Genomic DNA, 46706 nt, shown 5'->3' on the forward strand with positions numbered 1-46706 from the left:
TTCTGCTTCCCGCACCAGCCGGAGGCACTTCTCAGGTGAGTAGCCGGCGTGACGCCCGGACTTGCACAGCCGCGCGAGTGAGTCGAGCCGTTAGAGGGCGGAAAGCGAGCTTCTGTCTGCTTGGTCCTTGGACGTGGGGCAGGTGTGCAGGTCAGAGCGCATTTGTTGAGGGTTGCGGGCTGCCGGACTCAAGGTGTCGGCCAGCAGGCAGGCTCGCCGGCACCCACCTGATGCGTGAGTCGGGCTCCCGGCGCAGCCGTCGAACTCCCCGTAGGGTACGGTCCCATGTCCTTCGCCGCGCGGCTGACCGCGTACAGCGCCGTCTCCACTTCCCTGGCTCTGCTCAGCGATCACGCGCTGGCGAAAGCCCTGGATGCGGCCGCGCCGATCGGATCCGGGATCGGCGGGAAGTCGGCGCTGTTGGAGGTCGCCGGGATGCCCGTGTTCGTCAAGCGGGTGCCGCTGACCGACCTGGAGCGGTGGCCGGAGAACGTCCGGTCCACGGCGAACCTGTTCGAGCTGCCGCTATTCTGCCACTACGGCATCGGCGGGCCGGGCTTTGGAGCGTGGCGGGAACTGGCTGCGCACGCCATGACCACAAGCTGGGTGCTCGCGGGCGACTACGAGGGTTTCCCGCTGATGTACCACTGGCGGGTGGTGCCGGATTCGACGCCGCTGCCCGAGGAGCTGTCCGACATCGAGGGCACGGTCGCCTTTTGGGGCGGCGGATCGCAGGTGCGCCGGCGTATCGAGGAGCTGCGGGACTCCTCGGCGAGCATCGCGCTGTTCCTGGAGTACATCCCGCAGAACGTGCATCAGTGGCTCGGTGAGCAGATAAATGCCCGTGGAGAGGCCGCCGATCGGGCGTGCGCGATGGTGGAGCGGAACCTGGAGGCAGGGATCTCGTTCATGAACGCCCGCGGACTGCTGCACTTTGACGCCTATTTCCAGAACATCCTCACCGATGGTGAGCGCCTGTATTTCGCGGACTACGGGCTGGCCATCTCCTCCCGGTTCGAGCTGTCGAAGGACGAATCCGCCTTCTTCGAACGGCACCAGAACTACGACCGCTGCTACACGGCCATGTACACGTCGCAATGGCTGGTCACCGCACTTTTCGGGTCCGGGCGGGAAGATCGCGAGGCCCGGCTGCGCGCGTACGCCCGGGGCGAGGTCCCTACCGGAGCCCCCGCGACGGCCGCGGCGATCCTCGCTCGCGACGCGCCGGCCGCCGTCGTGATGACGGACTTCTTCCGCAGACTCCAGCACGAGAGCAGGCAGGCGCCGTACCCGATAGAGCTTTGAGGGGTGCGGGGAGCGGGTTCGGCCTGGTGTGTCACCGAGCCCGGATCAAATCCCCGGCACGTGGCGTGGAGCGGACGTGATCATCGGCTGCAGAGTGCAAAAAGACCAGGCTCGTTCTCGGCGATCAAACCGCGGGCAACCAGCCGCTTGAGCTTGCAGCGCATTCCTTCGATGTTCTTCGGCTCAAGGCCGAGGTCGAGCACCTGGCACAGGTCTTTCGCGCGCACGGGCCTGTCCGCGTCGGCGAGGGCGGAAAGGATGTACTGGTAGACGGGATTGTCGGGCAGGGACCGCGGCTGCGGGTCGTGCTCGTCGATCCCGAGGGTGAGCAAGACCTTGCGGGTCGTGGCCAGGTCGGCGAGTTCGGCTTCCAGTTCGCTGATCTGGGCGGTGAGCTGGGCGAGTTGCACTCGTAGATAGTCGGCGTGGGTGCGTACGGCTTGCTCGCGGTCGGCGAGTTTGTCCAACAGCGAGGTCACCGTCATCGTCCTTCTATAGTCCGCGCCAGGTCGGGGCACTCGTGGCGGTCAGCCGACGGATCATGATCGAGCTTATGACCCAGTAGATCCGGGACTCGCTCGAGCGCGGGTTGCCCTCGTAATCACGGGTCAGCCGCCGATGCAGCATCAACGTGCCGAGGGTCTGCTCCACCCTCCACCGGATCGGCTGCGGCACGAAGCCGGTATCGGCCGGGTTGCGCTCGACGATCTCGACGTCGATACCGATCTCCCGGCCATGTTCGACCACGGTGTTCTTGAACCCCTGGTCCACCAGCGCCTTGCTCACCGTGCTCGTAGTGGTGGCGAGCTTGTCCAGCAGTGCGGTGCCGATGGCGTTGTCGTGCACGCTCGCGGCCATCACCACGACCGCGATGATCAGCCCTATGACATCGACCGCGATCCCGTGTTTGCGGCCCGGCACCTTCTTACCGGCGTCCTTGCCCGTGGTGGACGCATGGAGATTGACCGCCGCGTGCACCGACTGCGCGTCGAGCACCACCAGCGACGGGTCCTCCGCGCGCCCGGCGCGCTCGCGCACCTGGCAGCGCAGGAGCTCACAGATCACCTGATCCAGGCCGTCGTCGCGCCACCGGTAGAAGTAGTACTTCACTGCCGAGGCCGGCGGGAAGTCGCCCGGGAGCAGCGACCACTGGCAGCCGGTGCGATTCTGGTAGATCAGCGCGTCGACGATCCCGCGCATCGCATAGCGCCCGGTGTGCCCGCTGACCGACGAGTGCTGCGCCTTCCATGCCGCGATCACCGGCTCGATCAGCGCCCACTGTTCGTCGGTCGTGTCCGTGTAGTAACCGCGGCGCTCGCTCACCGCGCCAGCCTGGCACCACCTACTTGCGCCCTGCCGCCGGTTCGTGCAGGCGTCACTGAAACGCGCGACGACAGACCAGGACAAACAGAGTGGATCGACGTTGATCATCGGACCTGACCCACACCCAGCGGCAAACCGGGCAAAAACTCGCTCCCTGCCCTCTCAGGCGTAGTACCTGCCCGGCTTCTCCGTGCTGGTCGTAGGCGATGGCGCGCATGACGCTCCCCTTCCACGAATTATTAATGATGGGCATCATTGGAACTCCTGCTATGATGAGATACATCCTTAAAAAGCTCAAATCGAGAGCGACGCGAGAGGACGGCCATGCCGCGGATCACCAAGGAGGACAAGGCCCGCAACCGGCAGAACATCCTCGACGCGGCGAGCCGCATGTTCCGCTCGCAGGGCATCGACGCGGTCGGCATCGCCGAGTTGATGAAGGAAGCCGGACTCACCCACGGCGGCTTCTACAACCACTTCGCCTCCAAGAACGACCTGGCCGTGGAGGTGTACGCCGCCTCCTACGCCGCCTCGCTCGGAGTCATGGCCCAGGCGATCGAGGACGGTCCGGACCAGGCCGGCTCCCCGCTGGAGCGGATCCTGGCCGGATATCTGTCCACCGCACACCGTGACGCCCCGGACGGCGGCTGCCCCTCCGCCTCCCTGGTCACCGACGCCGGACGGCACAGCGAAGCCGTGCAGAGCGCCTACGCCGAAGGCGTCGAGGGCTACCTCACCGGCTTCACCGCCGAGTTCCTGCGCGAAGCCGGCGACAAGGGCCACGAGCCCGACCCGGCCGAGGCCCGCCACAGGGCCATCCGCCTGCTCAGCGAAATGGTCGGCGCGCTGATGCTCGCCCGCGCCGTACGCCACGTCCAGCCCGACCTCTCCGACGAGATCCTGCACACCGGCCGCAACCACACCCTCGACTGATCCGACTCAGACGCGCTGCACGACATCGAACCGACACGCACGCGACAAACAGCCCGGCCCCCACAGACCCAGCAATAGACACGCCCCCCCACGACTGACCGGCCCGACCCGGTAGAGGGCCCTACCCCTGCGCACCGTCATCGCCGAACCCGATCACGTCCGGGCCACGCAACCGACGCAGGCCCTCGCACGGCACAAAGGCGTTGAAGCGGCAGCGGCCCACGACGATGAGGGTTCTCGCCAACGGCTGCAACGATGGTCCCCACGGCCGAGCCGGGCCCTCGAGCGCGCTTCACGGGATCCGATTGGGCCGCGGCTGCACCGGCAGTGCCCCGACCGGGCGGCCCAAAGCGACCAAGCAGCCCGTAGCGGGCGATGGGACCGATCCGGGGATCAATTACGGTCTCTTGCCAGGTTGCGGCCCTTGGCCTCATGAGGCGCCCGCGGTGGGACCCGCGAGGAACCAGGGGTGGTGTCTTCCCCCGAGGTGGTCCAGGCGCACCTCGACCGTATCGAGGCGGTCAATCCGCGGCTCAACGCCATCGTCACGCTCGCCAACGGTGCGCTGAAAGCCGCGAGGGCGGCGGACGAGGAGTTCGCGGCGGGCGAGGACGTGGGGCCGCTGCACGGTGTGCCCTTCACCTCCAAGGACTCCTTCGACACCGCCGGAGTGCTCACCCAGCGCGGTTCGCCGATCTTCGCCGGGGCATCCCGGACACCGATGCCACCGCGGTGGCGCGCATGAAGCAGGCCGGGGCGATCCTGTAGGCCAAGACCAATCTCCCGGATTTCTCGTACTGGGTGGAGTCCGACAACCTCCTGACGGGCAGGACGAACAACCCCTGGGACCTCAACCGCTCGTCCGGCGGTTCCAGCGGCGGGGAGTCCGCGGCGATCGCGGCGGGGATGTCACCGCTGGGACTCGCCACCGACCTGTCCATCTCGGTGCGCGGGCCGGCGGCCGACACCGGTGTCGTGTCCTTCAAGCCCACGCACGGGCGCATCCCGATAACGGGGATCTGGCCGCGCGAGCCGCGCCGTGACTGGCACGTCGGCCCCATGGCCCGCAGCATCCGCGACCTCGCGCTCGCGTACGGGCTGCTGGCCGGCCCCGACGGCGCCGACGGCTTTGCCACCGCCCCCCGCGAGTTCGACGCCGGTCTGGGCGCCCGGCCGGAACGGCCCGTGCACGTGGGCTGGCTGGTCGACTCCGGACTCGGCCCGACCGACGCAGAGGTCGCGGCAACGGTGCGGGCGGCCGCCGACGCCCTGCAGACAGCCGGAGTACGAGTCGACGCCGTCACCATCCCGGCCCTTGAGCGGGACAACCCCTCGAACTGTTCAACCTGCAGCACGTCATGGAGGTGAAGCCCGCCTTTCGCCAGGTCACCGCAGGTCACGAAGACCAGATGTTCACCTACTCCAAGACCCTGGCCGCCATGCCCGACACGTCCGTGCAGGACTACGTCCGGGCAGAACAGGGCATCGAGCGGCTCCGGGACGGATTCGCGGAGTACTTCCACCACTACGACCTCCTGCTGCTCCCGGTGACCACGATCCCCGCACACCAGCACCAGCTCGGGCAGTTCACCCTCGACGGCCACACCGTCGGCCCCTTCCACGTGTCCTCGACGACCGTCCCGTTCAACCTGACGGGACTGCCGGCCCTGTCCATGCGGTTCGGCACCAGCAACGACGGCATGCCGTCGGAGTCCAGCTGGCGGCCACCTGGCACGCGGAGTTGACGATCCTGCACATCGCCTCGCTCCTGGAAGCACTCAGCCCGGTCCGCGACCAGCACCCCGCCCTCTGACAACCGCGAAGGGACCCCACCGCAAGGCGTACCACCGCGCCGACTGGAGCATGAAACAGCCGCGCACCAGTGACCCGCCCCCTTGCCGGACGGGCATACGCGCAGGCCTGCGGTGGCGCCGGAGCCGACATGGCGGCCTGTGCGGGCGGGCCCGGTGACCGGGCCGCCCGCCGGGGGGGGGCGCCTTGTCACAGGCGACGGGAAACCTGCCCGGCCACCGAGGCCGCATCGGCCACCTCCGCCGGCTCCACGGTCACATCCCGGGGACCACGACGGCCTCGCGCCCGGCGGCAAAAGCCGTAGGCTTGCGTTAAGCAAGTCTGGAGGTGCGCCATGCCCGGACCCCGCCGCGGAACCGCCGACGGACCGTGCCCGATCGGACGGGCCGCCGACATCCTGGGCGACCGGTGGACGTTGCTGATCATGCGCAACGCCACCATCGGGATGACACGCTTCGACGAGTTCAAGGCCGAACTGGACATCGCCGACAACGTCCTGTCCAACCGTCTGCGGCAGCTCGTCGAGTCGGGGCTCCTCGCGCGCGCCCCTTACCGGCCCGAGGGCGGCGGCCGCACCCGCGAGGAGTACCGGCTGACGCGCGCGGGTGAGGACCTGCTCCCCGTCCTGCACGCCATGATGGTGTGGGGGAACAGCCACAGCGAGCCCGCGTCACCGACGCAGCCGATGCGTCTCGTGCACAGCACGTGCGGGCAGTCGTTCGAACCCGGCCGCCGCTGCCCGCGCTGCCGCAAGGCGGTACCGCGCTCCGAGACCGCCTGGGTCAGGCCCTGGCGAAGCAACCTCGCCCAGGTCCTGGGCGCCGCCGGGACCGGGTGAACCACCCCGCAGTGCCCGAAATGCTGGCTTTTGTTGAGAGAGTCCGTCCTACGTCTTAGACTGGCTCCTACAAGACAAGCCAGAAGGGAGCCGGTCATGGCCCACCACACCACGACGACGCACCCGGCGATCCGCGCACTCCCCCGCTCCGTCACCCGGCTGGAGATCCCGGCCGGAACGAACTACAAACAGTTCCGGGCCCGCTTCGAACAGGCGGTCCCGCCGCTGGACTACCGGCGCACCTTCGAGCTCGTCACCGAACGGGCTTCGTGGAGCGCCGTACGCAAGCTCGCCGACGAGAGCGCACCCCTGGGGTTCATGATCTACTGGAAGTTCGACGCCCAGCCGCTCTTCGGCGTCGCCGGCGACCAAGCCCGCTGCACCGAGTACCTGATGGGCAATCACACCATCGCCGAGCGCATGTACCGTCACGACGCCGGAGCCCTGATGTACGCACCCCTGCGCACCACGATCCACGAATCCCCCACAGGCGAGGCGATGTTCGCCATCGACCGCCCCAGCGACACGGTGAGCGCGCTCGGCCGGCCCGAGATCACCGAAGTGGGACGCGAGCTGGACCGCAAAGTCGGCGCACTCCTCACCCATCTCGGCCTCCCCGTACCCGACGAACTCACCTGACCTGCCGGCAAAAACCCCCTGGGCATCCCGACCGCCACGCTGGTGGCCGACCCCGGCTGCCCGCGCGAGGAGTCTGTCCAACGAACGGCACCTCTCTGATCGCCCCCGCTTGACACAGAGAGGTGCCGTTCCACTTACAGTCCCCCCACGCCAATGCCGGTACGGACACCGAGGCGGGCAGCCCGTTCCCGGCTCTGTTCGGCACCGCCGACCCCGGCCGGATCCACCTGTCAAGGCGACCCTTCCTTCCGCCTCTGGCCCGGCGGCGGAGCCCGGCTCAAGCTCCGCCGGAACGCCGACGCGCTAGGCACGGCGATGGACCCGGCCTCGCCATGGGCGACCCGCACGCTGCAGTCACGGTTGCCGGAAATCCGGGCCCGCCTCGGCATGACTCCACAGGGAGAGCCGTACCTGCCACGTCCCAAGGACGGGTACTGCTTCCACCCGTCGATCCGTTCTCGTACGCGGCTGCCCGTTCGACGGCCAGGAGTACCCGTGGGCCGCGTCGGTGCAGCAGGACATGCTGTCCCGCATCATCGACGTCGTGCACACGCTCGCCGCCTGGCACACCGCTGGTGACGCACCGGACTGGGGCGCGGCCCGGGCCGCGGTGCTGCATGGCGGCCCCCGGCCCACTGCCGAACAGATCCGTCAGCGGGCCAGGGAAGCAGGCGCTGAGCTGCCTACCCCGTGGGCGCAGCCCAGTTGTGAGGAGCAAGGCCATCTGACAAGAGACTGGCCGCAGCAGCCTCGCTCCTGCGGTCACTCTCTGTGCCATGCCTGCCTGCGGTTCTAGAAACCGCCGGCCCCATAGATCTTCCTGGCGTGCGACGCGAAGGCTCGCGGCCCCAGCACGGGCATGATGATGCGCGGCACGAGGGGAGCGCTGGCCAGCATCAGCGTGACGACCGCCGGTTCGGCAAGAGAAGCCAGCATGCCGAACACGATGGGCAGCTTCCTCTTGGGAAGGCCGTTGATGGCATGGTCTCCTAGCGCGTGCCACTCGGCCGCGGTGATGTACCGGTCGACGATGGGCAGCACCTCCGCCTCCTCGACGGCCAAGTGCGCTGTCAGTTCCTCACCGAGCGCCCGCAGCGCCGCAGCGAGCTGGTCGCGGTCGGATGCGGCGGCATTCCTTCTCCACCGCACAAGACTGGAGGAGCATGTGGCGATCAGGCCGTCGATCTGAGTGTGCTGCTCTTCCATGAGCGCCAGCGTCGGGGCCACATCCTGCGTCGCCCGCGCTATGAGCTTCGGCCACAGCAGCTCGTCCTCGCCCTTGTGATGCAGGTGCAAGAACTCCTTGATCAACTCGATATGGTCTGCCACAACGGCGGCCCTGGCCGTGTCGCCAGGGGAGACGGCCAGGACGAGGCTGGGCATCTTGCCGTAGGCCCTGCGGAAGGCTTCATGGACGACGAGCATGTCGCGGATGTCGGCGCGGCCGTGGGCGTTGGTCATTGTTTTCCTTCGGGTGTCAGCAGCGTCTGATCGGCCTGCATCCCGGCCAAGGGAGGCGCCCAGGTCGACCGCAGCCGCATTCGGGATTTCAGGGGACTCCGGCGCTCGGCCTGAACGGAACTGCGATGGAGTTCAGCCCCCCTCTGAGCCAGAAGACAGGGCGCGAGTGCGCGCGAGGCCTGCACGCTTCTGGGATGTGGGGGCAGGCGCGCTCCGAACGATCGTCTCTACGCTCGTCCACCGCTCAGGCACCTGCCACCCGGCCACGCGAGTGGCAGGAAATGTGGAGAAGTTGGAGTAGGCGGCGGGCACGCCGGTCTTCCCCACCACGATGGCCAGTGGCCTTTCCCTCCACCGATCGTCGGCGACCCCGATGACGGCTGCTTCCGCGACCGCGGAGTACACCATGAGGTCCTTCTCCAGTTCGACGGAGGAGATCCACTCACCACCGGACTGGATCACATCCTTGACCTCGTCCGTGAGGGTGGGATAGCCATCCGGGCGCACCGGCCGGGGTCCCCGGTGCGCAGCCAGCCGTCCAAGCTGAACTCGTCCTCAAGGGCAGGTTGTCGGCGCGCCTGCGCCGCCAAAGCAGGAGCCCGCGATCCACGAGCGGCGCCTTGCCATCGTGGGCAAGTACTTCACCCTCGGTGCCAAGCAACCTGGCCTGCGCCAACGCCGGGAAACAGCCCTGCGTGATGCGGTAGGCCATTCCTACTCATGATCGAGTCCGGCCGGTGGAACTGCCAGAAAGCCGTCATGCCCACGCGTGGAAGCGTCGCATCCCGCGACGCTTTTCGAGGTTCCTCATGAGCGGACGGAGGGCAGGCCGAACCGCCTACGACGAAAGCCCGCCGACTGCTCACATCCCGTGGCCGGGCGTCGAGCTCGCTCAGCAGGGCCGTCCCAATGCCGCGGGCCGGCCATGCGCGATCATCTCCGCCAAAGCAGCGGGCTGCATCCCGCGAGCTGTTCCGCGTGATGGAGGATCCAGCCCGCCGCGGTCAGTGCCCGCTCCTGGTCACGAAATGTCTGTCGAGCGGCTCAACGCGTCCCAGGTGACCATGTCGGACAGCAGGGCCTCGTGGTGCTCACGCATGGCGTCGACCGCATCACTGCCGAGTACGAGACGGAGGGGCGGGTTCTCGGCGTCGAGCACATCGAGAATGGCCGCCGCGGCCTTCGCAGGGTCACCCGGTTCATTGCCCTGCACTCCCGCGACCATCTGGCGGAGGCCACCCGAAGTCGCGGCGTAGGCCGGGTTCTCGGGAGCCAGGACCATGTTCTTGGTGATCTTGGTGCGGAACATGCCGGGCTCCACGATCAGTACCCGAATGCCCAGAGGCGCCAGCTCACTCGACAGCGACTCGCTGAGGGCCTCAACCGCGTGTTTCGACGCGTCGTAGCCGCCCAGCCCCGGGTAGGTCATCCGGCCGCCCTGGGAGCTCATCTGCACGATCGTCCCGCTGCCCTGCTCGCGCATCATGGGGACCACCGCCTTGGTGACCTCCGCCGTACCGAAGAAGTTGACCTCCATCAGCGATCGCAGCTGCTCCATCGAGGTTTCCTCGACGGAGCCGAGCATGGTGAACCCGGCGTTGTTCACCAGGACGTCGATGCGGCCGAACACGCCCTGCGTCGCCTTCACCGCGGCCTGGATGGATGCCGGATCCGTCACGTCGAGTGCCGCCGCGCTGACCCGGTCACCGCCGGCCTGCACGAGGTCGGCGAGCGCCTCCGGGCGGCGCGCGGTGACCATGACCCGGTCACCGGCGGCCAGCGCTGCCAGCGCGATCTCTCGGCCGAACCCGGTCGAGCAGCCCGTGATCAGCCAGACGCGGCCCTGCGTGTCGTTCGTCATTCGCATGCCTTTCAAAGGGGTGTTTACCGAGGTCAATCGTTGTCTCGGCACCCAGCGCCGTCCAACATCGGCTACCTGTGGCGGCCATAGGCTCTACCTGTGACCCCTGATCTCCGACAGTTGAGAACTTCGTAGCCGTCGCCGAGGAGTCACGCCACACGCGGGCAGCGAGCTGCTGATGATCAGCCGGCAGCTCCTGGCGCAGCAGATCACCTTGCTGGAGTGCATGGCCGGGTGTGAAGCACTTCGACCGTGCATCCGGGCACCAGGCTGACCACTCTCGGCGTCCTGCCGGTTGACCGATCGCTCGACGGTGTTGCGTTTCTTGTAGCGGTCGGCGCCGATGCCGGGTGACCGTCTGCTGCGTGAGCCTTTGCGTAGGCGGGCGGCTTGCCTGTCGGTCTTCTCCTGGTTCGTGTGCCGGATGCCCCCGCGCCGCAGGTATGGGCGGCACGGGCCGTTGCTGCAGGTCTTGTCCGCCACGAACTGTCGGGTTTCTTGCGGTCTCTGCCCGGTCCGATTTTGGGGCCGGCCGCGTCGACGCCGTCGGACCCGTCCTGCCTGGGGCTTCGTGGCAACGCTGCCGCACGCATCATGCCCGCGATCTGCTCTCCAAGGTACCGAAATCGGCCCAGCCATGGGTGGCGACGCTGCTGCGGACGGTCTTCGAACAGCCCGATGCCGACGCCGTCCAAGCCCGGATGCGGCACGTACCGGACACGGAGGCAGAATTCCCCAAGGTCGCCGAGCACCTGGATTCCGCCCGCCACGACCTGCTGGCTTTCACTGCCTTCCCGCGTGAGACCTGGCGGCGGATCTGGTCGAACTGTGAGAATTGTCGGGCGTTGCCCGTGTCCTGGCCTGGCCCGTGGTCCAACTGGCACCCGTGCCTACGGATTGATCTGCCGACCGCGGCATGGGAGCGGTCGCCTTCCGATCCGGCCGGACTGCCGTGTCCCGATAGGGGCCTTGCCATCGACGGCGCCATCACCGCTCTGACAGGCAGTCCGCGTCGCCCGTGCGTCTTCGATGCGATCAAGGACTTCCATGCCCGTGACGGGCGTCCATACGAACATCGTGCCCACAATCATCGGGCCTGAGATCGTCTTGGGGGCGACAAGCACAAGGACATCCACGTGGCGGCCCTGATCACCCGCACCGGAGTCCTGCTCGAGCACAAGGCATTCCCAGCCGACTCGACCGGCCATCGCATGCTCACCACCTGGGCCCGCTCGCAAGGCCCGGTTCACAAGGCCGGAGTGGAGCTACAAGCTCGCCAAGGGTTCCGCGGTCAAAGCTCGCACGCAGGCCATCAATCAGCTCAAGGCCGTCCTCATCACGTCCCCGCCGATCTGCGGGAACAGCTGACGCCACTCAGCAACCCCAAACTCATCCAGGCATCCCCAAACCGGCAAAACCCAGCGCAGGCGCCTCAACCGCGGGGGGGGGGCGACTGCCAAGCCAACGCCGCCCTCTACCGCATCATCCAAAGCCGCCTGCGCTGGGACAGCCGCACCCAGATCGGCGCCCTCCTGGCCGAATGGAACGACGAGTGGACAGAGGCCCGCCGCCGCGACCTCCTCGCCAAGGCCCAGCTCCACCCGATCGAGTCAGTCACCGAGTGGCCGTCAATACACCACTCCAACGGACGTGACCAACGCGGGCCAAGCTGGCTACAGGGAGGGCTCAGGTGGTCAGGTAGGTCCAGGTCTCTACGTGACGAAATCCCAGTGACTCATAAATGGGCCGGGACATGGGCGAGTTCTGTGTGAACGCGAGCTTGGCGCCGGCTTGGCGGGCATCGTGCAGGCGCGTCAGCACGAGGGCGCGGTAGTAGCCGTTACCGCGGTGCTGAGGAGGGACCGAGCCGTTGAACAGGCCGACCCGGTCTCCCATCAGAACGTTGAAGCCGGTTGCTACGGTCTCACCGTCCCGCTCAACAACGTAGCCAGCCATGCCAGGACCGTCGAGCATCGCAGGGGCTGCCATGACGGCTGCGACTTCGGCAGGCATTCCAAAACCCTGCACAAGTGCGTCGGCGTAGCCGCGCGGGTCCGGTCCGGAGAGCGTGCGGACCACGGCCCCTTCAGGCAGTTGCGGCGCAGGCAGGGTGATGTCCTCTTCGAGAGCAAGCAGGGGCAGCCGGATGGTGTTTGCCAGTCCGTACCTCGCCGCGAAGGCGGCTACCTCCGCAGACGGCTCGCCTCGCACCTGTACCGACCAGGGCAGCTGCCCGCCCGCCAGCTCTCCGGCAAGTTCCGCGGCTTCCACGAAGTCCGGTGCAGCTTCGAAGCTCAGTCCGTTCAGTGTCGGAATCGGCATGGCACTGACCAACAGCCTCGTCCCACTGGCCCCTTGGCGCATGTACGCCCCGGGAATCACCCCGACCAGCCTCTCGACCACCTCGAAGAATCCCTCAACAACCTGGTCTGAATGCATCCTATTCATTCCCGCACCCCAACAGTCTCAGCCATCTCTTCCGACCGCCATGCACCACACTTCAACGGTGTCCAAATATTCCCGGTCGAGGTCGCCGAAACAGGGCGCGTCGAATTTCATTCCTATGGAAGTCCGCCGGAAGGATTCGGCCGGATCGCCCGGACCTCCGACTTCTCACGACGACCACCGACGGGGCGCGGTCAGATATTGATCGTTTTGTGCTCAACGTATTCGCTGAGGCCCGCCGAGCCAAATTCTCGCCCGATGCCGCTGGCCTTGTATCCGCCGAAAGGGCCTTCAAAGCTCACCGGCGCGGCGTTCACCATGAAGAATCCGGTACGGATTCGGCGGGCGATGTCAACACCGTGGTCGGTGTCGGCCGTCCAAACACCGCCGCCGAGGCCGTAGGGCGAGTCGTTGGCGATCCTGATCGCGTCTTCCTCGTCCTCGTAAGGGATCACCACGAGAACGGGACCGAAGATCTCCTCCTGAGCGATCCGCATGTGGTTATCGACGTCGGCGAACAGGGTGGGCTTGACGTAGTTTCCGCCCTCCAGTCCTTCCGGCACATCCGCTCCGCCGGTGACCAGGCGGGCTCCCTCCGCGATACCCAGCTCGATGTACGACCGTACCCGTCGCTGCTGGTCCGCCCTGACCATTGGGCCAACGAAGGTGGTTGCGTCAGCGGGATCTCCCACCACGAGATTTTCCACTGTCACCTTGAGCGCCGCGACGACTTCCTCGTAACGGCTTCTCGGAGCGAGGACTCGGGTGTGCGCCTGGCAGTTTTCCGCATTGTTGGCGAACGAGGCGAACTTGATGCCGTCCGTGACGGCGGAGAGGTCCGCGTCCTCAAGGATGATCGTGGCCGACTTACCGCCCAGCTCCAAGCTGACCCGCTTGAGCTGTTCGCCCGCGATGGCTGCGATCCGCCGTCCGGCAGCCGTGGATCCGGTGAAGGAAATCTTGTCGACGTCAGGGTGGGCGACCAGATACTCGCTGGTCTCGCGGTCCGCGGGCATGATGCTGACCACGCCCTCGGGAAATCCCGCCTCTGCGATGATCTCTGCGAGCATGAACACGCTCAGGGAGTTCTCCGGTGAGGCTTTGAGGATGACCGTGTTGCCGGCCAGCAGGGCTGGGACGAGCTTGGTCAGTGCCGACTGATGGGGAGCGTTCCACGGGATCACGGCGGCGACCACCCCAATTGGCTCCCGGCGTACCAAGCCCTTGGCCGCACCGGACGGGTCGAGGGCTTCCTCCCAGCCGAAGGCCGCCGCGGCACGCAGGTAGGCGTCTGTCTGGCCTGCGAGCGCGGTCTGGAGGTAGCTGGTGAACCAGATAGGGGCGCCCCGCTCCGCGCTGATCAGTCTGGCGGCTTCGGCGGCTCGCGCCGCGTGGAGCTCGTTGAAGCGGGCGACCAGGTCCTGCCGCTCCTGGGGGGTGGTCAGCGGCCACGGCCCGTGGTCGAAGGCGTTCCGAGCGGCGGCCACTGCCTTGTCGACATCGGCCGAGGTGGCCTGCACGGCACGTCCGACCAAGGACTGGTCGTGCGGTGACCGGATGTCGAGCAGCTCGGCCGAGCTGGGCTTCACCCACTCGCCGCCAATGAAGAGTTTGTCATAGATGATCACGTTGGCACACTTTCCGAGCCTCAGGCTCAAAGCAGGTGGGGGGCTATCGATTTGAGGCGGGTAACCGCCTTGTCACCTGAAACGGTCAGGCGTCCTGAAGGTGGAGCATTTCCACGGGGCCGCGGGCCGAAAGCGCGGGACCACGGCCTGCCGCGCAGGGTTTGCGGGTCGATACCGGCTCGTGCCGCTGTGTGGAGGATTAGCACCCGGTCGCGCCTGACAGATTGACTGCCGGGTATGCCGGCGGTGCTGCCATGAGCGGGTGGGAGTTGTCGTCTCAGGGACGCTGCGCGGGCCAGGCCCCGGGGTCAGGCGTGTGAGGTCCGGCTGTCGACCCAGTCGATGATCAGTGCGCGATCGTCGAATTGCCAGGTGCCTTCGACGCGGACGAATACGTCGAAGTATCGGATTGCCATAACCATGAGTGTGCGTTCACCCTCTTGCTCCGAGAGGTGATGTGCGAGGCAGTAGGTTTCGCCGGTGGCACGATCGCCGTCCACGGCGATCGTGCTTTGACCGTTGAGGTGGGTCGTCGCAGTGTGGTTTTTCAGGCTTTCAAAGGCGTTCTGGAGTTCGGTGCGTCCGTTCAGCTCCACGTCCGGCGAAGTCGTCGCGGGGTCGCCGGAGTAGGTAGCGAGATGGGCGTTCTTCGTGAACAGTGCAGCTTGCCGTGCGGGTTCGCGTCGGTCGGCGTGGTGGGAGTAGGCGTCGACGAGTTCGCGGATCGCGATCCGGTCGCTGAGTTCTTGAGGAGTGCGAGTAATCATGGTGCGACTTTCTTGAGTAGCGGTTGACAGGCAGAAGCGTGTGGCGCTTCCTGAGGCTCGGTTCGACGCGGGGTGCAGCGCTGCTCACGCGGCAGGGCACCTGGTGGCCGGCGTTCCACGCTCGATACGCCGTTGCTGCCGTTGCGGCACGGGCACCAGGGGCCGCACAGCGCACCGGACGTGATCCAACGAGCTGCGGCGTGGCCGTGGTCACAAGGGACCGGCGAGGTGGCTGAGCAGGCCCGGCAATCGGAGAGTGACGTGGCGGCCCCGGTCACGACCGGAATGTCGAGCGGCTGAGGGGCTCCCAGGTTGCGATGCCGGTTGTCGAACACGGACAGTGTTGTCGTGACCGCGACAAGGTGGAGAGCGGGCCCCTTACGTTCGGCATCACTGTGCTGACACCATCACCGCCGGTGTGCGCAAAATCGGCAAGCCTTTCCGACAGCGTGCAGTGACCATCCCCCAGTCGCCGGGAGGCCGGTGTTGCCAGGGCATCTCCCGGCCGATTCCCACCAAGCAGCCCGTGATCGACCAGCCGCTTTCCTGTGTGCCGCGTGTCATTCCTGTGTCCTTCAATCCGGCATTCACCGAGGTCAATGGTTGTCTCGGGGCCTCGTGGCCGTCCAACACCGATTACCTGTCGCGGTTGTAAGCTCTTCCTGTGACACCTGATCTTCGGCAGCTGAGATACTTCGTCGCCGTCGCCGAGGAGTCCAGCTACACGCGTGCCGCCGACCGCCTCATGATCAGCCAGCAGTCCCTTTCCCAGCAGATAAGCCTGCTCGAGCGGATGCTGGGCGTGAGGCTCTTCGACCGCGGCACCCGGGGCACCAGCCTGACCCCGGTCGGAGCCCTCTTCCTTCCTGAAGCCCGCGCGGTACTGGACCGGGCCGACGAAGCCATCGACGTCGTGGCACGGGCAGCGCGCGGCGAGATCGGCACCCTGCGCCTCGCCTTCCTCGCCACCACGACGAACCACCTGCTCCCGCCGGTGGTCCGGGCCGTACGACAACGCCTGCCGAGTCTGACGCTGTCGACCGAGGAGACCACGATCGCACCTCTGATCGACGGCCTGCTCAAGGGACGCTACGACGTCGCATTCACCCGGCCTCCGCTGGTGGACGGCCTGAAGACGAGGACGCTGGTGGTCGAGCCGGTGTGCGCGGTCCTGCCCGAGGACCATCCGCTCGCGGGGCGCACGGAACTCGCCTTGGGGGAACTGGCGGACGAACGCTGGGTGCTGACACCACGCAGCTCGTGGGAACCCTGGCACCAGGCATTCGACAGCTCCTTCCGTACGGCCGGCTTCACCCCCGACGTCGTTCATCGGGACGCGAGCGTGCAAGGGCTGCTCGGCCTCGTGGCGGCCGGCGTCGGGGTGACGCGCCTGGCCCGGTCAGCAAGCAGTCTTCGCCGCACCGGTGTGGTGTTCGTACCGCTGACCGGAGAGTTCGCCCCCACTGAGATGGTCTGGTCGCCCGGAAACACGTCACCCGCATTGAGCGGGCTACTGCGCGTGGTCACGGACATGGCCGCTTCCACCGACCTCACCGAGTCCGGCTGACTGGCGCAGTGCCGGGGGCTGACGTGGGTTCCACGTCCGGCGATGCTCTCGTACACCAGGAGTCTGCACCCGGCGATGCAGACGGAGCCTGATGCTCTCCGGCACGGGGACGAAGCGGGGCTGTCGGCGGCCTGTCCCGGGGTGACGATGATCGATGCTGGCCAAGGCCCCTGTCCGCCGGTCCAGAACCGCCGGATCACGCCCTCGGACTGCTGCCGCGGCCACACGGGGCGGGCACGGACCGTACGCGCCGGTCGGCAGGTACGACCGATGAGCCCGTTCCTCACAGGCCAGGCACTCGCGGCACGCAAGAAGATCTACCGCCCGGACCCGCCGCGAAGGCGTAGTCCGCAGACCGATCACGACTCGATGCGCGTCCTGGTCGTCGGCGGGACGCTCGGCGTCGACAAGACGGCCGCTGGGTGTACGAATGGCGGTCACCTCTTCAATCCCGGTGACCACGACGGGCGTTGCCGGATCGTCGTACACCGTCCCCAGGTGCTCCCTGGCGTGAACGCCGTCTCGAGGTACCAGGTGGCTTCCGGGCCGGCCGCAGAGCCAGGCAGCCAGACCGCAGGTCAGCGCGGGCCGGCCTGGGGAATCAAGCCGAACGACTTTGAGATCACCTGCGCAAAGAGCCCACCCACCCGCCGGCTACACCGAACGCGCCGACGGCCGGATGCACCGCACACAAGGGGCCCATGTGACGTCAGGGGTCAGTGCTCACGGTCGCATGAAGGCGCGGGAAGGGTGTGCCGCAACGGGACGCATCCGCTGCGACCTGCGGAAACCCGAGGCATCACCGTCCGGTGAAGCACTTTTCGATCAAGGAAATACCTTTGACAATCGTTAAGTTTGCAAGCGTTGCTTGCGTCAAAGTTAAAGGTCGGGTACCTTTCCGGTGTGGGTCGGAGCCGGCGGTGATCGGCTGGCCCCCTTGCCTGATCGCATGCCCGTTGTGGCAGCCGGGCTGTATGCGCCGCTGTGCAGGCGCTCTCACATCGATGAACACATGACGCAGCGAGTGCTGCCCTTTCGACGTTCAGGAATCACCATCTGAAGGACGCCCCCATGGACTTGAAGCTCGAAATGGTCGTGCTCCCCGTCTCCGACATCGATCGGGCCAAGGCCTTCTACGAAGAGGCCGGCTTCCGTCTCGACGTCGATTGCACGGCCGGCGACGACTTCCGGGGTGGTGCACTTCACCCCGCCCGGCTCCGAGTGCTCGATCATCTTCGGCGAGGGGATGACCGGCATCCCCGCGGGCGCGTTCCAGGGCCTGTATCTCATCGTGTCCGACATCGACGAGGCCCGCGCAGAGCTACGGGCCGCGGTATCGCCGTCAGTGAGATCTTCCACGACGAGGGTGGTCTCCTCCACCACGGCCACCAGGGCGGCGGGTGCGTCCACGACGGTGAGGGCCAGCGGAGTATCACCGGCCCGCACCCCGAGCGCGCCTCCTACGGTTCCTACCTGGCCTTCAGCGACCCGGACGGCAACGGCTGGGTACTCCAGGAAGTGAGCAAGCGGCTCCCCGGCCGCTGAGCTCGCCCCAGCCCGGCCCCCCACCCGGTGCCGGACCGGGCTGTGCGGCCGCCGGTCCCCCCTGCCACGTCCGGCGCACCACCACCGGCACAACCCCACGCGCCCCGCCCCGGCGGCCATCACGGGAGTCCGCCGACGGGCTGCCCGCCCCCCCATTCGCTGCAGGCGACGGCGAGCGCGCGTGCCGGCAGTCAGCAGTCATCCGGGCCCTGCCATTTCCGACCCGATTCCCCCCACCCGTACGGAGCAGTGATGAACGAGACCACCCGCACTTACGACGTGATCGTCATCGGCGCGGGGCCGGTGGGCGAGAACGTGGCCGAACGCGCTCGTGCCGCCGGGCTGAGCACCGTGATCGTGGAGCGTGAACTGCTGGGCGGCGAGTGCTCCTTCTGGGCCTGCGACCCCAGCAAGGCGCTGCTGCGCCCGGTGGTGGTGCAGGCTGACGCGCGCCGGGTGCCCGGGCTTGACCGGGCGGTCGCCGGGCCTTTGGACGCCAGGGCGGTCCTGGCTCACCGCGACAAGATGGCCTCCTGCTGGAAGGACGAGGCCCAGGTCGGCCGACTGGAGTCGGCCGGCGTCGATCTGATCCGCGGCCACGGCCGTGTCGACGGCCCCCGAACCGTCCGCGTCGAGACCGCCGGCGGGGACCCGATCACGCTGTCGGCGCGGCATGCCGTGGCGGTGGCCACCGGCACCCATGCGGCTGTGCCCGCACTTCCCGGCCTGGACACCGTCCGCGCATGGACCAGCCGTGAGGCAACCAGTGCCGGCCAGGTCCCCTCACGCCTGGCCATCGTCGGCGGCGGCGTTGTGGCCGTCGAGATGGCCACCGCCTGGCAGGCGCTCGGCTCCGAGGTGACCCTGCTGGTCCGCGAGGAAGGGCTGCTGCAGCGGATGGAATCCTTCGCCAGCCGGTTGGTGGCCGACGGCCTGCGCGAGGCCGGCGTCGACGTCCGGTTCACCACCTCCGTGGCCCGCCTGGCGCGTGAGAACGGCGAGGTCCAGATCGCCCTTGCCGACGGCGGGCACGTGGTGGCGGACGAGATCCTTTTCACCACCGGCCGGGCCCCCAACACCTGGGACCTGGGGCTGGAGACGATCGGTCTCACCCCGGGCGACTGGCTGAAGGTGGACGACACCTTCCGGGTGACCGGCGTCGCCGACGGCTGGTTGTACGCCGTCGGCGACGTCAACCACCGCGCCCTGCTGACCCACCAGGGCAAGTACCAGGCCCGCATCGCCGGCGCCGTCATCGGGGCGCGCGCACGCGGCGAGGTGGTCGACGACACCCTGTGGGGTGCGCATGTGGCCACCGCCGACCACATGGCCGTACCACAGGTGGTCTTCACGCATCCGGAAGTCGCCTCCGTCGGCATGACCACTCGCGACGCCATCGGTTTCGGGCACCGGATCAAGGTGGTCGACTACGACCTGGCGCACGTGGCGGGCGCCCACCAGTACGTCCAGGGGTACCGCGGCCAGGCCCGCATGCTCGTCGACGTCGACCGTGGCACCGTGGCCGGCGTGACGTTCGCCGGGCCCGGCGTGGCAGAACTGGTGCATTCGGCCACCGTCGCCGTCGCCGGCGAGGTACCGATCGACCGGCTCTGGCATGCCGTGCCCGCCTTCCCCACGATCAGCGAGATCTGGCTGAGGCTGCTGGAAACCCACCGGGGCCAAGGCGCCAGGGCCGCCGGACGTGAGCGCCCAACGCCTTTGGCGTTCGCCGCCGACCGTTGATCACCCCGCGTTGCGCCGCCCCGCGCCAGGGACCCCTCCCGCGGACCTCGTCCCGCTCACCTGCCGCAGGATGCACGCCCTCCCCATACGCCGCGCCGGGCGACAGCTCGGCAAGGAACGCGCCGCCGCCCGCAGGTCGCGCATCGCGGGTCGCGGGTCGCGGGTCGCGTGACTGTCATGACGGTGGCTGCCGGTACCGCGTCACGTTACCTAGGAACGACGCCACCGCCGCCACGGAATCTAGGTCACGTTCCGGATTACCGCACTTACAGCCCGCGCCCATGATTGAAGTGCGCCGGAAACCGGGAGCGGGCCACACGGCCTCAGCCGACCGGCGGGATCTCGATTCGCGGAAATCTCGGCGACTTCGTGTCGCCCGCCTTTCTGCTCATTCATTTAGACCTTTGGGAGACCATCATGTCCGTCACCACCGACCGACACGCCATCCGCCCGTTCACCGTCCAGTTCTCCGAGGCGGAGCTCGCGGACCTGCGGCAGCGCATCCAGGCCACGCGCTTCCCCGAGAAGGAGACCGTCGAGGACCAGTCCCAGGGCACCCAGCTCGACACGGTGCGCAAGCTCGCGGAGTACTGGGCGAACCAGTACGACTGGCGCAAGGTCGAGGCGAAGCTGAACTCCTACCCGCAGTTCATCACCGAGATCGACGGGCTGGACATTCACTTCATCCACGTCCGCTCCAACCACGAGGACGCACTGCCGGTCATCGTCACGCACGGCTGGCCGGGCTCGGTCGTCGAGCAGCTGAAGATCATCGAGCCGCTGACCAACCCCACCGCCCACGGCGGCGACGCCTCCGACGCCTTCCACGTGGTGATCCCCTCGATGCCCGGCTACGGCTTCTCCGGCAAGCCTGCCGCCAAGGGCTGGGGCCCCGAGCGCATCGCCCGCGCTTGGGGTGAGCTGATGGAGCGCCTGGGCTACACCAAGTACGTCGCGCAGGGCGGCGACTGGGGCGCGATCGTCACCGACCTGATGGGTGCGCGGGAGCCGCAGGGCCTGGCCGGCCTCCACACCAACATGCCCAAGGTGATTCCGGCCGACATCGACGCCGCGCTCGCCAAGGGCGACCCGCTGCCCGAAGGCCTGTCGCTGTCCGAGGAGGAGCAGGCCGCGGTCGAGCAGCTCGGCTTCGTCTACCGGCACGTGTACTACGCCTACATGATGGGCGACCGCCCGCAGTCCCTGACCGGGCTCGCGGACTCCCCTGTGGGCCTGGCCTCTTTCATGCTCGACCACGACGCGAAGAGCCTGGCCCTGATCACCCGGGCTTTCAACGGCGTCGACGAGGGCCTGTCCCGCGATGACGTCCTGGACAACATCACGCTCTTCTGGCTGACCAACACGGCGATCTCCGCGGCACGTCTGTACGCGGAGAACACCACCTCGTTCTTCGGCATCAACAACGTCAAGCTCCCGGTCGCCGTCAGTGCCTTCCCCGACGAGCTCTACCAGGCCCCCAAGAGCTGGACCGAGCAGGCCTACCCCAACCTCGTCCACTACAACCGGCTCCCCAAGGGCGGTCACTTCGCCGCCTGGGAGCAGCCGGAACTGCTGGTCCGCGAAATGCGTGCGGGCTTCCGCTCGATGCGCTGACGCATCGGCCCGTGCCCTACCGCGTGCACAAGCCGTAGCCAGACGGGGCGGCCGGGCGGCTCGACACCGAGCTGCCCGGCCGCCCCGGGCCACCCGGGGGCCGTGGACTGCCCCACCGAAGCCCTGCGGGCGCCGCACACCACGCCCCTGCACCCGATCACTGCCCCGTGACCGCCGCACCGAGTGAGCGCAGCGGGCCGCCCCCTTCCGCCGAGAAGGGGGTCTGTTGTCAGTTTGGAGAACCACATGTCCTCAGCAACAGCGGTGCCCGGCGACACTGCATGCCTGCCGGCCACAACCGACCATGTCAAGGGCCGGCATCGGGGGAAAGCGGCATCCGAACGCCTGCGAGACCTCTGGCCGGCCGACACGGGCGGCACCGCCGCACCGCAGCGGCCCTCCGCGTACCAGGGCGGACAGGAACCGCTCCCGCTCCCGCATCGATCCCGTCCACCCGGTCAGGTGCACGGGCGAAGGCGACAGTGACAGCGCCGTGATCCGGCAGCCGGCCAGCAGGGAGACCGCACTCGCGCGGTTCGACCGAGAGGCCACGCCCTTCCTCGGCCGAATGTACGCAGCCGCGACAATCATGGCCTGCGGCCATGCCGATCCCGGCGACCTGGTTCAGCGCACCTACCAGCAGGCATTCCAGGCGTTCGAGACGCTGCCCGAGAAAGCCGGCGTGAGAGTCCGGCTGTTCCAGATCCTCGCCGACACCGCGCTCGACACCTCCGGCGACCCGAACCGGCCCGGGGACATGGTCTTCCAGCCCGCCGCACAACGCCCCCAGGAGGTCCCGTGTGAGCGGGCTTTGGTCCCCGACGACCACGCGGCCCGGGTCACACAGGCACTGGACCTGCTGCCCGACGAGGAAGTGTCCGCCGCGCTGCGGCGCCTGCCCGCCGAGGTGCGGATCGTGGTGTACCTGACCGACGCCGAAGACTTCAGCGCCGCCGACATCGGGCAGATCCTGGACGTCAGCCCGGGTAGTGTGCGATCACGTCTGCGCCACGGCCGGAGACTTCTCCTTGAAACGCTCACAGCCGCCGCCCAACGGTGCGGGCTCCTCGACGAACTGCGTGATCGCGTCCCTGCCAACTGACATCCCCTCACGGGGACTTAGCGGCTTGCGGTGACGTTCGCCGTCAAGCGCTCCAGAACAGCCTTGACATCCGCGGCCTCCGCCGCGGTGAGGCCCGCGGCCTGCCCGATCGTGGCCGGAATGACACGCGCACGCTTGCGCAGTTCCGCGCCCTGCTCGGTGAGGCTGATCTGCACCGAACGCTCGTCGTTCGCCTGGCGCTCGCGCCGCACCAGACCATGGGCCTGCAGGCGCTTGAGCAGCGGCGTCAAGGTGCCGTAGTCGAGTTGCAGGAGCTTGCCCAGCGATTTGATGGGCAGCGCCCCGTGTTCCCACAGCACCAGCATCACCAGGTACTGCGGATAGGTCAGGTCGAACTCTTCCAGCAGGGGCCGGTAGCGGTTGGTCAAGGCCCGCTGCGCCGCGTACAGGGCGAAACACATCTGGTCGTCGAGGAGCAGGCTGACCTCGTCAGCCTCCGCCGCCGGCCGCTCAGCGGCGGGCTGGTTCTCACTCATCGCAACTCCTGTCCGCACAATACTCGCGCACTAAACTGTACACCCCACAACTTCCACGCAGGCCATTATATTGCGCACACCTAAAATTGCGACGCTGGGTCGCGGGACCGGCGCGTGGAGTACACGGCGCCCAATGGCGCCAGCGGCCGAGAGGGCACTACCGAGGGCGCTGGTGTCACCAAGTGCGGCACGGGCATTCCGCGCCCCTTGAGGCAGGCCGCTTCCCAGCGGTACACGGCCGCAACCGGCGTCCACAGTCACATGCCCGATGCCGCGGGGCACGCTTTCGCAGTTGGATCGCAGGCAGCGTCTGTGCGTGCGCGGGGCGGGCCCGGGAGGCCGGCAGCGGACGCGGTCCGCTACACGTCCGCTCCCCCAGCCGGCACGGATGCCCTTCTCCCCCACCAGGAATGCGTGATGCCCCAGTACGTCCCCTTGCAGCAGCCGGTTCTCGAACCGGCTGCCCGCGACTTCACCGAAGCCACCGCCGCCCCGCCGTTCCCCTTCGATCTGGGACCGGCAGCAGGCCGCAGGGCGCTGGAGAAGGTGCAGGCCGCAGAGCACCACCACCTTGAGGTGGAGGACAGCTGGATCGCGGTGTCCGGCGGGCCGAAGGGATGCGTCGCGGTGCGCCTTGTGCGCCCGAGGCACGCTGACGGGCCGCTACCCGCCGTCTTGTACCTCCACGGCGGCGGCTGGGTCTTCGGGGGCACACGCACCCACGACCGCCTGATACGCGAACTGGCCGTCGGCACGCGGGCCGCCGTGATCTTCCCCGAGTACAGCCTTTCCCCCGAGGCCCGCTACCCCCAGGCGCTGGAAGAGTGCTACGCGGTCGCCCGATGGGCCACCCGCCACGGCAGTGAGCACGGCATCGACCCCACACGAATGGCCGTGGCCGGCGACTCCACCGGCGGCAACCTCAGCGCAGCCCTGACGCTGCTGGCCAAGGAACGCGGGGATGTCTCCTTCCGCCATCAGGTGTTGTTCCATCCCGTCACCGACGCGGACTTCGGCACACCCTCCTACCGTCAGTTCGCCGAGGGCTACTTCCTGCGCCGCGATGTCATGCAGTGGTTCTGGGACCAGTACACGACCGACGAAGGACAACGCGCACAGATCACGGCCAGCCCGCTGCGCGCCACCGCGCAGGAACTCGCCGGCCTGCCCCCGGCCCTGGTCATCACCGCGGAAGCCGACGTCCTGAGGGACGAAGGCGAGGCCTACGCCGAGAAACTGCGCACTGCCGGAGTTCCCGTGACCGCGACCCGCTACCAGGCGACCATCCACGACTTCGTCATGCTCAACGCGCTGTCGGCAACCGATGCGGCCCGCACGGCGGTCGCCCAGGCCGTAGCCACCCTCCGCCAGGCGCTTGGCACCGATATCTGACTCCAGGCGGGGGCCTGCGACGCCGTCGCGGTTTGCCACAGCAAGCGTTGCCTCACACAACCATCACTCGGCGTTGCCGCTCCGAGAGACCAAGCGAACACGGGACGGGGCCTCGCACGGCATGGCCGGCATGGCGGTGCTGCGGATGCCCGGCCGACAGTCCATCCAGCAGTCGCGCAACCGCCCTGGTCTCGTCGGGCACCGGGACCCGGACGTTCATGTCGCTACCGGCCACGGCGCCGCAACACCCGGCCGGAGGCGGCCACGGACCCGGCCGACGGTGACCAGACCACCGGGGAGGACAGCCGGCCGTCGCCGGCGACCGCAGGTCGCGCCGGCGGAGCGGGCTTGGTCCTCCGCAGCACCACATCCCGCGTCCATGTATTCTCCTAGTGCAAACGACGGTATGAACTAGTTCAAAGGTCTCTGAATATTTCTGTCTCGCTCTCCACTGCCGATGCGTACGCGGCCGCCGGCCGCACCGTGCCGACCCGGGGCCGAGGACGGACCTGCTGCGACCACGACCTGGTGCCCTCGATCCCCGATGCGGACCGCCTCCGCCGCGTTGCTCCCGTCCGCGACGACGCGGCGGCCGCGCCGCCGGTCCTTCACGCCGGCGCCGGTGAACGGCTCTGCGTGCACGGCCCCACCGGTTCCCCTCCGCCGGGCAGCACCGGAAGGGAGGCCGGGCTCCGCAGGCCGGGCCCGCCGGCGAGAGCCGGCACCCATCGGGCACCCGGGGTTGTCTGCGACCTCGACATGCCGGTCACCGGCCCAGGCCACCACGCCGGACGCTGACCGTAGTCCGCACACAGGCCCCGCCCCTGGCCGGCGAACGGCCGGCTGCGGCCGCACACCACGTCGGCCGGCACGCTCAACCGGCCCCGCCCGCCGTACCCCCGTCCAGGCGCTGCACGCCGGCCCCCGCGCCGGGCGCCGCCGGGCGGGCAGCCCTGCCCCATGCCCATCCCCTGGCTCACGAGAAGAAACGGAAGCAAGCAGTGATCGGTAGTGACTCTTCCCAGCGCGATACGGCCCATGCGCTGATCGGTCGAGACCGCGATCTGCACACGATCCGTGAGCTCGCGGGCCTGGGCACCGGAGGCGGAGCATTGCTGGTCTCGGGGGATGCCGGGGTCGGGAAGACAGCAGTGCTGGACGCCGTCGCGGCGGGAGCCCGCGCCGAGGGCGCCCGGGTACTGCGAGCCGCCGGTGTGGAGTTCGAGGCGAACTGCAGTTACTCGGGTCTCAACCAGGTCCTGTTTCCCTTCCAGCGCGAGATCGAGGATCTGGAGGTGCCCTTCCGTGACGCCCTGCGCGTGGCACTCGGCTTCGAAAGCGGCTCACCGCCCCAGATGCTGATGGTCTCCAACGCCGTGCTGCTCCTGCTGCGGACGGTCGCGGCCGGAGATCCGCTCGTCCTGGTGATCGACGACCTGCCCTGGCTGGACCAGGCCAGTGCGGCCGTCCTGGGCTTCGTCCGACGACGGGCGGTCGGCATCGGTGTGAGCTTTCTCGCCGCGTCACGTACCGGAGCGGCGAGCCTGAACGACTGCGGTGCCCTGCCCGAATACCGGCTGCAGCCGCTGGACGAGGAGTCGGCCGCCCGCCTGGTCGCCCACGCCTCCCCCCACCTGGTTCCCAGCGCCCGCCGGAGGCTGCTGACCGTGGCATGCGGCAATCCGCTCGCCTTGCTGGAACTGCCGTCCGCCCTGCCGGCCACGCCAGGGCCGGCAGTCGGCGACGTCCCGGCCGTACTGCCGCTCGGCCGGCGCCTGGAAACGGTGTTCGGCTCCCGCGTCACCAGCCTGCCCCAGCCCACCCAGCGCCTGCTGCTGCTCGCCGCGCTGGAAGGCGTCGGCGACCTCGGCGTCCTGCAGGCCGCCTCCCGGCAGACCGATGACGGCTACGACCTGGAAGACCTCGGCCCCGCCGAACGCGACCAGCTGGTCTACATCGACGAGGACGCACGACGGCTGAGGTTCCGCCACCCCCTCATCCGCTCGGCCGTGGTGGAGAACTCCACCAGCAGCCGGCGGCGCGCGGTCCACACCGCCCTGGCCCAGGTCCTGGTGGACCAGCCCGAGCGCCGGGCCTGGCACCTGGGCGAGGCCACCTTGGAGCCCGACGAGAACGTCGCCGCCCTGCTGGAAGACGCGGCGCGCCTCACGCTGCGCTGCGGCGACGCCATCGGCGGCATGCGCACCCTGCTCCGGGCCGCGGACCTCACACCGCCCGGAGCCGGCCGCAGCCGCCGCCTCGCCACCGCCGCCTACATCGGCGCCGAGGCCACCGGGTCGCTGCACAGCGCCCAAAAACTCCTGGACGATGCACGGCACACGGCCGCGGACCCCAAGAGCTCCCTGCACTCGGCCGCGGCCGCCGCCGTTCTCATCCTCAACAGCGACAGCGACATCGACACCGCGCACGCCCTGCTGGTCGACGCGATCGAAGCCGGAACCCACGAGTACGACGCCGCGGACAAGTCGCTCATCGACGCCCTGCACACCCTTGCCCTGGTGTGCTTCTTCGGCGCCCGGCCCGAACTGTGGCAGCCCTACCACCGCGCGCTGGACAAGCTGACCCCCAAGGCCCCGCCGGTGCTGTCCGCGCTGGCCAAGACCTTCTCCGACCCCGCCCGCACAGGCGCCGCCGCCTCGGGCGAACTCGACGAACTGATAGCACAGCTGACCGACGTCACCGACCCCGTCCAACTCCAGCGAACCGGCTCGGCGACCCTGTACGTCGACCGTCTCGGCGACGTCCGCGAAGCACAGTGGCGCATGGTCCGCATGGGACGAGACGGCGGCCCGGCACGCCGGCACATGGCCGGACTCATCCACCTCACCCTGGACGACTACCTCACCGGGATGTGGGACGAGGCAGCGCAACTCGCCGAAGAAGGCGTCCAGTTGTGCACCACCCACGGCTACACAGGATTCGCCTGGTACTTCCACTACGCCCAGGCCCTCCTGGCCGCCGCCACCGGCGAGGCCGACCGCGCCGACGCGGCAGCCGAGCAGGTCATCCACTGGGCGACCCGCCGCAAGGCGTTCGGCGCCGCCCACTACGCGCACCACGCCGCAGGGCTGGCGGCCCTGGGACGCGGTGACTTCGCCGACGCCTACGAGCACGCCACCGCCATCAGCCCCGCCGGCCACCTCGCCTCACACGCCCCGCACGCACTGTGGGCAACGATGGACCTGGTCGAGGCAGCCATGCGAACCAACCGGCACCAAGAGGCAGCCGCTCACGCCCAGGCCATGCGGGACGCCGGCATCACCGAACTGTCCTCACGCCACGCCCTGCTCACCCACGCCTGCACCGCCCTGACCACCACCGACGACAACCAGGCCCTGCAGCTGTTCACCCACGCCCTCGACGTACCCGGCGCCGGGCGGTGGACCTTCGACTACGCCCGCGTCCAGCTCGCCCACGGTGAGCGGCTGCGGCGTGTGCGGGCCACCACCGAATCCAGGGGGCCGCTGGCAGCAGCACTGTCCGCCTTCCAGCACCTGGGGGCCACTCCCTGGACGGAGCGCGCCGAGAGCGAACTACGCGCCGCCGGCGCAGCCAAGCGGCGGCCCGGCACCACCACACCGCACACGCTCACCCCCCAGGAACTGGAGATAGCCCGGCTGGCGGCCTCGGGCCTGACCAACAAGCAGATAGCCGAGCGCCTGTTCCTCTCCCACCGCACCGTGGGCGCCCACCTCTACCAGATCTACCCCAAGCTGGGCATCACCTCCCGAGGCATGCTCCGCGACGCCCTCGAGGCCTGACCCCCCTCGTCCTCTGCCTCCGCACACCACCCGAGCAGCAAACGGCAGGGCGGGCCCTGTCACTTCACCTCAGAAGGACCCAGCACGTGAGCACACTTCCCACCCTCGTCCTGGTCCACGGCGCCTGGCACGGCACCTGGTGCTGGCAGCCGCTGGCCGAGCAGCTCCCCGACCTCGACGTACGCACCGTTGCCCTGCCCAGCAGCGGACCGGACCCGGCGGCACTGGGAGGCCTGTACGACGATGCGGAGGCGGTGGCCAAGGCCATCGCGGTCGTCGGCGGACCGACCGTGGTGGTCGGCCACTCCTACGGAGGATGCCCCGTCACCGAAGCCGCCGCGGCAGCCGGCAACGTCGAGCACATGATCTACCTCAGCGCCCTGATGCAGGACACCGGCGACTCGGTCCTGTCCCTGACCGGCGGCGTCTACCCGCCCTACTGGGACGTGCACGAGGACCCCCAGGGCCACGCCGGCCACGGCTACTTCGAAGCGGCCCAGGCTTCGCACGTGCTCTACAGCGACGTCGAACCGCACCTGGCACAACAAGCCGCCGCCAGACTCGCCCGCCAGTCCCTCGCCTCGGTCACCCAGCCCCTCACCCGGGCCGCCTGGCGCACCGTACCCAGCACCTGCATCCTGTGCGAACAGGACCTGGCCATCCCGCTACCGCTCCAGCAAACCATGGCCACCCGTGCCCAGCGCACCGTCCGCCTGCACTCCGGGCACAGCCCGTTCCTCTCCCAGCCGGCCGAACTGGCCCGCATTCTCCGCCACGAACTCGCCCACCGGCCACCGCAGTAGTGGGCACCTGCGGTCCGGCAGACTCCGGCCGCCGTACCCGGCGATCTGGTCTGCGCAGGTCCGCACTTCCCCACGTCGCAACTATTCGGCCGGGTGTCACTCCACCCCGGTTTCCCCACTGGGTCCGTGAACAGCAAGCGGCTGTTTGCGCACGGGTGCTGCGGGAGTCGTCAACGGTGCTGGTGGATCTCAGCGACATGGAGTCCTCCCGTCCCGAAAGCATCCCGCAAGGTGTGGTCGTGGCGACCAGCATCGACTGGCGGCCGTGGAACGAGGCACTGAGCATGGTGAACCTCGTCGCCGACAAGGACATCGCAGAGGCGGCCCATGCCCTGGACGAGCAGATCTGGCGCGTCCACATCGCCGTCAAGCGCGGCCTGGCCCCCGATGAGGACTGGTTCGCACTGCGCTCGCGCATCATTGCCGCACAAGGCGACTTCATCACCGTTTCCCGCCGCAGACTGCCCCTGACAGGGGACCCACTCCCCCGGCTGTCCGGCAGGCCGGCCCCAGACGTCTGGACCCCATAGGCGGCACGGCCGGGGCCGACCGGCGCCAGCCGTACCCGCCCGATCGGGAGGTACAGCCTCGGCGGTGGTGACGGAGTCCTATCAGCGTCGGAAGTGAGGCTTGCGGTGAGCACCGCACCGGGCGATGTCCAGAACATGGAACGACGTCAGAGGTGTGCCGCTATTCCAGAATCCGAGCAGGTCGGTGCCGATGAGCTTCAACTGCCGCTTGCTCGCGAACGTGCAGGCCGGAGAATTATATGTGCAGGAAGCGGCGAAGACCGGCAAAGTCTGGCCCGTATTCGGCGCGGGTGGTGCCGTTGAACGTCTGGACGTCCCGGCTGCCGACCGAACGATGCCGGGCGTAACGCACGCACTAGATCACCAGTCTCCCGCCATCGGGCAGGTAGCCGATGACGTCGCCGCCCAGGCCGCCGGCGCCGCCTGCCCGGCGGACATCGGTGCAGCCATCCCGGCTGTACAGCATGGGCACGTACTCCTCGAATTCCTGGTCGGTCATCCCCCAGACAGCGTCCAGCGACTGAACGGCTTGTAACTGTGCCTGTTCTGCCAGTCGGATCCGCTCGGCAGGAGCCTCGCGGCGGCCGGCCCGCACCAGCCGCGCCGCCACCACAACCATGACCCACCCCCTCCCCCATTGCGGTCCCGGCCTACCCCAGGAGGACCGCGCCGACCACGGCCTCGACAGGGCCGGCTCCGCCGCCAGGAGACGCTCGTGCTGCCATCACGCGCACTTGCAAGAGGCGCAGACCCCTGCGCAGGCGCCGGCCAATCCCCTGGATGGTCACGCGCCCCAGTGCCCACGTTCGTCCGTCCGGCCACGAAACGGAGGCCGCCCCCACAACTCCGCGCAATTCCACGTGCCTTCGTGGCACCGGCGTCGTTGTAAAGGAGACCTCGAATAGTGACGGGGATCCAGTACCCCCAAGGGCACCGGTCACACTGCTCGACGGCTTCCTCGCCGCTCTACAGAGGCCCAACAAGGCTGCCACAAGAGGCTCGATACGCGCTGCCGGCACGCAACAACAACACACATTGACTCACGGGTAGGTACCATCCGGCAGCACCACCCCATACACACGAGGAGTGTCGTGACCGACAACAACACCATTCAGGACCGGTATGCGACGCGTCTCGCAGAGGACCTGGACAACAACGCCGGCGAACAGGAAAAGGTCCGCACGCAACTCGCGGAACTCCAGAACAGGCTGGCTCAGCTCGAGCAGGAGCAGGCGTGGCTGACCCAACTGCAAGGAACCGTGGCCGGCGCCTCAAGCGTGGTCGTGGAGGAAGAACCGGCAGGTGAAGCGTCTGCAGACAAGGCCGAAGAGCCGAAGGTGACGCCCACCGCCCAGCCAGTGCCCCGTCCGCGCGGGCGAAAGAAGGCGGCCGGTGAGCCAGCGCCCCGAAAGGCCGGTAAGAAGACGCCTGCCCCCAAGTCGGCCGGGAAGCCGAAGCCCGGCAGCTCACCGTCGAGCATGGAGCCGACGCTGCGCAGCCTGGTCGCGGACATACTGGCGGGAAGCAGCGAACCGCGCATGGTCAGTGAGTTCGTCGACGCCCTGGCCAAGCAGCACCCTCAGCGCGCCACGCCGAGCGCCCCGGTCGTGCGTAACACCCTGGAGGCGCTGGTGGCCAAGGGCCTCGCCGAACGCGCCCGCCGGCAGGGCAGCGTCTTCTACACCCCCATCACACCCCCGGCCACCGACGCCGCTCACGCGGCGGTCGCGTCCGGGGCCGCAGAACCCGTCCCGGCAACAGGCTGACCTCAAACGCGTGTGGCAGGAGGTCGCGGGCCTTCTGCCACGGGCTGGGGCGGCCGATCTTCTGCGGAGCACCGCCCTCCCCATCGAGGTTCACCCAGGAGAGCACCGCGAATCCGAGACCGTTCCCCATGCCCCGCGCTGCCGACCGCAAGGCCGCACGAAGATAAAGGTGTGCAATACAGCAAAAGCCGCAAAATGCAGCACTTGCCGCGGTACGGTGGAGATCTGACCCAGCGCGCAGCCCGCGACCGGTTCTGGAGGGAGCCCGCATGGCAGATCGACTCGACGTGGCGTCGCTGGCTCCCGGCGATCGCGCGGACGCGATCCGTGAATTCTCGTGGGCCATCAACGGCCGTATAGAGGTGGACCTTCCCCCGGACCCGCATCTCCTGAGGGCCAGCGCAACCACCAACGCGGTGGGGTCGGTGAAAGTCTCGGAGATCGGCTGGAACGTGGCCCGCCTGCGCCGTGCTACTGCCTCGGTGGACGAGGACTTCGTGCCGCACGTTCTCGTCCATCTCCAGGAAGCGGGCGTCTCCGCCTTCCACCAGGGAGGAAGGCGGGGTGTGATCCGGGCGGGAGATCTCGCGGTGCTCGAGAACGCGAAGCCCTATGAGGTCTTTTTCCACGGCACGATGCATTCGGTCCTCGTGCGCGTTCCCACGCACCTCCTGGGGCTGCGGCCGTCCCTGCTCGACGAGGTCACAGCTGTACGACTGAGTTCGCAGCGCCCCGTCGTGGGTGCCACAGCAGCGCTTTTCACCCGGTTGGCCCGCAACCAGGCCGCTGTCGGCGAGGCTGAGGCCGCCCTGTTCGCGCAGCCCTGTGTCGACCTGATAAGGGCTGTGGTCAGCATGATCCCGGGCCGTGACGATCTGGCCGGAGCACCTCTGAACAGCACACTGCTGTTCCGTGTTCAGGAATACGTCCGCCTCCATCTGGCAGAACCCGACCTGACTGCGGCACGTATCGCCGCCGAGCATCACGTTTCCGTACGGCAGCTCTACCTGACCCTGTCCCGAGCGGGAATCAGCCTCGGCGAGTGGATACGGACGCAGCGCCTTGAAGAGTGCAGGAGAGAACTCGCATCGTCGGTGCATCAGTTCATGACGATTGAGGCGATCGCCCACCGGTGGGGGTTCGCCAGCGCACCCCACTTCAGTCGGGTGTTCAAGGCGGCGTACGGTGTGAGCCCCCGCGAGTTGCGGTGGCAACCATGCGACAGGCAGAGCGGGCATTCACCGGCAACGGGGCCTTCCCGCCCGGGCACTTCGGCCTCATCTCGCGGACCGTAACTGGGCACGGCCGGCGGCGGAGAACGAGCCGCCCGCTGGAGCAGCCCGAAGCCACCAGGCACCCGCCCTGAAGGCCCGGGCACGTCGAGCGGACAAAGCGCGGCGCTGCCGCCTCTTTCACAGTAGGCAGCACACGGGTCGTCGCCTTGCCTGTGCGTGCACGATCTCTCCTTGCCCTTTCGTGCACGACATCAGCTCCGGTTCCCGCCCCAAGGAACCGGCCGCCGGAGTCCGGCCCATTTCTGCCGGCGGCACGTACCGCCGGCACCCGCGGGCCACGAGGATGAATACGCGCAACCTCGCTCAGCGCGATACCGAAATTACAGAGCGTGTCCTCCCCGCCTCCCGTCACGGCCGTGCGATCGAGGGGGCTCCGGCCAGGGCGGGTTACGTCCACGGAACGTGCAACGACCTTCGGAGTCGCACACGGCTGCACGGCGGGAATCCCGCACTATCCGGTTCGCACAGCTGCGGATATCCCACGGACCTGCCCGGACGGCCGCCGGCGATCGCAGGGAAAAATTACGGTGGCCGCAGAGACCAGATGCCTTCAGTGCCGTTCAGGAGGACATCGTGATCGAAGCATTCTGCACGGACATCCAACCGCCCGCCGAGCGGGCCGAGTACTGGAGGGACGCCGTACGCAGGGCGTTCATTCGCCTGGAGATCCGCACCCAGGGGCCGGCCGAGCTCCACGGGGCGATACGCCGGGCCTGCGTCGCCGGCGTCCAAGCGGGCTTCCTCGAGGCGAGCCCGCAACGGATGGCGCGTACCGCCCCGCTCATCGCCGCCGACGGCGACGGCGACGGCGACGGCTCGCTGATCGTGAGCCTGCAACACACCGGCGGCAGCGTCGCGGCCCAGGACGGCCGCGAGACACCGGTGGCCGCCGGCGAACTCGTGATCCTCGACAGCCGCAGGCCGTACGTCCTGGACTTCGCCGGCCCCGTGCGGCAGCACGTGGCCACGGTCCCACGGCAGCTGCTGGACCTCCCCGACGCGCTCCTGCGCCTGGCCACCGGCCGCACCTACTCCCCCGGCCACGGGATCGGCGGGATCCTCGCCTCATACGTCGACGGGCTCGTGACGACCACGGAACACTGCATCTGCGCACAGGACGCGAAACGCTTCCTGCGCCAGGGCGTCATCGACGTGCTCACCGCCCTGATCGCCCTGGAAGGCACCTCAGGGGAGCAGGCCACGGTGGAGCGGGCCCTGCTGCAGCGCGTCCGCGCCTACATCCGCACCCACCTGGACGACCCCGCCCTCTCCCCCGCGACGGTCGCGGTCGCGCACCACATCTCCGTCCGCTACCTGTACCAGCTCTTCCAGGACGAGCCCATGACCGTCGTCCGCTGGATCCAGCGCCTGCGGCTGGAGGCCTGCCGCAGGGACCTCGTACGGCCGGAACTCGCAGGACAGACGGTGGCGGCGATCGCACACCGGTGGGGCTTCGCCAGCCACGCGCACTTCAGCCGCACCTTCCGGGCGGTCTACGGTCTTTCCCCGGCGGAGTGGCGGCAGGCCGGCATCCCGCAGGCCGTACCCCAGCAGACAACCGGCCAACCAGCCCGTCAATCCGACAAGTGACAAACCCGCGGTCACCCGTGGTGCCCAGCCCGTCCTCACCCGACCTGATCTGCCGCGGGGTTGGCGCAGGAGGCAGCGGAGGTGCACCAGGAGGCGGTGCCTGTGCAGGACGGGGCGGCAACCGGCGCGAAGGCCGTCCGGCCCGGCTCAGCCCGCAACGGCGACCGGATCGCCGGTTGGCCACAGATGTGACGCCGGAGAGGTTCCGCCGGGGTGTTCGTCGATCCATTCCAGGCCGCCGAGGTCGGGGTGCGCGCGCGGGTGACGGCGACGCAGTCGAGGCGGGCGTCGCCGTCGCCGATCAGGCCGGGCAAGGGGTTTGCGTGCCCGTCCTTTTCGTCGCTGTCCCTGGACGGGCAGAAGTCGTCGGCGATCTCGGCCCTGGGGCCATTCGCGGCCCTTGAATGTGCGCGCGGGGGCCATCGTCACCTGCGCGTCCTGCACACCAGCCAGGCGGTTGACCGCGGCCAGGACGGCATCCGTGCCGTGGTGATCGACAAGGCCGGCCAGGGGCTCCAGGTCACCACCGGCGGGGTCGCGCTCGATGTGTTCCCTGCAGCCGGCGCCAGGAGGTGAACAGCACCAACTCGGGATGGGAGGTGCGGCGTCCGTCTTCCAGGGCGCGTGACGCCGGCGCCAGGGCACGCAGGGGCGGCGGCAGGAACGCGATCCAGCGCGAGATCATCTCCTGGATCGGGCCCGGAACGCCGCGCGTGCGCAGGTGAGGCCCGCCGGGCCGCGGCGGGCAATGCGACTTTCGGCAGTGTTGGCTGGCTCCGATTCTTCGTATCGTCGCATCCGTGAGGCGACGGATCATGACGGTTGTTCGCGGGATGGAGCTTGCGCTGCTCGCCGCTGCAGCGGGCACGGCGGGTCTGAGCGTGGTGAGTCTGTGGTGGGTGCCGGTCACGGTCGTGCTGTCGTGGGCGGCAGGATGTCTGCCGCGGTCGGTCCGCACAGCGGCGGGCGTGCTGACCGCGGCGATCGCGACCGGAGCGGTGGCCGTCTGGGCGGTGCCGTCGTGGATCACGCTCGGCGATCGGTTCGTCCTGGTGCTCGTGGGCGCGGCGGTGCTGCCGTGGTTCGCGGGCCGTTTCCGGCATCAGTACCGCGCGCTGGTGCGCAACGGTTGGGAACGCGCGGAGCAGTTGGAGCGGGAGCAGGAACTCATCGCCGAGCAGGCTCGGTTGCAGGAACGCGCCCGGATCGCACAGGACATGCACGACCTCCTCGGACACGACCTCAGCCTGATCGCCCTGTCGGCCGGCGCCCTGAAGCTGGCGCCCGGCCTGTCGGCGGAGCACCGGGACACTGCCGGCGAGATCCGGACCAGGGCCGGTGCCGCAGTGGATCGCCTGGGCGAGGTCATCGGCATCCTCCGGCAGATCGAAACGCCCTCTTCCCACGACGGCGTGGCGGACCTGGTCGACGGTGCGGCCGCCGCGGGGCTGGCGGTCACGCTGCTCACCGAGGGCGAGTGCGCGCAGCCGTCTCCCGTGGCCGAGCGGGCCGTGCACCGGGTCGTGCAGGAGGCACTCACCAATGCCGCCAAGCACGCGCCCAAAGCGGCCGTGACCGTGGTGATCCGGCACTCGGGTGCGGGAACGGAGGTCCGCGTGGACAACGATCGCGCTCCGAGTGCCACTACCGGCGCCCCCGGTGGTGGGCGCGGACTGATCGGCCTGGACGAACGGGTCCGGCTGGCAGGCGGGTCGATCACCTACGGCCCCCGTGAGGGGGGATTCACGGTCGTCGCCCGCATCCCTCATGGCCCGGGTGGTGTTCCGGCGGCGGCCGCCGCGACAAGCGGCCGCACAGGAGTGCCACAGGAACAGCGGCGCGCGCGCAGGCGTGTGCGCCGCACCGCGCGTGCCGCCGTGCTGGTGCCCGTCACCGCCGTCGCCCTGCTCGGTGTCGGCCTGCGGGGGTGGGACCTGATCCTGGTCCGTGCGTCGGTGGTGGCGCCAAAGACCTACGCCCGCATCCACCTCGGGCAGAGCCGCGCTGAACTGGCGGGCCTGCTCCCCGAAGAACAGGCCCCGCATCATGCGGCTGACGGCGCCTCGCCGGGCCCCGGTACAGGATGCGAGTATTACGCGATGACGGCGAACCCCTTCGACGACGATTCGGGCGACTTGTACCGGCTGTGCTTCCGCGGGGACCGGCTCGTCTCGAAGCAGGTGGTCACCCAGTGATCCGGGTCCTGATCGCCGACGACGAGCCGTTGATCCGCCAGGGAGTCCGGGCCGTGCTGTCCACCGCGCCCGACCTCGTTGTGGTCGCCGAGGCCTGCGACGGCCACCAGGCGGTGGAGCTGGCCCAACTCCACCGCCCGGATGTGGTGGTCATGGACATCCGCATGCCGGGCGTGGACGGACTGCGTGCCACGGCGGAGATCCAGCGCACCGTCCCCACGACCGGTGTCGTCGTGCTGACCACGTTCGGACAGGACGAGTACATCCTCAAGTCCCTCACCGACGGCGCCGCCGGCTTCCTGATCAAGTCGGGCGAGCCCGAGGAGCTGATCGCCGGTGTCCGCGCCGTGGCGGACGGCGCGGCCTACCTGTCACCCAAGGTCGCGGCCCGGGTGATCGCCCACCTCACCACGCAGGACGCCGGCACGCGCTGCGAACGGCGTGCCACGGCCCGCCGCCGTGTCGAGGCGCTCACCCCCCGGGAACGCCAGGTACTGGCCTTCCTCGGCACCGGGCTGTCCAACGGCCAGATCGCGCGCCGCCTGGGCCTGGCCGAGGGAACGGTCAAGGCTCACGTCAGTTCCATCCTGGCCCGCCTGTGCGTGGACAACCGGGCGGCGGCGGCCGTGGTCGCCCACGAGGCCGGCATCGTTGCAGCGGCCGAGGCGATCCCGTAGCGCGGCGGCTGCCCGGACCCCTAGCGGGGTCGCCACGAGCACCGTCGCGCCGACCACGGTGGCACCGACCACGGCACCGGCCGCAGCGTCGTGCGGATAGTGCACGCCCGCCGCCACGCGAGCCACCGCCACCACGCCCGCGAGCGGAAGGACGACAGCCGCCCGTCGGGGACGGAGCAAGGCCAGGCCGACAGCCAGCCCGGCGGCCAATGTGGCGTGATTGCTGGGGAAGGACCAGTCACCCGCTCCGGGGCAGTCGGTCACCGCCCGGATTCCGGTCACGGCACGACACGGCCGCTCCTCGTCCACCACCAATTTCAGTGCCTCGCTGACGGCATAGGCGAGGACGGTGCCGGCCCCGACCAGTACCGCCCCGGCAGCGGTCCGGACGTCGCGACGTCGCACGGCGACCGACCAGACCCGGACGAGAAGCAGCCCCAGAACGATCAGGAGGCCGCCGGCGACCGGGACCACCATCGAGCCCATCCACGCCGGAGCCTTCCCGACGGCGTCGTTCACCGCCCGGTACAACGACACCGACGCACCGTCGGTCACCTCGACGGGTCCCGCATCGCCCAGCCCGCCCGGGTACAACAGGCCGACGATCACCACGCCGGCGGCCAGTACCGCCATCGAACCCACCACACGACGGCCGGAGCCGTACCGAGATCTCGATTCCATGGGGCCCGACGCTAGGCACGCAGCTCCGCGAACACCCGGGCCGGACGGCCCCCTTCGACCCCCGACGATCGTCATGCTTGACATCGGCAGCCGAAGACGACGATGCCCCCACCCGGCCCCGGCTCTCCCCATCGGCGAGGTGCCGGCCGCGTTACCGACCCGCGTCGTGGTGACAAGCCGGCCTGCGGCCGCGGCCGAGCACTGAAGGCCCGCAGCGATGAAGGCGAGCAGTGGCTGAGCCCGGTACGGATTGCGCAGGGGCCCGGTTCAGGACCGTCCGCCCGTCCAGCCGCTTGCGCCCCCACGCGGCATGCGACAGCAACGGCCGCGCGAACTCCCACTCGGCATCCGACAGTTCATCGCGACCTATCACCGGACCGCGATCGGCCAGGCAAGATCGATTGACGACAGGCTCCCGTGGGCACCCAAGCCGGACACCGCAGTGACAGCCACGCCGAACCTCACGCGTGCGTCACCGGTCGTACTTGTCGGTGTACTGCGGCCCGTCCGTCTCGGCCTTGCATCCCTCACTGTTGGTGGGCATGCCGTGGGAGACCACGAGGGCGTAGGACTGCGGGACGAAGTCGCAGCCCTTGCCGGACCACTGGGACGCAAGGAACGTCCAGCCGACGGCAGCGGCGGCGAGTGTGTATTTCGTCTTGGCGTTCATACGAGATCACGCCTCGGTTACGTAGGGTAATCGTGACCCGACTGAGGGTTATGCGTAAGTATGAACGGATTGCGCTCATATGCGCACCCCGGCCTCGCGACGGACGCACCCCAGGGCAGTCAGCGCACGGGGCCCGGAAAGCCGTCGCCGCAGGTCAAGCCGCATGGCGGTGCCCGTTGGGGACGCCACCGAGGATGCGGGTGCGCAAGAGTCCGCGACCTTCGAACTCGTGCACGACCAAGGGCCGCCGGCCGGCACCGGGCGGTGGCCGGCCGCGGGCCCGGTAGGAGCGGTGCCCGCCACGCTGCTGCCGGCAGGCGGCCCGGACATGACGGGCGCGGGTCCCTGCCGTCATCAGACCACGGCCAGGAGCCTCACGGCGGCTGCCGGCGCAGCCGCCCGGGCGCGGCGCCACCGGTTGCCCCGTGGCCTTGGCGGCGGCGGTGCAGGCGGCGGCGTGGCGCCGGACGGCCGGGTCGGCGCCCACCGGCCGGTCCAGGGCATCACCGTCCACCGCGCCCCGCATGCGCCCGGTCGTCACGGCCCCCGGTATCGGCCGCCACCTGAGCAGATGACGGCCGATACCGGGGGCCGCCGGCCGTTCGCCCGCGGCCCTCGCGGGGTGGGACCGGCCCGGGCACGTGTGGTCAGCGGGTGACGCGCGGCGGGGTCGCGGTGCCATGCACCCGCTTGGCGTGCCTGGCGTACAGGCGCGGCGCAAGGAACGGCAGGATCAGCCGCGCGGGCGGCGGAGCCTCGGCGAGGACCGCTTTGATCACCTCGGGGTCGCCCTCGTACATCGCCATGCCGAAGGCGAGCGGCAGGGCCTTCTTCGGCACTTCGCTCATGCTGTGCTCGCCGAGCTGCTTCCACTCGGCCGCGGTGACGTACTTCTCGGCCAGGGGGAGGATGCGCTGCTCCTCCATCGTCATGTGCTCCAGCAGCGCGGCCAGCAGCCGGTCGAGCGCCTCCGCGAGCTCGTGCCCGCCGTGTGCGGTGGACCGCCACTGCGGCAGCAGGCGCAACGCCTGGCTGTTGGCGGCTTCGATGGTGTGGTGCTGCTCCTCCATCAGCGGCACGATGGCCTTGGCCTCGGCCCCGCCCCGCTGCTGCAGCAGCGGCCACAGGATCACGTCCTCGCCCTCGTGGTGGAAGTGCAGGAAGCCGCAGACGAGTTCGGCGTGGGCGCCGACGACCTCCGAGCGCCGGATGTCGTACGGCTCGACGTCCCGCACGAGTTGCGGGAGCAGGCCGAATTCACGCCGGATCATGGTGTGGGCCATGTACATGTCTCGCACATCGGCCATGGGTTCGTCGGTGCTCGGGTTCACGGGTCCTCGATCGCTGGTGGAACAGCCGACCTCTGCGGCCGGCGAGGAAAGCCTGATCGCACAGGACACCGGGTGTATAGAACCTCGGCGCCAGGAGGACCTGCCGGGCGGCGAAGGATCTGCGGCCGGCGTATGGTCCTGCCGCACCACCCTGGCTCTGGCCGGAGGCCGCCGCTGCCGGATCGGGTCGCCATGCATCCGGCACCCGTCGCAGATGCATCCTGCGGCGTCTGTCGATGTGCCTTCGCAGGCACAGCCGCCGCCCGCGGGCCGAACCGGCCACCCTACCGGCCGCGCCGTACGCCGCAAGCGGCCCGACCCGGGCTGTTGCGGCGTGCGACTGAGTGGCTGTTGTTGTTCCGAACTTGAGGAGTGCTGGTCGAACGGGAGTCAGCTGAACTCCCGACCCGACCGGTCCTCCCCGCCGTCGTGACCTCCGCGTCCATCACATCGAGCGGCAGCATGACCGCGCGCACCGGGTGGACGTCACGTCGCCGAGGTGCCCGGCCGCACGGCGAGGCCAGAGCACCCACAGGCACGACGCGTGGCGTACCGCCACCACCAGCGCCCTCGCAGCAGTGCGCAGCTTGTCACCCGAGCGGTGGGCGGGAGGACGTCCGCAATGGCCAACCGGCGGCGACTGTGAAAATCGCTGTCCATCACCGGAGCACGGTGATAGACACCCGGCGTGGAGAAGAATCTTGAGTTCCCTGACCTGTTGCGACTGATCGATGAGCGGTCGACCGCCTTCCGCGCCGTGGTCGCCGCCGCGCCCGGTCTCGACGCGCAGGTGCCGACCTGCCCAGGGTGGACGCTGTTCGATCTGGTGAAGCACCTGGGTGGGGGAGACCGTTTCTGGGCCGCCATCGTCGGCGCGGGGTCTGCCGACGCTCCCCCGGCCGAGGCCGTCGCCGCGCGCGCCGCGCTGGAACTGCCGCAGGAGCGTGAGGCCCTGCTGGCCTGGCTGGACGCGTCGACGCAGCTTCTGCTGGGCGCCCTGCGCGCGGCGGGACCGGAGAGCGGTTGCTGGACGTGGTGGCCCGCGTCGCAGTCACCGCAGACCGCCGGCGGCACCGCCCGGCACCGGGTCCAGGAGACCGCGGTGCACACCTACGACGCCCAGCTCGCCGGGGGCGCTCCGCAGCCGCTGCCGGTCGAGTTGGCGCTCGACGGTGTGGAGGAGTTCCTGTTCACCGTCTGCGCAACGCCGAGTGCCTGGCCGCACAAGCCCACGGCCTTCGACTTCCACGCCGCCGAGGGCCGCTCCTGGCGCCTCACTGTCGACGGCGACGGCGCACGCACCACCCGCATCCCCGCGCCCACCGCCGCGACCGGCGAAGACTCGGACGCAGCCGACGCCTCCGTCCACGGCACGGCCAGTGAGCTGGTCCTCTACCTGTACGACCGGATCCAGGCGGACTCCTTGCACGTTGACGGAGACGCAGGGCTGCTCGACCTGCTCCGCGCCTGGGAGCCGGAAGAGAAGTAGGACGTAGGGCGATTGACCGCGCCTCGAGCCGGTAAGACACGACTCTTCGCCAGGTTCGTCAGCCGCGGCACCGGGCTCAAACCCGCGAGGCGGCCTCGGGGCGTCACCAAGCCGACCGTCTACCTGGATGGCAGTGCGCATTTGTCCGTCCCAGCGATCACGAGAAGCGACGCGACTGCCGTCGTCCCAATCTCGTCGACAAGTCAGTCGATCGGGTGACTGCGGCGGCTGCCGTGCATGAGAGCCGGGCCACTTGGTAGCTCGAAGGGTGTCGAAGCCAACGTGCGGTCCAGGAGGCCCTGTTGCCGCATTTCTACGGCACGCGGGAGTGGGGTCCACTTCAGCCGCTCTCGCGTGTGGCTGTCTGGCCCACAGGTTCGGGAACGCCAGAGACCACGGGGCGCGCGAGCGTCGGTATCCCACCGACATGTCGGACGCCGAGTGGGCGGTGGTCCGGCCACTGCTGCCGGTGCCGGGCTGGTTGCTGGGCCGGGGCGGGGGCGGGGGCGGGCAACCGGAGGCTTATTGCCACCGCGCGATGCCGGACGCGATCCGCTACCTGGTCGACAACGGCACGAAGTGGCGGGCCATGCCTGCCGACTTCCCACCGTGGGACCGGGTCTATGCGTTCTTCCGGCGCTGGCGCAACCACGATCTGGTCCGCGAGTTCCACAACCGGCTCCGCCGCCTGGTCCGCGAGCGGGCCGGGCGGGACTCGGAGCCGGGCGCGGGCGAGATCGACTCGCAGTCGGTCAAAGCGGACGCGGTCGTCGGCTCTGACAGCCGCGGCTTCGACGGCGGCAAGCTGATCAACGGGCGCAAGCGGCACGTCTTGGTCGACACCCTTGCCTGCTGCTCGCGGTGATGGTCACCGCAGCGGATGTGGGCGACCGCGCCGCGGCCCAGGTCCTACTCGCCCAGGTCACTGCCGCGCACCACCTACTGGCCCTGGTCTGGGCCGACGGCGGATACACCGGCAGCCTCGTCGAGTACTGCCTCGCGGCCCTCACCCTGGTCCTCGCCATCGTCAAACGCAGCGACGACATGCGCGGCTTCGTCGTGCTGCCCAACCGGTGGATCGTCGAGCGGTTCTTCGCCCACCTGCTGCGAAGTCGCCGTCTCGTGCGCGACTTCGAGCGGTCCATCACCAGCGCGGAGGCGACGGTCTACTGGTCGATGACGATGCCCATGACCCGCCGCGTTGCCCGGCCACGTCCTTCGCGAGCGTGAATCGGCCAGGTGCCGGCTCGATCAGCCAGCCGCGCGCCGTCAGCCGCTTGGCCTTCGATCGCAGTACCTCCACCTTTCGCGGTACGGGGTCCAGGCCGAAGCAGGCGGCCATCTCCTGGCACGTCAACGCTCCTTGACCGAGTCGGTTACGGTCGCTGAGGGCCTGCAGGATGCGCTGGTAGTCCATCGACAGCGCCGACCAGGCCAGCCCCGCGCGCCACACCGGCACCACTGTTTCCGGTTCGCCGCCTCCGCCGGTTCGGGCCGCGCCGGTTGCACACCGGGAGCCGGCAGACCCTCGGAGGCGGCGGGGCCGACGACGGTGTCGTTGCCCGGGGCCAGTACCTCGCCAACGCGTGAGCGGGCGATGACCCACTCGTTCCACTCCCGCTCAGCCACGGCCAGCTCCGCCTGGAGGCGGTCGGCCTTCTCCCGCAGATCGTCGCCACGACGGCGAGCGGTGAGCTCACGCTGTGCCAGCAGCCCCACGACCGACGGCATCCTCGACCTCCACCAAAGCAACGACACGACACGACTCCACTGCCACGAGACCGCCGACCCTATGCCTGACCAGCGAGAACGCAGTCCTCAAGCCCGGAAAGACGACAACCTCTTGAGGTCATCACTGAGCTCAGCGACCGGTCCACCCCACGGGCCCGGCCAGCACCCACCGCCGCAGCGATCTTGGGCAGACCCAGGCCCTGCACCGCCCCCTGCACAGGCGCCCGCCGCCGTCACCGCGACGTAGTCGCCGCCGGGCGGGGGCCAACGTGCCCGCATCCGCCGCGAGGAGGGCATCGGCTGGGACAGACGCCCTCTCGCAGTCGCAGCCTGAATTCCAGTGGGCCCAGGTGTCACCGCCGCCAGAACAGATGGTGCGTCACGCCGCTCGGGCTGGGCACGACCTCCAGGTGGAACCGGTCGAGCAGTTCCTCGGGAGACTTCCACAGGCGCAGCCCCACCCCGAGCTTCACCGGCGCGACCGCCACATGCAGGGTGTCGACGAGGCCGGCGTCAAGGAACGCCCGGATGGTGGTGACCCCGCCGCCAAGGCGCACGTCCTTGCCCTGCGCCGCTTCCCGCGCCCGTTCCAGGACCGTGGCCGGGTCGCCGTCGACGAAGTGGAACGTGGTGTCGGACAGCGTGAACGAAGGGCGCTGGTGGTGGGTCATGACGAACACCGGCGTACGGAACGGGGGCTCCTGCCCCCACCAGCCGCGCCACTCATGGTCGCTCCAGGGCCCGCGCTGGGGCCCGAACTTGTTGCGGCCCATGATCTCGGCGCCGATGTTGCGTGCGAAGTCCCGGGTGAAGTAGTCGTCCAGGCCCCGGCTGCCACCGGGGTCGGTGCGCATCGGCCAGCTCGCCGTCGCGCCGGCCCAGCCGAACAGCCTCTCGGGACGGTCACAGCCGAACGGCCGCTCCAGGCTCTGGTGCTCACCGGCACCGATCCCGTCACTGGAGACATTGAAGTTCATCACTCTCAGCAGCTGATCCACGATCTTCCTCGCCAGGTCCTGTTCGTCGTCATCGTGCGGCAGGCCGCCCCACACGAAGACGTCGAACACGAAGCGGCCGGATCGACAGCAGCCCGCAACCTTTTTCGGGGGCTGCGTCAGGACGCATCCCCCTGCGATGCGGCGCATGCCACCAGCTTCGCGTGCTCTGCGACGGACAGCACCGGCGGTACAGGGTTCGCCACGGTTGCAGCCGTGGGCAGCCGGCGCTGGACGCCCCGGCCGCGAACACCCACAAGCGGGAACACCGCCCCACCATCCCGCCATACGCCACATCTAGCACCAGATCAGGCACGACCCGACGGGACGCCGTTGGGGGTGCCCCGGCCGAGTCCAATCAGTAACTCTTAATTTAGGAATTATTATTGACGCGCGCCGGTAACCGCTGCAGGATCCCTGGAAACAAGATCGCAACAGGCGCGCGGGCATGGAGCGGTCCGGGAACCGGCCGCCGCACCCTCGACGAGAGGGGCGGCGCCCCGGGCTCACGGCCAGGACGGGCCGGCACGCCTGATCGATCGGACAGCGAAGGATCCGATGTGAAACGACATCTCACCGCCCTCCTCGCCCTGGTGACCGGCGCGCTGGCCGCGGCCGTGCCGGCGTCCGCCCAGGCGGCCCCGGCCGTCGCCGGCACAGCCGTCACGGCGCCGGCATCCGCGCAGGTGCTCAGCCCGACGCCGTACATGGGCTGGAACACCTACTACGCGTTCGGTGGCGATCCCACCGAGGCCGAGATCAAGTCGACGGCCGACTTCCTGGTCAGCAGCGGCCTGCGCAAGGCCGGCTACGAGTACGTGTGGATCGACGGCAACTGGGCGGCGCCGACCCCGCGCAGCGCGGCCGGCGACCTGACGCCCAACCCCGCCCAGTTCCCGAACGGGCTGGCGCCGCTGGTCGACTACATCCACTCCAAGGGCCTGAAGGCCGGCATCTACACCGACGCCGGCCCGTACATCCCCGGCAAGTGCGGACTGGGCAGCGGCGGCTACTACCAGCGTGACGCGGACCAGTTCGCGGCCTGGAAGTTCGACGCGGTCAAGGTGGACTACCTCTGCGGCATCGCCGCGGACCTCGACCCGAAGACCGTCTACACCGAGTTCGCGCAGGCGTTGCGGAACAACGCCGGCAAGCGCCCCATGATCTTCAACCTCTGCAACCCGGTGACCTCCCCGGACTGGGGCAACTACCCCGAAGAGCAGCAGTCGACGTACTCCTGGAGCTACGCGCCGAAGATCGCACAGTCCTGGCGGACCTACACGGACGTGGGCTTCGTCGACGAGATCAAGTTCAAGGACGTGCTGCGCAACTACGACGCGAACGCGCGGCACCCCGAAGCCGCGGGTCCCGGGCACGTCAACGACCCGGACTACCTCGGGCCCGAACACGGAATGTCCGACGAGGAGTTCCGTACCCAGATGACGCTCTGGTCGGTGGCGGCTGCCCCCCTGGTGATCGGCAGCGATGTCACCAAGCTGGGCAAGACCTCGCTCAGCACCCTCTCCGACCCCGATGTGCTCGCGATCAACCAGGACCCTGCCGTCGTCCAGGCCGTCCGCGTCGGCCCCGCCGGCACGACCGAGACCTGGGTGAAGCGACTGGCCAACGGTGACCGTGCCGTGGTGCTGCTGAACCGGGGCGACAGCCCGGCGACGCTGACCACGAAGGCGTCGTCGGTCGGACTGTCCGGGGACCGGTTCACCCTGAAGAACGCCTGGACCGACCAGGTCACCGAGAGCGCCGGCACCATCAGTGCCGCCGTCCCCGCCCACGGCGCGGCCCTGTTCCGGGTCAGCCGGGCCACGGGCAAGCCTGGTGTCCCGCACGTGGTGGCCGGTCTGCCGCAGGTCACCCAGGTCGGCGGCGACACCGTGCCGGCAGGGACCGCCCCGATGGTCGCCGGTGGCGACCAGGCCCGGGTCGAGGTCACCGTCCGCAACGACGGCGCGCAGCCGGTCTTCACCCCGCGGACCGAGCTGACGGTGCCCGCCGGCTGGACGGCCCGTCCGCTCGGCACGGCGCCGAAGCTGCTGGACTCCAACCGTTCGGTGACCTTCGCCTTCACCGTGACCCTGCCGGCCACCGCCGCGCCGGGCAGCACCGCGCTGACCGCCACCACGTCGTACGAGGTGATCGGCGACAAGCGGCTGCGGCAGGAGACGACCGCGCCCGTCGTGGTGGCACCGGCCGCACCGGACGGCGACGTCGTGCTGTCCCACCACCAGTGGATCAGCGCCACCAGCGGATGGATGAGCCCCACCGTCGACCTGAGCGTCGGCGGCTGGTCCCCGATCAGCATGCTCGGCCAGGTCCACCCGACCGGTATCGGGGTCGCCTCGCCCTCCACCATCCGCTACTACCTCGGCGACCAGTGCAGCCGGCTCACCACCACCGTCGGCATCGACGACGCGGTGCGCAACGTCGGCCCGGAAGGCGGTACGTCGACCTTCCAGGTCATCGGTGACGGCAAGGTGCTGTTCGACAGCGGTGTCCTGACCCGCGACGACACCCGCCAGGCCGACGTCGACCTGACCGGCGTCCGGGTCCTCGACCTCGTGGTCGGCGACGCCGGCGACGGTGGCTCGATGCCGTAGTTGCGGGCCGTGTTGGGGTTGCCGAGCGCATCGAGGTAGCGGTCGGCTGCTGTCTGGACGGTGAGTGCTTTGCCGGTGGGGAGT

The 46706-nt window shown here is 69.2% G+C and carries 38 protein-coding genes and 4 pseudogenes; 27 read left to right on the plus strand and 15 right to left on the minus strand.

Translation table 11 applies throughout. The features are described from left to right. Positions 1-285 precede the first annotated feature (285 nt). Entirely contained in the window at positions 286-1305 is a 1020-nt protein-coding gene (locus tag ABZ312_RS37905) for a protein kinase family protein (RefSeq protein ID WP_500439671.1), read from the plus strand. A gap of 80 nt (positions 1306-1385) precedes the next feature. On the opposite strand, the gene ABZ312_RS37910 is transcribed toward ABZ312_RS37905, so the two are convergent. Together ABZ312_RS37910 and ABZ312_RS37915 are read right to left on the minus strand one after the other, a co-directional pair. Further along, positions 1386-1790: a hypothetical protein gene (locus tag ABZ312_RS37910; RefSeq protein ID WP_500364469.1), complete on the minus strand. Its 405-nt coding sequence runs from the start codon at positions 1788-1790 to the stop codon at positions 1386-1388. 7 nt (positions 1791-1797) lie between these two features. Next, entirely contained in the window at positions 1798-2628 is an 831-nt protein-coding gene (locus ABZ312_RS37915) for an IS5 family transposase (protein WP_500364467.1), read from the minus strand. 324 nt (positions 2629-2952) lie between these two features. Between ABZ312_RS37915 and ABZ312_RS37920 the strand changes: the two genes are divergently transcribed. The 6 genes from ABZ312_RS37920 to ABZ312_RS37945 all read left to right on the plus strand — a co-directional run bounded on the left by ABZ312_RS37920 (position 2953) and on the right by ABZ312_RS37945 (position 6850). Further along, on the plus strand, positions 2953-3561 hold the full coding sequence (locus ABZ312_RS37920) for a TetR/AcrR family transcriptional regulator (protein ID WP_500439672.1): 609 nt from the start codon (positions 2953-2955) through the stop codon (positions 3559-3561). Positions 3562-4030: 469 nt separating this feature from the next. Next, positions 4031-4306 carry an amidase family protein gene (locus ABZ312_RS37925; RefSeq protein ID WP_500439673.1) on the plus strand — a complete coding sequence of 92 codons (276 nt, stop codon included), beginning with the start codon at positions 4031-4033 and terminating at the stop codon, positions 4304-4306. Positions 4307-4362: 56 nt separating this feature from the next. Then, positions 4363-4929: an amidase family protein gene (locus tag ABZ312_RS37930; RefSeq protein ID WP_500439674.1), complete on the plus strand. Its 567-nt coding sequence runs from the start codon at positions 4363-4365 to the stop codon at positions 4927-4929. Then, a complete protein-coding gene (locus tag ABZ312_RS37935; RefSeq protein WP_500439675.1) occupies positions 4920-5306 on the plus strand; it encodes an amidase family protein in 387 nt (128 codons plus the stop codon). Before ABZ312_RS37930 ends, ABZ312_RS37935 begins: the two co-directional genes overlap by 10 nt. A gap of 401 nt (positions 5307-5707) precedes the next feature. Continuing rightward, complete coding sequence (locus ABZ312_RS37940; RefSeq protein ID WP_500439676.1) at positions 5708-6211, plus strand: winged helix-turn-helix transcriptional regulator; 504 nt, start codon at positions 5708-5710, stop codon at positions 6209-6211. Positions 6212-6307: 96 nt separating this feature from the next. Then, on the plus strand, positions 6308-6850 hold the full coding sequence (locus tag ABZ312_RS37945; protein WP_500439677.1) for a DUF302 domain-containing protein: 543 nt from the start codon (positions 6308-6310) through the stop codon (positions 6848-6850). A 792-nt stretch (positions 6851-7642) separates the two neighbouring features. On the opposite strand, the gene ABZ312_RS37950 is transcribed toward ABZ312_RS37945, so the two are convergent. The 3 genes from ABZ312_RS37950 to ABZ312_RS37960 all read right to left on the minus strand — a co-directional run bounded on the left by ABZ312_RS37950 (position 7643) and on the right by ABZ312_RS37960 (position 10172). Beyond that, a complete protein-coding gene (locus ABZ312_RS37950) occupies positions 7643-8311 on the minus strand; it encodes a hemerythrin domain-containing protein (RefSeq protein WP_500439678.1) in 669 nt (222 codons plus the stop codon). A 132-nt stretch (positions 8312-8443) separates the two neighbouring features. Continuing rightward, positions 8444-8818, minus strand: coding sequence for an AMP-binding enzyme (locus ABZ312_RS37955; RefSeq protein ID WP_500439679.1), 375 nt, complete (start codon positions 8816-8818; stop codon positions 8444-8446). A 514-nt stretch (positions 8819-9332) separates the two neighbouring features. Continuing rightward, complete coding sequence (locus tag ABZ312_RS37960; protein WP_500328242.1) at positions 9333-10172, minus strand: oxidoreductase; 840 nt, start codon at positions 10170-10172, stop codon at positions 9333-9335. Between the two features lie 515 nt (positions 10173-10687). On the opposite strand from ABZ312_RS37960, the pseudogene ABZ312_RS37965 reads away from it, so the two are divergent. Continuing rightward, a pseudogene (locus ABZ312_RS37965) lies at positions 10688-11272 on the plus strand (transposase); the annotation flags it as partial. A gap of 586 nt (positions 11273-11858) precedes the next feature. Here the strand turns inward: ABZ312_RS37965 and ABZ312_RS37970 are convergent. The 3 genes from ABZ312_RS37970 to ABZ312_RS37980 form a co-directional block, all read right to left on the minus strand. Continuing rightward, positions 11859-12611 (minus strand): GNAT family N-acetyltransferase, encoded by a 753-nt coding sequence (locus ABZ312_RS37970; protein ID WP_500439680.1) that lies wholly within the window; start codon positions 12609-12611, stop codon positions 11859-11861. Between the two features lie 200 nt (positions 12612-12811). After that, positions 12812-14245, minus strand: a complete 1434-nt coding sequence (locus ABZ312_RS37975; protein WP_500439681.1) for an aldehyde dehydrogenase — start codon at positions 14243-14245, stop codon at positions 12812-12814. Positions 14246-14553: 308 nt separating this feature from the next. Then, positions 14554-15012: a nuclear transport factor 2 family protein gene (locus ABZ312_RS37980; RefSeq protein ID WP_500328245.1), complete on the minus strand. Its 459-nt coding sequence runs from the start codon at positions 15010-15012 to the stop codon at positions 14554-14556. Positions 15013-15676: 664 nt separating this feature from the next. On the opposite strand from ABZ312_RS37980, the gene ABZ312_RS37985 reads away from it, so the two are divergent. The 5 genes and pseudogenes from ABZ312_RS37985 to ABZ312_RS38005 all read left to right on the plus strand — a co-directional run bounded on the left by ABZ312_RS37985 (position 15677) and on the right by ABZ312_RS38005 (position 22583). Continuing rightward, positions 15677-16579 (plus strand): LysR family transcriptional regulator, encoded by a 903-nt coding sequence (locus tag ABZ312_RS37985; RefSeq protein WP_500439682.1) that lies wholly within the window; start codon positions 15677-15679, stop codon positions 16577-16579. A 1071-nt stretch (positions 16580-17650) separates the two neighbouring features. After that, positions 17651-18124 (plus strand): annotated as a pseudogene (locus ABZ312_RS37990) (VOC family protein). A gap of 252 nt (positions 18125-18376) precedes the next feature. Continuing rightward, a complete protein-coding gene (locus tag ABZ312_RS37995; RefSeq protein ID WP_500439683.1) occupies positions 18377-19867 on the plus strand; it encodes a dihydrolipoyl dehydrogenase family protein in 1491 nt (496 codons plus the stop codon). Positions 19868-20284: 417 nt separating this feature from the next. Then, complete coding sequence (locus ABZ312_RS38000) at positions 20285-21481, plus strand: epoxide hydrolase family protein (protein ID WP_500439684.1); 1197 nt, start codon at positions 20285-20287, stop codon at positions 21479-21481. A 493-nt stretch (positions 21482-21974) separates the two neighbouring features. Further along, positions 21975-22583, plus strand: a complete 609-nt coding sequence (locus ABZ312_RS38005; protein WP_500328250.1) for an RNA polymerase sigma factor — start codon at positions 21975-21977, stop codon at positions 22581-22583. A 17-nt stretch (positions 22584-22600) separates the two neighbouring features. Here the strand turns inward: ABZ312_RS38005 and ABZ312_RS38010 are convergent, their stop codons facing one another. Beyond that, entirely contained in the window at positions 22601-23080 is a 480-nt protein-coding gene (locus ABZ312_RS38010; RefSeq protein ID WP_500328251.1) for a MarR family winged helix-turn-helix transcriptional regulator, read from the minus strand. 417 nt (positions 23081-23497) lie between these two features. Between ABZ312_RS38010 and ABZ312_RS38015 the strand changes: the two genes are divergently transcribed. The 4 genes from ABZ312_RS38015 to ABZ312_RS38030 all read left to right on the plus strand — a co-directional run bounded on the left by ABZ312_RS38015 (position 23498) and on the right by ABZ312_RS38030 (position 29587). Then, complete coding sequence (locus tag ABZ312_RS38015) at positions 23498-24472, plus strand: alpha/beta hydrolase (protein WP_500439685.1); 975 nt, start codon at positions 23498-23500, stop codon at positions 24470-24472. A 1001-nt stretch (positions 24473-25473) separates the two neighbouring features. Beyond that, positions 25474-28254, plus strand: a complete 2781-nt coding sequence (locus ABZ312_RS38020) for an ATP-binding protein (RefSeq protein ID WP_500439686.1) — start codon at positions 25474-25476, stop codon at positions 28252-28254. Between the two features lie 86 nt (positions 28255-28340). Beyond that, a complete protein-coding gene (locus ABZ312_RS38025; RefSeq protein ID WP_500439687.1) occupies positions 28341-29057 on the plus strand; it encodes an alpha/beta hydrolase in 717 nt (238 codons plus the stop codon). A gap of 176 nt (positions 29058-29233) precedes the next feature. After that, the gene (locus tag ABZ312_RS38030; protein ID WP_500439688.1) at positions 29234-29587 is read left to right on the plus strand and encodes a hypothetical protein; all 354 of its coding nucleotides are present in this window, start codon (positions 29234-29236) and stop codon (positions 29585-29587) included. A 355-nt stretch (positions 29588-29942) separates the two neighbouring features. Here ABZ312_RS38030 and ABZ312_RS38035 read toward each other — a convergent pair whose 3' ends face one another. Next, the gene (locus ABZ312_RS38035; RefSeq protein WP_500328256.1) at positions 29943-30206 is read right to left on the minus strand and encodes a hypothetical protein; all 264 of its coding nucleotides are present in this window, start codon (positions 30204-30206) and stop codon (positions 29943-29945) included. 472 nt (positions 30207-30678) lie between these two features. Here ABZ312_RS38035 and ABZ312_RS38040 point away from each other — a divergent pair, with 472 nt between their 5' ends. From ABZ312_RS38040 to ABZ312_RS38065, 6 genes are all read left to right on the plus strand, one after another. Then, a complete protein-coding gene (locus ABZ312_RS38040; RefSeq protein ID WP_500328257.1) occupies positions 30679-31353 on the plus strand; it encodes a hypothetical protein in 675 nt (224 codons plus the stop codon). A gap of 269 nt (positions 31354-31622) precedes the next feature. Continuing rightward, positions 31623-32648 carry a helix-turn-helix domain-containing protein gene (locus ABZ312_RS38045; protein WP_500328258.1) on the plus strand — a complete coding sequence of 342 codons (1026 nt, stop codon included), beginning with the start codon at positions 31623-31625 and terminating at the stop codon, positions 32646-32648. 573 nt (positions 32649-33221) lie between these two features. Beyond that, positions 33222-34238: a helix-turn-helix domain-containing protein gene (locus ABZ312_RS38050; protein WP_500439689.1), complete on the plus strand. Its 1017-nt coding sequence runs from the start codon at positions 33222-33224 to the stop codon at positions 34236-34238. Between the two features lie 213 nt (positions 34239-34451). Beyond that, a complete protein-coding gene (locus ABZ312_RS38055; RefSeq protein ID WP_500358463.1) occupies positions 34452-34814 on the plus strand; it encodes a hypothetical protein in 363 nt (120 codons plus the stop codon). Positions 34815-35053: 239 nt separating this feature from the next. After that, complete coding sequence (locus tag ABZ312_RS38060) at positions 35054-36433, plus strand: sensor histidine kinase (protein ID WP_500328261.1); 1380 nt, start codon at positions 35054-35056, stop codon at positions 36431-36433. Then, positions 36430-37110, plus strand: a complete 681-nt coding sequence (locus ABZ312_RS38065; protein ID WP_500328262.1) for a response regulator — start codon at positions 36430-36432, stop codon at positions 37108-37110. The genes ABZ312_RS38060 and ABZ312_RS38065 overlap by 4 nt, the downstream gene beginning before the upstream one ends. Here the strand turns inward: ABZ312_RS38065 and ABZ312_RS38070 are convergent. The 3 genes and pseudogenes from ABZ312_RS38070 to ABZ312_RS38080 form a co-directional block, all read right to left on the minus strand. Next, positions 37093-37791 (minus strand): annotated as a pseudogene (locus ABZ312_RS38070) (phosphatase PAP2 family protein); the annotation flags it as partial. The gene ABZ312_RS38065 and the pseudogene ABZ312_RS38070 overlap by 18 nt on opposite strands. Before the next feature lie 472 nt (positions 37792-38263). Next, the gene (locus ABZ312_RS38075) at positions 38264-38461 is read right to left on the minus strand and encodes a hypothetical protein (RefSeq protein WP_499508878.1); all 198 of its coding nucleotides are present in this window, start codon (positions 38459-38461) and stop codon (positions 38264-38266) included. Positions 38462-39108: 647 nt separating this feature from the next. Then, entirely contained in the window at positions 39109-39768 is a 660-nt protein-coding gene (locus ABZ312_RS38080; protein WP_500328263.1) for a hemerythrin domain-containing protein, read from the minus strand. A gap of 712 nt (positions 39769-40480) precedes the next feature. Between ABZ312_RS38080 and ABZ312_RS38085 the strand changes: the two genes are divergently transcribed. From ABZ312_RS38085 to ABZ312_RS38095, 3 genes are all read left to right on the plus strand, one after another. Further along, on the plus strand, positions 40481-41281 hold the full coding sequence (locus tag ABZ312_RS38085) for a maleylpyruvate isomerase family mycothiol-dependent enzyme (protein WP_500328264.1): 801 nt from the start codon (positions 40481-40483) through the stop codon (positions 41279-41281). Positions 41282-41708: 427 nt separating this feature from the next. Continuing rightward, positions 41709-42146: a transposase gene (locus ABZ312_RS38090; RefSeq protein ID WP_500439690.1), complete on the plus strand. Its 438-nt coding sequence runs from the start codon at positions 41709-41711 to the stop codon at positions 42144-42146. After that, positions 42146-42511, plus strand: coding sequence for a transposase (locus tag ABZ312_RS38095; RefSeq protein ID WP_500439691.1), 366 nt, complete (start codon positions 42146-42148; stop codon positions 42509-42511). The genes ABZ312_RS38090 and ABZ312_RS38095 overlap by 1 nt, the downstream gene beginning before the upstream one ends. Here ABZ312_RS38095 and ABZ312_RS38100 read toward each other — a convergent pair. Next, positions 42426-43012: pseudogene (locus ABZ312_RS38100) on the minus strand (hypothetical protein). The gene ABZ312_RS38095 and the pseudogene ABZ312_RS38100 overlap by 86 nt on opposite strands. Before the next feature lie 353 nt (positions 43013-43365). After that, a complete protein-coding gene (locus ABZ312_RS38105) occupies positions 43366-44010 on the minus strand; it encodes a dihydrofolate reductase family protein (protein ID WP_500328367.1) in 645 nt (214 codons plus the stop codon). 557 nt (positions 44011-44567) lie between these two features. Between ABZ312_RS38105 and ABZ312_RS38110 the strand changes: the two genes are divergently transcribed. Continuing rightward, the gene (locus ABZ312_RS38110; RefSeq protein ID WP_500439692.1) at positions 44568-46622 is read left to right on the plus strand and encodes an NPCBM/NEW2 domain-containing protein; all 2055 of its coding nucleotides are present in this window, start codon (positions 44568-44570) and stop codon (positions 46620-46622) included. Positions 46623-46706 lie beyond the last annotated feature (84 nt).

This window comes from Streptomyces sp. NPDC006207 (assembly GCF_040613835.1).
GTDB lineage: Bacteria > Actinomycetota > Actinomycetes > Streptomycetales > Streptomycetaceae > Actinacidiphila.

What these genes read in the sequence shown, in the direction of transcription:
- ABZ312_RS37905 (WP_500439671.1), top strand. Translation starts at nt 286, where the DNA reads ATGTCCTTCGCCGCGCGGCTGACCGCGTACAGCGCCGTCTCCACTTCC.
- ABZ312_RS37910 (WP_500364469.1), bottom strand. Translation starts at nt 1,790, where the DNA reads ATGACGGTGACCTCGCTGTTGGACAAACTCGCCGACCGCGAGCAAGCC.
- ABZ312_RS37920 (WP_500439672.1), top strand. Translation starts at nt 2,953, where the DNA reads ATGCCGCGGATCACCAAGGAGGACAAGGCCCGCAACCGGCAGAACATC.
- ABZ312_RS37935 (WP_500439675.1), top strand. Translation starts at nt 4,920, where the DNA reads ATGGAGGTGAAGCCCGCCTTTCGCCAGGTCACCGCAGGTCACGAAGAC.
- ABZ312_RS37940 (WP_500439676.1), top strand. Translation starts at nt 5,708, where the DNA reads ATGCCCGGACCCCGCCGCGGAACCGCCGACGGACCGTGCCCGATCGGA.
- ABZ312_RS37945 (WP_500439677.1), top strand. Translation starts at nt 6,308, where the DNA reads ATGGCCCACCACACCACGACGACGCACCCGGCGATCCGCGCACTCCCC.
- ABZ312_RS37950 (WP_500439678.1), bottom strand. Translation starts at nt 8,311, where the DNA reads ATGACCAACGCCCACGGCCGCGCCGACATCCGCGACATGCTCGTCGTC.
- ABZ312_RS37960 (WP_500328242.1), bottom strand. Translation starts at nt 10,172, where the DNA reads ATGACGAACGACACGCAGGGCCGCGTCTGGCTGATCACGGGCTGCTCG.
- ABZ312_RS37970 (WP_500439680.1), bottom strand. Translation starts at nt 12,611, where the DNA reads ATGCATTCAGACCAGGTTGTTGAGGGATTCTTCGAGGTGGTCGAGAGG.
- ABZ312_RS37980 (WP_500328245.1), bottom strand. Translation starts at nt 15,012, where the DNA reads ATGATTACTCGCACTCCTCAAGAACTCAGCGACCGGATCGCGATCCGC.
- ABZ312_RS37995 (WP_500439683.1), top strand. Translation starts at nt 18,377, where the DNA reads ATGAACGAGACCACCCGCACTTACGACGTGATCGTCATCGGCGCGGGG.
- ABZ312_RS38000 (WP_500439684.1), top strand. Translation starts at nt 20,285, where the DNA reads ATGTCCGTCACCACCGACCGACACGCCATCCGCCCGTTCACCGTCCAG.
- ABZ312_RS38010 (WP_500328251.1), bottom strand. Translation starts at nt 23,080, where the DNA reads ATGAGTGAGAACCAGCCCGCCGCTGAGCGGCCGGCGGCGGAGGCTGAC.
- ABZ312_RS38015 (WP_500439685.1), top strand. Translation starts at nt 23,498, where the DNA reads ATGCCCCAGTACGTCCCCTTGCAGCAGCCGGTTCTCGAACCGGCTGCC.
- ABZ312_RS38035 (WP_500328256.1), bottom strand. Translation starts at nt 30,206, where the DNA reads ATGGTTGTGGTGGCGGCGCGGCTGGTGCGGGCCGGCCGCCGCGAGGCT.
- ABZ312_RS38045 (WP_500328258.1), top strand. Translation starts at nt 31,623, where the DNA reads ATGGCAGATCGACTCGACGTGGCGTCGCTGGCTCCCGGCGATCGCGCG.
- ABZ312_RS38060 (WP_500328261.1), top strand. Translation starts at nt 35,054, where the DNA reads ATGACGGTTGTTCGCGGGATGGAGCTTGCGCTGCTCGCCGCTGCAGCG.
- ABZ312_RS38075 (WP_499508878.1), bottom strand. Translation starts at nt 38,461, where the DNA reads ATGAACGCCAAGACGAAATACACACTCGCCGCCGCTGCCGTCGGCTGG.
- ABZ312_RS38080 (WP_500328263.1), bottom strand. Translation starts at nt 39,768, where the DNA reads ATGGCCGATGTGCGAGACATGTACATGGCCCACACCATGATCCGGCGT.
- ABZ312_RS38090 (WP_500439690.1), top strand. Translation starts at nt 41,709, where the DNA reads ATGTCGGACGCCGAGTGGGCGGTGGTCCGGCCACTGCTGCCGGTGCCG.
- ABZ312_RS38095 (WP_500439691.1), top strand. Translation starts at nt 42,146, where the DNA reads ATGGTCACCGCAGCGGATGTGGGCGACCGCGCCGCGGCCCAGGTCCTA.